The organism is Paenibacillus sp. FSL R5-0810 (genome assembly GCF_038002285.1).
In the GTDB taxonomy this organism is placed as follows: Bacteria; Bacillota; Bacilli; order Paenibacillales; family Paenibacillaceae; genus Paenibacillus_AQ; species Paenibacillus_AQ lactis.
In genome coordinates this window covers 115344-173014 of sequence record NZ_JBBOCF010000001.1, presented here as the reverse complement: position 1 = coordinate 173014, position 57671 = coordinate 115344, and the positions used below count along the sequence as shown (strand labels likewise).

Sequence of the window (57671 nt, the reverse complement as noted above, 5' to 3'; positions counted from 1 at the left end):
GCATACGACGGATGGCTGTCAAGCAGCTCCTCGTGGGTTCCGCTGCCGGTAACCCTGCCGTGCTCCAGCACGATGATCTGATCAGCCGCGACTACGGTGGACAGCCGGTGGGCGATCACAACCGTTGTCCGCTCGATCATCAGGTTGCCAAGCGCCTTCTGCACCTCATGCTCAGAGTCGCTGTCCAGACTTGCGGTCGCCTCGTCGAGCAGCAAAATATCCGGTTGCCGGAGCAGCGCTCTCGCGATCGCCACGCGCTGCCGCTGCCCGCCGGACAGCTGAATCCCCCGCTCGCCGACCTCCGTCTCGTATCCCCGCGGAAGCGACTCGATGAAACCTTGGGCATAAGCAAGCCTTGCCGCTTCCGCTACCTCTTCATCCGTCACCGGCTCCTCGCGCCCGTACACGATGTTATCCCGGATGGACCCGGTCATGAGCGGGCTGTCTTGGGATACGTAACCGATCTTGCGCCGCCAGGAGTCCAGTGAGTAGTCCCGGATCGATTCCGAGCCGAAGACGATATCTCCGCCGCTTGGCGCATAGAAGCGCTCGATCAGCGAGAATATCGTCGTCTTCCCGCTTCCGCTCGGCCCGACAAGGGCCGTAACCTTTTTGGCAGGAATGGAAAAGGTCACCTCGGACAGGATCGTCTCGCCTTCATGGTAGGCAAACGTCACATCCTCAAAGCGCAAGTCGCGGTGCCCCTCGGGTGCCGGGCGAACGGCACGGTCGTCCCCTTCCGACCGGTATTCCAGAATCAGCCGCAGCCGTTCCGTAGCGGCCATCACCTTTTGCAGTTGAGAATAGAAGGTCGCAAACTGGCTGAAAGGAAACATGATCTGGAACAGCAGCAGGATGAACGACACCAGCTCTCCGGCGCTAAGCGCGCCGGAAGAGACGCGAACGCCGCCGTAGCCGATAATGACCACGAGCAGCACAACCATCACCATGGACATCAGGGGAACAAGCACCGCGTTGATTTTGGCTTCCTTCATGCCGAAGCGGTACAGGCTGTCCATATCGCCGAAGCCGCTTTTCTCTTCCTTCCGTTCCGCATTGGACGCCTTGACGAGGCGGATCTCGCTGATGACCTGGGTCAGCATGGCGGAAAGCTGGGCAAGCTGCCCGTACATGCTGATGGAGATTTTGTACATTTTTCCGCCGATGGGCATCAGGATGCCGAAACCTACGGGCACGGCCACCAGGATGATCAGCGTCATCTGCCAATCCAGATAGAAGAGAATGGCCACCGCGCCGATCACCGTCAGCAGATTGGAGCAGAAGGCGATAAGGTGATCGGTGATCAACGTCTTGATCTCGTTCGTATCATTCGTTACCCGGCTCATGGTTTCGGCCGAGCGGTGACGGTCAAAGAACGGAACCGGCAGCGACAGTACCTTGGTCCAGAGCCGTTTGCGGATTTTATTGACCATCTGGTTGCCGACGTATGCCAGCATGTAGTAGGATAGTCCGCTGGCTACAGCTTCAAGCAGGAAGAGCGCAGCCAGCGACGCGACCATGCGCAAATTGAACGAATCCGTCGAGAAGCTGTCAATGAATTGGCCGGTGATGAGCGGGACGACCAGTCCCGTCACCGCCCCGACCAGGCTCAGCAGGATCGCTGCCGCAAGCACCAGCTTCGGCATGCCTGCAGCCTGCAGCAGTCCGGTAAAATACCGGACGGTGGTCCTCGTTACTTTGCCTTTCTCTTCCGCAGCGTTTTGTTCTGTTCCGATTCCCATGTCAGATTCCCCCTCCCAAGGTTAAGACAGATACGTTTCCTTGATAAACCGGCCGGTATGCGAGGCTTCGACTGCCGCAACCTCCTCCGGCGTGCCGCTGGCTACCACGTCTCCGCCGGCTGCCCCGCCGCCCGGCCCGATATCGAGAATCCAGTCGGAGTTCCAAATCAGATCGAGATTATGCTCCACGAGTATCACGGTATTTCCCGCATCGACCAGGCGGTTCAGCAAGACCAGCAGCTGCTTCACATCCCCCGGATGAAGACCGGTAGACGGCTCGTCGAGCAGGTACAGCGTATGATTTTTCGTTTTCTTGCTGAGCTCCTTCGCCAGCTTGATCCGCTGTCCTTCTCCGCCCGAGAGGGTGCGAACCGACTGCCCCCACTTCAGGTAACCAAGGCCCACGTCACAGAGCAGCCTGGTCAAATCCATGATTTTCGGCTGGTCTTCCAGAACGGACAAGCTTTCCTCCACCGTCATATCCAGCAGATCGGAGATGGAGAAGCCGTTGTATGTCAAACGGAGCACCTCTTCCTTGAAGCGTTTCCCCTTGCAATCCGGGCAGCGAACCTCGATCTCCGGCAGAAAATGCATGTGCAGCGGGACGACGCCCAAGCCCTGGCATGTCTCGCATCGGCCGCCCTGGGTGTTGAAGGAGAAGTGCTTGGCCGTCAACTTGTTCCGTTTGGCTTCCGGCAGCCCGGCGAACCAGTTCCGAATATGGGTGTACACATCGGTATATGTGGCCACGTTCGAGCGCTGCATGCGGGATACCGGAGATTGATCGACGGTGATCAGCTGGCCAACCGCCTCCCACCCTGTTATTTCTTTACATCCCGGCGGCGTCTTCCGCTCGCTTCCCGATTCGGCCAAAAGATCGAACAGCAGCGTGGATTTGCCCGAGCCCGATACGCCCGTTACGGAGATCAGCGTGCCGAGCGGGAAGGAGGCCGTAATATGCTTCAGGTTTCTCAGATGCGCGTCATGGATCGTCAGCATGCTTCCGATGCCACGTCTGCGCCGCGGCGGCTTCTGTGCATCGTTCTCGCGGAAATACGCTCCGGTCACGGAGGCCGGCTGTTCCATCAACTGCGCCAGCGTTCCCTGTCCGACAACGGTTCCGCCCATCGCTCCCGCACCAGGTCCAATATCGATAATATGGTCGGCAGCCCGCATCACGTCCTCGTCATGCTCGATCACGAGCACCGTATTGCCCAGATCCCGCAGCTGCTTCAGTACCTGAATCAAGCCGCGGGTATCCTTCGGATGCAGCCCGGTGGTCGGCTCATCCAGAATATACAGCACGCCCGTGAGACCCGAGCCGAGAATGGATGCGAGCCGAAGCCTCTGCGCCTCGCCCCCCGACATCGTGATGACCTGCCGGTCCATCGTCATATAGCCGAGACCGACATCGATGATGCGCTTCAAGCGGACAATCGAATCATGAATGAGCGGCTCCACAATGAACAGCTGGTCGCTGCTCAGCTTCTTCATGAGCGCTTCCATCCAATGGAGGGCCTCGCCGATGGACCAGGCGTTCACTTCCGTGATCGGCGTTCCGTCGACCAGTACGCGTCTGCTGTCCGCCTTCAGCTTCGTGCCTAGGCAGTCCGGGCAGACGGATTCATGGAATAATGCGGCCTCGCCGGATTCGCTTCCTTTCTCCCGGTACCTTCGCCATATGCCGGTCACGACGCCTTCGAACTTCCCCTGTCCGACCGACTTCGGCGGCTTGACGTCCGGGAAATGGCGGCTGAACGCCTCGCTCTCCACGCCGTAATAGAGAAGGTCCCGCTGGGCTTCGCTGTAATCCCGGAGCGGCAAATGCTCGTCAAACGTGAAGCCGTAGTGCTTCGCCGCGGCCTTCAGAATGTTCGTGTTGTAATCGATAAGCACGCTGTACCAGATGGTGACCGCGCCATCGCGCAGGCTGAGCTCCGGTCGGAACACCGCTTCCAGGTTTAAATCCACGGTGTGACCGAGCCCGCTGCAGGTGCCGCATGCACCTTCCGGCTTGTTAAAGGAAAAATGGGACATCGTCAGCTTCTCCATGGCATGTCCGCATCGCCTGCAGTGAACCGTCTCATAGGAGTCTGTGGCCTCGTCGTCCTCCGAAGCGCCGTGGTACGACTCGCCTTCGACATTCGGCACGACGGTATCGCCGCAGGACGGGCATTTCCGCTCACCCAGCTTGGCATACAGAATCCGCAGCAGCGTGTAGATGTCTGTCACCGTTCCGATCGTGGAGCGCGGGTTCCGGTTCGTGATGTGCTGGCCTACGCTGATGGAAGGCGAGAGCCCTTCGATCGCGTCCACCTTCGGCTTGCTTACCGAATCCGACACCATGCCCATGGATTCCATGTACTGCCGCTGACATTCACGTTGAAGCGTGTCCATCGCCAGCGTCGACTTGCCTGAGCCGGATGGGCCGGTTACGACGACCAGCTGGTATTTCGGAATTTCCAGGGAGATGTTTTTCAGATTGTTTTCTCTTGCGCCGCGAATTTTGATGGATCCGTTCATGATAACCTCCTAAAAGTTTTGTGGAGCATATGCTTCGAAGGAGTTACATCGCAACAAAACTCGCTTCGAAAGCATTTGCTTAGTTTTGTGGAGCATATGTTTCGAAGGAGTTACATCGCAACAAAACTCGCTTCGAAAGCATTTGCTCAGTTTTGTGGAGCATATGCTTCGAAGGAAATTCATCGCAGCAAAACTCGCTTCGAAAGCACCAGCGCCGATTACATCCCCATATTACAACATTGATGCAAGTACAAAATTTCAGAATTCCGATCTTTGGCGCATCGCGATTTTTTGAGCTCAATCCCGTCACGTTGCTTTAAGGTTTAGTGATAATGTTGAGCGACTGCGTTTCTGCAAAAATATCCCGCTAGCCTTTTAACTTGCTGTTCATCATCCGGTGATCGAAATGGTATACAAGGATCCGCTTCATTCCCGTGGTCCGTCATGGTACAATCCACCCAGAAACGTAATTGTACGAGCCCATCCGGAGGAGGTAGAAAACCATGGGAATCCGGCCGATCGAGATCGCCAGAAAGCTGGGCATCAGCACAAGCGCGCTTCGGCACTATGAGAGCTGGGGCATCGTTCCGCCGACTGAACGCACTGCAAGCGGCTACCGGATCTACACCGAGGAGCATGCGGCATACTTTGAATGCATCCGGGCCATGTTTCCGGGCTTCGGCGTCGATGTTACGAAGAAAGTGATGAAAAAGCTGCAGGAGAAGGAGCTTGATGAAGCGCTATGGATCATCAATGAAGTGCAGGCCCGGCTCCATCGCGACAAAACCCTTGCCGAACGAACGATCCGCATTCTGGAGACGGAGCAATTGGATGATGCCGATTCCCATGGCCGCAAGGATAAGATGACCATCGGCGAGGTCGCCGCCGAAACCGGCGTTGAAGCCACGGCAATCCGGCATTGGGAGAAGGAAGGGGTCATAACGCTGCCGCGCGATGAAGAGAATGGCTATCGGACGTTCAACCGGGCGCTGGTCCGGCAAATCCTGATCATCCGCATTCTCCGTTCGGCCAATTATCCGCTTGAGGTCATTAAGGATGTGCTGCAAGAGCTCCAGCACCACCAGGTCCATAATGCAAGAAGGCTGTTTAAAGAGACGCTTGTCTATTTAAATCACCTGAATCACCATCAAATCCGCGGCGTCCATTATGTGTACCGCCTGTGTGAGGTGCTGAAGCTGATATAATCAAGGCCGCAGGCCATCCAACGCAATAAAGGAGATGTCCGCAAGATCAAATGATCTTATGGAACATCTCCTTTTGTTCGAATCCAAGGCAGCTCCCGCCAAGCGTCAGCCTGCTAACAGGCTCTTAAGGCGGCTAGTCGATGACCAGTACGGTCTTGCCGCGGGCATGTCCCGTTTCCACCAGCCGGTGCGCCTTCGCAGCTTCGCTGAGCGGGAACGCATGCGAAATGTGAATCTGAAGCATTCCCTGCTCATATAAACGAACCAGCTCATTTAACCGGGATTGGGATCTTTGACTGCGAATCGCCAGAACGCCAAGCTCAGGCACCGCTTCAAACGAGGCGATCGTGCCGACCCGGCTCCTGTCGTTTACCAGTTCTACCGATGCCCGCAAAGCCTCCTCGCCCGCCGCATCCAAAGCTGCATCCACCCCCTCGGGAGCGATCTCCCTCACTCGATCAACCAGACCCGGACCATAGAGGACTGGAACCGCGCCAAGCGAGCGCAGATAATCATGGTTCCGCTCGCTTGCCGTTCCGATGACCTGCTTGGCTCCAAGGGCCAAGGCGATCTGGACGGCAAAGGTCCCTACCCCGCCGGCAGCCGCATGAATCAATACGGTGTCGCCGGCCCCTACCCGCAGCTGCTCCAGGGCCGTATGGGCTGTTTGCCCGGAGGCGCTCAGGACGCCGGCTTCCTCCCAGCTCATGGATTCAGGCTTTCGCACGATCTGATCCGTACTGACGACGACATACTCCGCATAACAGGCTAGGAGCGACCATCCGAGCACGGCGTCCCCCGGCGAGAAGCCGGCTACCCCCTCCCCGACCTGATCGATCGTGCCGGCAAACTCATTTCCGACGATTTGAGGCTGTTTCAAGGTTAACGGCGGAGGCGTCCATCCGGTGCCCCGCACCGCGCAGTCGGCAGGCTGCACACCTGCACTCCTGACTTTTACCCGCACCTCGCCCGGTCCTGCCTGCGGATCCTCGAACTCCATGATGCGAAGGACCTCCGGCGGCCCGATCGAAGAAAAAGCTGCTGCTTTCATGGATCTCATCCCCTTTTATCGATTGATCTTCCTCTCGACTTCATTCTATAATCACCAATAGATAATAAAAAATATAAAATAATCCATGTATATATATACTGAAGTATATAAGGAAGGCAGGAGATACGATGGAGCTGCTGCAGCTGAAGTATTTTGTCACGGTCGCCAGGCTTGAGCATATGACCAAAGCCGCCCAGGAGCTTCGCATTGCGCAGCCTGCCCTGAGCAAGACGATTTCCCGGTTGGAGGAGGATCTCGGCACCCCCTTGTTCGAACGGCAGGGACGGCAGATCCGGTTGAATGCCTACGGCAAAGCGTTTTTGGCCAGAGCCAGGGCGGCGCTTCAATTGCTGGAGGAAGGACGAAGGGAGGTTGCCGATCTGGCGGGGCTGGAGCGCGGCCGCATTCATTTGGCTTTATCGAACATGGAGCAGCTTCGCGAGCCGCTGCGACTGTTCCTGGAAGAGCATCCCGAGATCAATTTCCACATCGTTCAATCCTCTATGGAAGACATGGAGCAGACAATCGAGTACAGCGAGGTCGATTTCTTCCTCACATCCATGCCGATCAAGCATCCGGATATCGACCACCTTCCCCTGCTCGACGAAGAAGTATTTCTGGCGGTCCCTCCGGCCCACCGGCTGGCTTCAAGAGCCTCCGTCCATTTAAGCGAGGCCGCGCAGGAGCCCTTTGTCGGTTATAAGGAAGGGCATCCCTATCAAAAAATGAACAACGAGTTTTGCAGCCAGGCCGGTTTCATCCCGAACGTCGTATGCGAGGTCGAGGATCCCCGCACGATTGCCGAACTCGTGCGCAGCGGATTCGGCGTAGCGCTCATCGGCGAATGCAAGAGCGGCGAGGAGTTGAAGCTCGTCAAGCTGCGCATCGAGCACCCCCAAGCCAGACGCACCTTCCGCATCGCCTGGCTGCGGTCCCGATATTTATCCCAAGCCGCACGATCTTTTCGCGATTTTTTGGAGAAGTATTATCGGCTGCAGGGAATCGAATTGACCCCGTCATGAAGCCGCGCTTATCGCGCGGTTTTTTTACCATGTAAAGATGAATGAGTTACGTCTATCCACCTGAACCGTACTCGAAGAATCCGATCGGCCCTACGCGGTCCTTTCCAAGCCCTATTGACAACGAGTGAGTGAAAAAATAATATTGAGTAAACACTCAATTTCCTCTTTCAGGTCGATATTCGCCTGACGCTTGGGCCCGTATACCGTTATCATAATGATGAATGTCCCGCTCTTTTTCGAATCGGCAGCCCTTCAAAACGATGTTCATATCAGGACCGAAATTCCAACCACAAAGGCGGTATTTACTTATGCCAACCAGCAAAGCGAATGCAAAAAAAGAACGGATTCTTCAATCAGCTTTAAGCCTGTTCTCCAGACAGGGATACCATGCCACAACGACCAAGGAAATCGCTGCCGAGAGCGGGGTAGCCGAAGGCTTGATATTTTATCATTTCGGTGATAAACGGAAGCTGCTGCTTGATATCGTTCGCAACTTTTCCTTTATTCCGCAAGTAGAAGCAGATGCGGATGCGCTGGCTGAGCTGTCGACGGAAGAGGCGTTGGTCCGCTATGGCTTGAAGTATCTCGAGTTTCTGAAATTGAATCAGGAATATATCATGCTCATCTGGTCCCCGGAGTTAGTTAACGATGCCGAGGTATCGGCTGAAGTTGCCAGCCTGATCGACGGATTCGGTACGGCGGGCAGGAATATGTTGAAACGCCAGGGAGCATCCGGGCCTCCTCAGGAATTTACCGTCCAAGTCGCCATGATGACGGTCACCTCTTCCATTCTCGTTTACTTCATGCTCCATTCCCGTTTCGGCGAGGAGTTTATGCCGCTTGGTGGCGAGGCGTATGTCCGGGAGCTTGTCCGTTTGCTGATGCACGGATGGAGTTAGGAAACATCCGACGGGATCGGTAATGCATACCAATATGTTTATATTGTCATAATGGTTAATCCTTGTAAGGCCCTTTTTTAAGCAGGCTGCTGTCCTGGCGTATTGCATAAGATGATTTCCTGCTGATTGCTTAAGCAATTTTCGCTAAAGCATCAGCTAATTTTATACTCATAATTTGAGTGTCTACTCAACTTTTTGTTCTGTTGAAGGACCTTTGAAGGGAGAGAATTGTGATGATGGTGGATTGGAACTCGGAAATGCTGTTATGGCTGCTGCCAGTCGTATTCTTCCTGCACGATGGCGAGGAAATCGCAAGCATGGAGCACTGGATTAGGAGGAACAAAGACAGCCCATGGCTCTCCAAAGTATCGTCCATCCCGATAAGGTGGGATAAAAATCTGACGCTTTCTTTTACATTTGCCGTACTGGTGCTCGGCTTCGTGCTCACCTCCGTAACCTGGCATGCCGCTGTTCGTTATGACACGGTCGGCAGCATGCCGTTTCTATACGCCGGATTCGTTGCGGTGTTCCTCCTGGACGGAATAAAGCATGTAGGGGCTACCGTCCTGCTGCGGAAATACACGCCCGGTGTGATTACCGCTGCTCTTCTTGAAATTCCCTTTGGAGCTTACGCTCTATACAATCTGATCCACCAGAAAATGATCGATCTCGGAGCCCTTGCCCTTGGCTTGGCCATCGCAATGCCGGTCACGCTGTTTCTCGTATGGTTGGGTCTGACCATCGGCATGCGACTCGCCCCGGTCCGTAACGTGCCTTTTGAATAATTCGCTTCCTTTCAGCTTGATTCTCTAATTATTACATCGTCTCCACGAATGTTTTGATTGGTGTCCGTGCGAGATCTCGGAGGGAGCCTCCTCGCATCCGAAAAGGCGTATCCCGGTAGTCCCGGGCTTCATATAAGCCAAGCGATCGATCATATCGTAAAAGGATGGCTTCAAGCGGATTTTAAGCGCCGCAAGAAAAGCCGGCTTGGTGGACATGCGAATAAATCTCCCCGCCCCCTCATGGCCATTCCCCGGTCATCAGCCTCAATAAGCAAGCTGTTTGACTTTTGCCCCCAGCTGCCATATAGTTCAATAATGAAACTATTTCACACACGAACTATATGGCTCGGGAAAGGAGGGCTATCGGTTGAATGACAAAGCGAAGCAGTGGATCGACCGGTATTTGGATGTTTACCAGTTGGTTACCCGGCGCATTAGTGCCGAAATGCGGGAACATCTTGGCGAGGATCTGACGAACGACCAATTCCAGGTCGTGCGCTTGATCAACAGCATGCCCCAGTGCACCTCTTCGCAGTTGGCCGACACGCTGGCCGTAGGCAAAAGCTCGATCACTGCCATCGTCAACCGACTCGTTGACGCCGGGATCCTATACCGGACCCGCGACGAAGCGGACCGGCGGCAGGTCTACCTGGCGTTAACCGACTATGGTACATCCATTTTCGAATCGGCCCAGGAGCAAGTACGGAATATCATTTCCCCGTACCTAAAGCATTTCGAAGAAAAAGATATCGAAATGTTTATCTCGATGTTCGAGAAGCTGGGTCAATTGATGCAGGAATCAGGAGGGAGAAAAAATTGAAAGCCATACTAAAAGCAAGATGGCTCATTATTGTCCTGTGGCTTGCTGCTGCCGTCTCACTATTCTTGACGGCACCGTCGATGGCGGATCTCGTCCGCGAGAAGGGTCAGCTGTCCGTTCCTGACGGCTACACGTCGTCGAGAGCTGCCGAAATTCTTAAGGAAGCATCGGGAGGCGAGGGCGGAGAAACCTTACATCAGGTTGCCCTAGTCTTTCATAATCCCGATGGCTTGAGCGAAGCCGATAAGGAGAGCATTAAGCAGGGGATTCAGAGCCTGAACGACCGAAAGGAAAGCCTGAATATCGACTCCATCAATGAGCCGTTCACCCAGAAGGAGCTTGAAGATACGCTGATTGCCAAGGACGGCAAAACGATCATGACGGCGTTGCAGGTCAGCGGAGGCCAAGAGGCCGTCAAGGCGCTGCCTGAGCAAGTCGATCAGATCCTTGAAGGCGTTAGCGCGGAGCATTATCTGACGAGTGAAGGACTCATTAATGAAGATACGATCGTCAGCTCGGAAGAAGGGCTCAAGAAAACGGAATATATTACGGTCATCTTTATTCTTCTTATCCTCTTCATCGTATTCCGTTCTTTTGTCGCCCCATTCGTTCCGCTGCTCACCGTCGGTCTCAGCTACATCGTGTCCCAATCGGTGGTCTCGTTCCTCGTCGACCGGTTCGACTTCCCGATCTCAACATTTACGCAGATCTTCATGGTTGCCGTCATGTTCGGCATCGGGACCGACTACTGCATCCTGCTGATCAGCCGCTTCAAGGAGGAGCTGACAGCCTCGGATGATACGAAGTCGGCAATCATCGAAACGTACCGGAAAGCGGGCGGCACCGTCTTTTATTCCGGTTTGGCCGTATTCGTCGGCTTTATAGCGATCGGCCTGTCGAAATTCATCTTGTACAAATCCGCGGTTGCTGTCGCCGTCGGCATCGCCGTCATGCTGCTTGCTCTCATAACCGTCGTCCCGTTCTTTATGGCGGTGCTCGGCAAGAAGCTGTTCTGGCCTTCCCGCGGGAAGCTGGAGCACAGCGAGAACAAGCTGTGGGGAGCGGCCGGATCCTTCTCGCTTAAAAGGCCTTGGGCCGCGCTGCTTGTCGTGGCTGTTATCGTGGCTCCGTTTCTCGTGACATACAGCGGCAAGCTGTCCTTCAACAGTTTGGAGGAGATCGGTCCGAGCTATGAGTCCGTCAAAGGCTTCAACATTATTTCCGACAGCTTTGGTCCCGGACAATCGCTGCCTTCCACCATTGTCATTAAGAATGATGACGAGATGGATACGGCCGAATATATGGGACTCGCGGAGAAGATCAGCCGGGAAGTGGAAAAGGTCGAAGGCGTATCCAGCATTCGCAGCCTCTCCCGCCCGACCGGCGAGCAAATACATGACTTCCTCATTCCGACTCAAGTGAAAACGCTGAATGAGGGCCTTACGGAAACGAATGACGGGCTGGCACAAATTCAGAGCGGTTTATCCGAGGCAGGCAAGCAGCTGAGCGAAAATGCGCCCAAGCTGAATGAAGCCGCTGCCGGCGCAAAGGAATTAACGAAAGGAACGGCCGAGCTGAAGGCCGGCATGACTGAGCTTGCAACAGGCCTCAAAGCCATTGAGCAAGGGATCAAAAGCGGATCCGCCGGAGCCGGCGAAATCGAGTCCGGGCTTACGCAAGCGGCGCAAAGCGCGAAAGAGCTTGCGAACGCGCATGCCAAGCTGCTTGAGGGCTACAAGCAGCTGGATACCGGACTTGCGGCGCTAAACGGCGGCGTAAGCGGAATTCAGGAGCAGCTTGGAAGCGTAGCGGCTGCACTGAAGGGGCTTGAAGCCTCCTTCTCGGGTCTTGAGAACAGTCATCCTGAAATCCTCCAGGACATGAACTACCAGACGATTAAGGGGACCGTGACCCAGACAGCTGCCGGCACTGCCGAGCTGGCGGCAGGACTCGGACAGATTTCCGAGCAGATGAAGGGTGCGGCCGCCGGTCTATCGGAAGCCAACAAGGGCTACACCAAAGCGGCCGCCGGGCAGACCGCCCTCGCAGACGGGCTTCAAAAGCTGGCGGCAGGCATCGGTGAGCTCAAGTCCGGACTTTCGCAGGCCGCGGACGGCCAGGGACGCATCGTGAGCCAGATCCCATCCATTACAGGCGGGCTCGAGCAGCTGCAGGGCGGCCAGCAACAGCTGGCGGACGGCTTCGGTGATCTCACCGGACAGCTTGGCGAGCTGACGGAAGGCCTGAACTCCAGCGCGGACGGGTTGAAGCAGATTACCGACGGTTTAAGTTCGGCCCAAGACTACCTGCAGCAGATCCAGGATCTCCAGGACGATGAGCTCAGCGGGTTCTTCATTCCGCAGGAAGCGCTGGAGAACGACGAGATGCAGACGGTGTTCGATACGTACTTATCCGATAACCGCAAGGTCATGACCCTCGATGTCGTGCTGTCGACAAACCCGTACAGCGAGGAAGCGCTGGGAAGCGTCGAGCAGATTGAGGCGGCCGTTGCCCGCGCGGTGAAGGATACGAAGCTGGAAAACGCCGAGGTCGCCATCAGCGGCATTACGAGCACGAACCATGACCTGCAGAGCATCTCGGACGAGGACTATACCCGTACGGTTATTCTGATGCTCAGCGGAATCTTTATTATTCTCGTCGTGCTGCTGCGTTCCATCGTGATGCCGATTTATCTCATTATCTCCCTCGTTATTACGTACTTTACTTCGGTTGGAGTAACCGAGATGATCTTCGTGCACGGACTGGGTTACTCCGGCATTACCTGGGCGACGCCATTCTTCAGCTTTGTTATGCTGATCGCGCTTGGCGTCGATTACAGCATCTTCCTGATGGCGCGCTTTAACGAGAACAAGAGCTGGGATGTCAAGGATGCCATCCTTCACGCCATGCGGAATATGGGCACGGTCATCTTGTCCGCAGTCGTCATTCTCGGCGGAACGTTCGCCGCGATGTATCCGTCGGGCGTCCTGTCCATGATGCAGATCGCCACCGTCGTGCTGGTCGGACTCGTGCTGTACGCCCTCGTATTTCTTCCGTTCTTCGTGCCGGTCATGGTACGCATCTTCGGCCGGGCCAACTGGTGGCCTTTCACGCCGAAAGAACGGAGCTCAGAGAGCAGCCAGCCCGGTCAACACGTAGGCATGTAAGCTGCCCCCGGATTTGCTTGCGCCTGAGCGCAAGGTCCACCTTTTGAATCATACCGGCGCTTTTCGAAAGCTTTGTGCTTTTACGAAAAGCCGCCGGTTTTTTTATGAACAGATGCCCCACAAGCTTGCCCTCTTCTCGATTCATCGCATTTCCAAATCCGTTTTCCATTGGCTTGGGCCGCGTGCTCAAATAGGAAATGTCTGTACGGCTGATGTAATTTTGCGTATATTTGAAAGTAAGACTTCTTAAAAAGGAACGTGAACGGTGACAACCCTACGCGCAAAGAACCATGAACGTTTTCGTTTTACCAAATTTATCCACCGTGTTGCGGCATTCGTTGTTTTTCTGAGCATGCTCCTCGGAATCCGCTGGCTTTGGCTTGAAGCCTACGCCCCTCCTGCAGATCAACCGAAAGCCTCTGATGGGGTGCTCGATCTGAGAGGCTGGGATCTCTTGGGCTCCAAGCCCATCAATTTGGACGGAGAATGGGCGTTCTACCCGGACACCTTGGCAAATGAACAGGAGCTGAAGACGTCTGAGACGTCATCCTTCGTGCATGTACCTGGAGACTGGAATAAAGGCCGGGCGCATGAAGTGAAATCATCATTCGGAAACGGGACGTACCGGCTTCGCATCTTGCTGGATCGTCCGCTTGCGGCCCCACTCTCGTTCTGGGTTCAGGAGATTCAATCCGCGACCACCGTGGACATCAACGGCGAAACGGTAGCTTCTATGGGAAGGACAGGAGAGACTGGCCAAGCTTCCTATCAGCCGAACCGCACCTCTTTCGTTGTCGATTATGTTCCCGACCGGGAGGCTCGGGAGCTTGATCTGGTTATCCGGGTCGCAAACTATGAGCATCCTTACATGGGCGGAATCTCAAAGCCGATCAAGCTGGGATCGCACCAGGCGATCCAGGATGAGTACGGCGTCTCCGTCGATCTCCAGCAAATTACGTTTGTCGTCCTGATGCTGCACGGATTGTACGCCTGCATTTTATACTTATTCAATCCGCGGGAACGGTCTCTGCTCGACTTTTTCCTGCTGCTTGTATCGGCAGCTTTGAGTGTCGTCACATCGCACGACAGCCTCTTGATGAAGTGGGTCCCTTTAAATTATGAATGGGAGCTTAAAGTAACCTTCCTCTCCTATTCGTGGCTCTCCTATTTCATTTGGAAGCTGAGCCGCAGCTTTACCGCCCGAAAACGGAACTTGTGGTTTAACGCCTTCAGCGGGCTTTTGATCCTCTATACGATCGTGGTCTTTGCCGCTCCGGGGCCTTGGGTTCACGGGATGGTGGAATACCGGGTATTTGCCTTCTTTTACTTGTTGCCGGTCCTGCTCTCGGTCTACGTATTTACGCGAATGGTCCTTGACAGCCGGGATGATGCGATATTCCTCCTGCTATCAGCCAGCGGCGTGATGGCGAGTGTCATATGGGGGGCGATCAGTAATTATTGGGAGCTGCCGTCCGTATATTATCCGGTGGATGTGCTCGCGGCCCTAATCGGTTTTTCAGCCTATTGGTTTAAGCGATACTTCCGCAACATTCATCAAATCAGCAAACTTAACGATAAACTGAAGCTCGCGGACCGAATGAAGGACCGCTTTCTGGCCAACACGTCCCACGAGCTGCGCACGCCGCTGCACGGTATCATGAATATTGCCATAAGTCTCGCCGAACGGGAAAAGGAAACCCTCAGCAAGCAGAGCAGCGAAGACTTGAACCTTCTGATCACGGTCAGCCGCCGCATGTCGCATTTATTAAATGACCTGCTGGATGCCGTGCGTCTTCAAGAGAAGCAGATTCAGCTGCAGCCGACCCAGGTATCCCTGGTTTCCGTCGTTAATGGGGTATTCGATATTGTAAAATTTATGACGGAAAGCACGGCCGTTCGACTCCAGATGAAGATCCCGGACTCCCTTCCAGCCGTCAAGGCGGATGAAAAGCGGCTGGTTCAAATTTTGCTCAATTTGATCCACAACGCCATCAAGTACACGGAGAAAGGAACCATTACCGTCTCTGCCGCTGCAGATAGCAGAAAAATGACCATCACGGTCTCGGATACGGGCATCGGGATGGACGCTGAAACGATAAGGCGCATTTTTCTTCCGTACGAGCAGGGCAATCAAGGGTTGAATGACGCGAAGGGGATCGGCCTTGGGCTCAGCATCAGCAAGGAGCTCGTTGAGCTTCACGGCGGCGAGCTGTCTGTCAAATCGGTAGAAGGAAGCGGGACGACGTTTGCCTTCACACTTCCGCTTGCGGACACGAGAACAGAGAGCACGTCACCGCAGCAGGTTCCCGTACCTGCCGTAGGCACAGCTGCCTACGAAGAGCTCGCGGCCAGCTGGGACCTCGCCAAAGGCGATTCTCCTATTCAGGTACCGACGGGTTCCTTGGCCCAAAGTCATCCCGTCAGCATCCTGGCCGTGGATGACGATCCTGTTAACCTGCGGATCCTTGCCGGCATACTATCAGCGGAGCCGTACAACCTGAAATTCGTAGCCTCGGCTGCCGAAGCGCTGGAGCTTCTCGGCTCGCAGCCATGGGATCTCCTCATTGCGGACGTCATGATGCCGGAGATGTCAGGCTACGAGCTTACGCGCAACGTAAGGGAACGCTTTAACGCATCGGAGCTGCCCGTTCTGCTGCTGACGGCGCGGAGCGAATCAGCCGATGTGTATGCCGGCTTCCAGTCCGGCGCAAATGATTATGTGACGAAGCCCGTGGACCCGGTGGAATTAAGATACCGTATCCATTCGCTGATTACGTTGAAGCATTCCGTGGATGATCGCTTGCGAATGGAAGCTGCCTATATGCAGGCGCAGATTCACCCGCATTTCTTATTCAACACCTTGAATTCGATCATGGCGCTTAGCGACTTGGACGTCGATCGCATGCGGAGCCTTGGCGAGGCATTCAGCTCCTATCTGCAGATCAGCTTCCACTATCGGAATCAGGATCGACTGGTTCCGCTCCAGCAGGAGCTTGAGCTTATCCAGGCCTATTTATACGTCGAGAAGGAGCGATACGGAGAACGTTTGAACGTGGTATGGGACGTGGACCGGGATATTCGTGTCCTCATCCCGCCACTGGCCATTCAGCCGCTTGTGGAGAACGCGGTACGGCACGGTATTATAACAAGGGCCGGAGGCGGTACGATAACGATCAAAATCGCTAGGCAGGAGGAAACCATTGCCGTTGAAGTGACGGATAACGGCCTCGGTATGGAGCCTGACCGCGTCGCCCAGCTCCTGCAAGCTCCTGATCAGAGAAAAGGCGGCATCGGTCTCTATAATACGAATCGGCGGCTGCTGCAAACCTTCGGCTCCGGTCTCGTGATCAAGAGCACCCGGAATCAAGGCACGACGGTTTCATTTACAATTCCGTCGGATTCGTAGCCGAGCGAGGATTTTTCCGATTTTTAGGAACGAGGAGTCAGCCAGCGGACTCTTGCTTGGTTGCCATAAAGCAAAAGTCTGGTAGACGGTACGGCTTGGTTGTTGTTCGAGCGGAGCCTGAAGAGGATACGGGCTTGATTCACGAAGCAGAGTATGGCAGACGGTGCGGGTTAGTCCTTTCAAAGAGGAGCCCGGTAGACTATACTGCCTAGTCTTCTCCGGGCGGAGTTCCGCTATCGCAACAGGAGCATCGCCCCGCGATGCTCCTGTTGTTTTTTTGCGTCAAAATCAATCTACAATTTTATCATGCCTCCTATCTGTCTCTCATTATTAAGCAATGGCCGAACCGCAGCGTAAATCAACGGCCAACGTGGCATAAATTTATTGTTTACAAGGGAATACTGTTCCTAAAGGGGGTCCATCATGGAAAAGATCAACAGCTGGCTTAGTCAAATGGCTCACAATTATTTGCTGATTGTTATTGCAGCCATCCTCTTTTTCGGCATAAAATCCGTTATTGGTGTCATAACTTACAGGCACTACAATAAAGAATTGCAGCATTTGCACAAAAAACTGGACTCTCTATTAAAAAAGACCTCCGAAGATTGAGGTATAGCTGTTCGGTTTCTAATTTCTAATTTCTAATGAGTCCGTGCACCGACAGCTTCCCCTGATCCCAACAAGCGCAGCTGATCCCCTCCCTCCTATGTCCATACTCATCATCCAACACGAACCTTCACATTCTGTCACGACGCTTCCAATATTAAAAATCCGCATTTTATAAAAGATCATTGGGAGAGCAAACGATGGCCTGTCGTCCGAGCGTCGTTGCTGAGCCCTTGCTGGAGTCACCGTTGCAACGCTTGACCCTGTCAATCATGGCGCAACCGTCACGTTCCCCTTGTACATATTGCCGGCCGGGCTTCTCGTATTCTGGGAGGCTGTGGCCGATGTATTGCCATAGGCTGCGATGACATAAACGTCCGGATCGGACAGAAACACCGTGTTATTGGAGAATTCGTTGCTGATTCCCCATCCCGGTACAATTTCATGAAGCTGAAAGGCATCCACAATGAGGCTGTTTCCATTCTGGTAGGCGGTATTATTCCGGATTATGGCCCCATTCCCTTTCACATCCACGAAGCTGTCGGCATAATTCGCTCCACTGATTCCCTCGCCATAAAAGGTGCAATTCTCGACCAGCGTCCCGATCGATCTTTCCTTAATGTCAATATGCTCAGCTGTAATGTTTGGGCCGAAAATGACGCCCCGGATCGTATTGTAATGCGTATTCTGGTCATATGATGCACCTTCCGCCGAACCGACGTAAACCCCCTCGCCAAAGCCCGGGCCGGTTTTGCCGGTATTGTATATCCGCGAGTTTTCAATGGTGCTGTATGAAGTGCCGTCCCGGAAATGCACGGCTTCGTAGCCGATGTTAAAAACCTCTACGCCGGAAACCAGCGTGTGGTTCGAATGATCAAGCAATATGCCCTTTTGGGCGTTCGTCAGCTTCAGATTACGGATGATCCAATGGTCTCCCCGGACCCGAAGTGCGTAGCCGGAGCCGGCGGAATATCCGGAAATGACCGCCGGGTTCGCGGCATCCCGGCTTTCGATGACGATGGGCTGCTCCGAGGTCCCGCCTGCATCCGAGGAGAAGCTTCCCGTGTAGGTGCCAGGCTCCAGCACAATTCGGCCGCCTGGAACGGCATTTTTCAACGCACTGTGCAGACAGGAAGACGATGCGCAAGAAGTATCGTTAGATGCGGAATGGGGTTCAGGTTCGAACCTACCGCCTTCATCACGTCCTCCCCCGTTCCCGCAAGTCTCTCGGGCATCCCATACTCCCCAAGAAGCGCTCGTTCCCGGCTCCTCGCCCGTTGTCCACCATCTTGCTGTCCAGAGTTTGCCTTGATGCGACACCTCGCTGTCTCCGCTGTAGGTAGCCGTCGCTTCCCACGGAGCTGCGGAACATGTTGCCGGCCTGGCCGCTTCTGCGCTAAACGCATCGGCCTGCTTTAGCGTTGTGAATTCAGACAGGCCAAGGCTGCTGATCGAGACCATCAGCAATCCGATCAAGGCCAGCTGTCGCAGCCCTCTTTTCACCATACATAATTGGATCATCGGGATATCCTCCTCATGGTTAGTTTTCCATCTTTCTTTCGATTAAGATTGCCTTTACCATTGTAATGAGGAGAGCTTGGTCTCTATTCGATCTGTCATATCATCTAAAAAGGTTCTTCGGACCAAGATAAGCACCCACCCGAACAAGATAGACCCAACAGAAACCAGCCGATGCAGTAACCCCGGGGCAGCATCATGACTCTAAAACTGACGTGAATCATCGTGAGATACAGCAATCGGAAAGAAATCGGTCTTTAAATGAATTGGTATAATGGTTTCCGAGATTGAGTCGGCCTCAGGAAAGCCCTGTGATTACACCTCGCCAATAAGGAGCAATCAAATCATGGAAACCATGTTCAATCAAGCCCATGTTAAAGAACTCATGAACCGTATCGACAATCTAAATCCGAGCTTACAACCGCAGTGGGGCAAAATGAACGTCGCCCAGATGCTAGCCCATTGTTCGGCTTTCCAGGATATCGCCATGGGGAATTCTTTCCCTCCTAGAGGCTGGCTGGGGATATTGATCGGCCGCTTTGTGAAACCGATGTTTTATAATGCGAAGCCCCCGGCTCGCAATATGTCCACGATCCCCAGCATAATCATTGCAGATGATCGCGATTTTGAGGTGGAAAAAGAAACTCTGAAGGGAAAAATCGTCCAGCTTCAGAAAGACGGGCCGGCGAAAATCACGCCGCACCCGCATCCCTTTTTCGGCAAGCTGACCGCCGAACAATGGGGAAATGGGTTATACAAGCACCTGGACCACCACTTAAAACAGTTCGGCGTTTAGGCGCCGTTTCACGACAGCAAGTCCCTTTTGAGGACTTGTGAGGTCCATGCGGCGCCGTTTCACGACAGCAAGTCCCTTTTCGGGACTTGTGAGGTCCATGCGGCGCTTTTTCACGACAGCAAGTCCCTTTTCGGGACTTGTGAAGCCCCTGCCGGCGCCTTGTCACTCCCCCGCGCCGCCTCTGGCAGCACGCACAAAAGCGTGCCGACCAGCCCCTGCGCTGCCCGGCACGCCTCTTCCACCGTTACCCTTTGATCGAACCGATCATGACGCCTTTTTCGAAATATTTCTGCATAAACGGATAAATGACCAAAATCGGAAGCGTCGAAACGATAATGACCCCGTACTTGATCTGATCCGCATACCGCTGAGCATATCCCCCCGCATCGCCGCCGGTGCCTGCCCCGTTGGCAAATACCTGATTGGACAACAGGATGTCCCGCAGGATGATCTGCAGCGGCTGCAGCTTCGTATCCCGAATATAGATCAGCGCTGTGAAGAAATCGTTCCAGTGCCCCACCAGATAATAGAGGGCGATGACCGACACCATCGCTTTGGACAGCGGCAGCGCCACTTTGAAAAAAAACGTGAAATGCGAGCAGCCGTCCATCACGGCCGCCTCGTGCAGCTCCTTCGGCAGAGACGTTTCGAAGAACGTCCTGGCGATGATGAGGTAAAACACATTCACCGAAAAAGGCAGGATGAACACCCAGATCGTATTGGTCAGCTGCAAATCCTTCATCAGCAGGTAAGTCGGAATCAGACCGCCATTGAAAAACATCGTCACCACGAAGAAGAACATGATGATCCGTCTCGCCCGGAATTCCCTCCGCGAAAGCACATACGCCGCCGGCAGCGTGAACAGCATGTTCACGAGCGTCCCGAATAACGTGTAAAACACCGTGTTCCGGTAGCCGGTCCAAATCCGCATATCCTTGAAAATTTCCTGATATCCGAAGAAGCTGATGTTTTTCGGAAAGAACAGCACTTTGCCTGTCGATACCAGCGTCGAATCACTGAAGGAAGCGATAACGATAAAATACAACGGGTATGCGATCAAAAGAAAAATAACGACACACAACAGGGCCAGGACGACCCTGAAGGCGAATTCTTTACCGGTGACCCGGGCACTTATGTGATCCATGGCCGTTCCTCCTCCCCTCTCTCATTAGAATAGGCTCGTATTGGACACGCGTTTCGAAATGGCGTTCATGGCAAACAGAAACACGAAATTGATCAAGGTATTGAACAGCCCGATGGCTGAAGCCAAGCTGAATTGGTTGGAGATAATGCCGATCTTGTACACATACGTCGCAATGACCTCGGATACCGGCAGGTTGAGAGCGTTTTGCATCAGGAATATTTTCTCGAAGCCGGTGCTGAGAATGCTGCCCATGCTGAGAATGAACAAAATGATGATCGTCGGCACGAGCGCGGGAATATCCACGTACCGGATCGTCTGCCAGCGGCTGGCGCCGTCCATTTTGGCCGCATCATAGAGCTGGGGGTCTACTGCGGACAACGCTGCCAGATAGATAATGCTGTTCCAGCCGCAATGCTGCCAAATATCCGAGAGCACGTAGACCGGGATAAAGGTCGAGGTTGAGGCCAGCAGATTGATATGTTCGAGCCCGATTGATTTCATGAAATGACCGACCACGCCGGTTTCCGAGGACAGCAGCACGTTGAGCATGCCCACGAGAACGATGACGGAAATAAAATGAGGCAAATATACCGTCGTCTGCATGAGCTTTTTCATTCGCTTTTTTCGAATCTGGTTCAGAATCAGCGCCAGAATAATCGGAGCCGGAAAGCCCAGAACAATCGAAGCCAGGCTGATAAGAAACGTATTGCGCATCAAATCCGTGAACAGATAACTGTCGATGAACTGCTCGAAATAAGCAAGCCCTCTCCATTCCCCGCCGGTGAGGCCTTTGGTGAAATCAAAATCCCGAAAGGCCAGCTGAATTCCGTACATGGGGATGTAGTTGAACACCAGAATGACGAGGATCGCCGGCAAAATCATAATCCATAATTGATAATCGCGTATAAAGCTCTGAATGCCTTTGGGTGACCGCATGATATCCCTCCTTCGCAGCTAGGGGGAGGAGGCCATCTTCACGCCCGGACACACTGCAGCCCACAATGCCCCGCTTCCTGCTCGGCCCTGCCTGCATACGGAGAATACGCCATTTACTTACCGCTGAGTCATCCAGGGTATGCGATGGAGTAAGGGAGAAGCCGAGGCTTAATGGCTAGCGGTGATTCTCACTGCGCACGACAATCGCTACAGCATGCTGCGTGAAGATCTCCTGTTTCCCCGATTAGTTCTTGCTCATGTATTCGTCGTAATATTTCTGCATGATCTCCAGGTTTTGATTGAGGCCGGCCTTCTCGCTTTCCTTCACGTAAGCATCCCATTCCGCTTCAATGCCGCCCTTGGTCACCCATTTGGCAAAGCTGGACTCGGCCAGATTCATGACGTTGGTGTTGTTAAGGCTCATCGTGTTGTTGTCCATCGTCGAATATTTAATGAACATGCCCGGAAAAACATCCTTCTCCGGATCGACCTCCAGCGCTTCGGCAAGCGGCTCCGATTGGCCGAGCACCTCCTGCATATCGGTACCGAGCGTCAGCTCCAGCGAATCCGGAATATAAAAAGCCCCGTTATCCGCCATCGTCGACGTCCATTTCCACGTGCCCGGGTCCATTTTGTCATCCGCCGGAGGCAGAACGCTGTATGTACCGTCCCCATTGTCTTTAATATTCGGCCCGATCGATCCGAACAGCACCTGCATCCCGACTTCCGGCGCGTACAGCTCGTTGATGAACCGCATCGCCGCTTCCTTCTGCTTGCTCTTTGCCGACATGACGATATGGTTCGTTCCGTAGTTGAGCGAGTAGTAGTCATAGCTCCAGGACAGCTCTCCGGCATAATCGGCCGTCGCCTTGAGCGGCGGCATGGAAGCGTATTGCGACGCAAGCTGCTGTCCGAACCGATCGGAAGCCACCCAGCCCCAAGTAAAGCCGACCTTCGCCGTATCCCCTTCGCCCCGTGCAACGGACTGATACTTGGTATAGTCGTGCGTAAACACTTCCGGATTGATCAATCCCGCCTGATACAGCTTATGAAGGAACGCGACCATCATCTTGTAGCGCTCGTCCGTAAGATAATTCTTCACCTTGCCGTCTTCTACAAAATAGCCCTGCGGGCTCCCGTCCGTCAGTGTGATCCCCATGCTGCCAAGCATCACCGCCGGGTTGAAATATCCGCCGATGCCTCCCGGCCAATCCATCGGTATTTCGTCATTCGGGTCGCCGTTGCCATTGGCATCCTTCTCTTTGAACGCGACGAGCACCTCGTACAATTCGTCCCATGTCGTCGGCATTGTAAGCCCGAGCTCATCAAGCCACTTCTGGTTAATGAACTGACGGCTAGCCGATGCGGGCCAGAAGCGTTGATATTTCGGAAGCCCGTAAATTTTCCCGTCGGGCTGGGTAGCGATGAGCTTCGTATCCGGCTTTTCGTTGAACATCTTCTGCACGTTCGGTGCCTGGTCAAGCATGCCGGACAAGTCCTGGAACAGTCCTTGGAACTGGGCGAAATCCGCGTCCGTGATCACATTCGGTCCGATGAACAAATCCGGAATGTCGCCGCTGGCCAGCATCGTTCCCTTCTTCTGTCCCCAATCGGCCGTAATTTCCTGCCATTCGATCTCCACCCCGGCGGCTTCTTCCACTTTCTGCAGCCACTCCATCTCAGCCAGCGGCTTTGTCAAAGCATGCTTGGTCATGATGGCCGTCAGCTTTACTTTTTTGTCTGAAGTGTTACCCGGTGGTTCGGCTGAATCGTCCGTTCCGCTTCCGGAACCGCTGCATCCGGCCAGCAGCATCGCCATGACCAAGAAGAGTGAGATGTAAACGTTTACTCTTTTCCGCATTGTTCTACCTCCAGCTATTTATTTGCAGCATCCAATCCCTCTCGGGTTCTGCCGCAGCTTTGCTTGCCCTGATCGGACACCTATGACTCTAAATGGAGGCGGGAAGCCGCGTAAACGGGCAGTATTTTACCGATACGCATTTTTTGAAAGCGCTTATATCGCCAAAGAAGAGGCAAATCAGGGATCTGCCTCTCTATGCGGACATTCAAAATTTGTAGATATTCAAAAATTGTCAGCTGCATGCCGCGTCGTCCGAGCGAATATGAACGTGCAGCAGCCATTATTTCAGCGCGCGCCGGGAGAGAATCGCGTGCCTAGCGTCCTTAGGGCGGACACGCTCACGCCATCGGTCCTCATGCATCTTTGTGAGTATTCCGGTATTGCCCCGGCGTGGTGCCCATGATTTTCTTAAAGGCCCGGATAAAGCTCGAGGTATTGGTGTATCCCGACTTCTGAGCGATGGACTCCAGCGTTTCGTCGGTCTCCCGCAGCAGCTGAATCGATGTTTGAATGCGAAGCCGCTCGATGTATTCCTTGAAATTTTGTCCCATCGTTTTCTTGAAATGGTGGCTGAAATTCGATACGGACATGCCGAAGTGGTCAGCCATCAGCTGCAGGGAGCAGCTCGGATCCAACCCTTTTTCATCGATGACCGCCAGGATCTCTTCCCGTGTCGCCGTACGTGCGGCAGGGACCGTGTCCCGGATGAATTCGCACAGCTTCAAGCTGCTCTCGCGAATAATTCCGATCATTTGCTCCATGGTATAACGCGGCTTGAAGGCTGCGTCTGTCAGCCGCAGCAGGGTTTGATCTTCGCGGCGGAAGCGCTGCAGGCCGTTGATGATGACGGTCACCGTGTTTAAATACACGCTTCGGATCATATGCGGCGGCATGCCGTCACTGCGGATATACCCGATCAGCCGTTCGGTCAAGCCGGCCACCATCTCGGGCTCGTTCTTCAGGATGGAGAGCTCCAGCGACTGCAGCATCTCGGCTACGTAAGAGACGGCGCCGGAATGCGTTGCTCCGATCTCGTCAAAGGTCAGCACCGGCGCTGTTTCGCGAACCCGCACATGCTCCACCGTCCGGAGCGCCTGCAAATATGACGTTTGCGCCGCCCTCGGGCAGCGGTAATCTCCCGGCCTGCCAATACCGATCATCACCCGGGTCCCCTCTGCGCCGACGAGCTCCTCCTGAAGCTGCGTCAAAAAAGCTTGAAGCGGAAAGCTCGGTGGATGAGCGCAAATCAGGACGATTTCATGATGATACACGCTTCTGCAAAAATATCCGTTCACGCCGTCAGGCCAGCGATCCTCGGATTGCCTGCAGAAATCCGCCGCAGTATTGAACTCTTCTTCGGATTCGCACGCCAGCACGGCCACCGTAAGAACGGTACCGCCAGGCAGAGCCGGATCGCCCCCCTGCATCGTCTCAAGAACCGAAGCAGCAGGCGATGATGCTTCTTGGGCTGGGTCGACCGGCACAGCAGCAGGTGGTGCTTCTTGGGCCGGGTCGATCGGAGATGGAGGATCGTGAAATGGGGAGCCCTGAGGCTTGGTTTCGCTGCCTGGCTGGGAACCGTCAAACGCGACTCCGACCTTGTCCGCCTCCTGAGCGAACGCCTCCCATGTCCCGTATTGCCCGACGACGAGCCCGAACAGAATATTGTCCCGCATAATCGGCAACGTTCCCTTCACCCTCTCGTCAAGTCTGCTGTTGGCGGCGGACAGCTCGTTTAGCGTATAGCGGATCGTATCGATCTCGTTCATGGGCCTTCGCTGCTGCGGCTCGAACAAGCTGACCGCCACATCGACAAGGCGCTTGATCGGATGATAATTTTTGCGGATGGATATGTAGACCACGATAACCTCAAGCAGCAAAACAAGCCCGACGAGAAGGGCCGTGTTCCATTGGATGGTCCGAAGGCCCTGCAGCGATTCCGACACCGGAATCAGGCTCACATATTTCCACCCGTTCTTATCCGATACCGACGTCGAGACGAGATACGAAATCCCGTTAATCCGCTCAATTCCGGATGTGGCCCCCGGGTCTGCTCCCATGCCCTTTACGAGCGCCGACATATCATCGGACGCCTCGTAGATCTTCTTGTTTGAAGCGACAAGAGGACGTCCTTCATTGTCAAAAATAAAAAAATCCCCGGTATAAATTTCGGACACCGACCGCATCATCCGAAGGATCGTGTCCTCCCGGACCATAATAAGGACGGCGCCCGGGGAATTGGAGCCGCCGACCGGGAGCGGCTGAAGAAAGGTTAGCAGCCTCAGCCGGTTATGGCCGGGAATAATGACGTTCTCCACCGGGCGCACGATGGGCTGGTTTAATGTGTTCAGCGTGTCCACCATCTCCTCATGCGGCCAGTCCTCATAATAGAATCCCACGCCAGGTATCGCCAAATCCTGCACGCTGTATGCGCTTCCAGTCTTGGAAAACAAATAACCGATGTTCTTCACATACAGCAGCGTGTTGTAGATAAAGGCATCGGTTGCGTTGTATTTTTTCATTTCATTAGCAATGAGCACGCGCTGATAGTCGCTCTCCTCCGCCTTGTACATCCTGAATTCGCGGTTCTGGACAAGCTCGTACGGCAGGTTATACACATACCGCGTGAACGTATCCATTGAGGTCATGAACTGCTCGGTAATATGCGCATTCCAGTCCAGCTCCTTCTCCTTTACGACATCGGCGGAATATGGGTAGTAATAGAACAAAATCATGGCAATCGGAAACAACAGCACAAGAAAATAGGAAATCAGCAGTTTGGTCAGCAGGTTGGCTTTCGGCTTTCCCAATCCGTCATTTCACCTCCAGTGTTCTCACATACTTGAAAAAGTTATATATAAGAATACGAAATTTTCATAAAAAAGAAAACTCAATTCCTGGGGTGACATCCCGTGAATTGAGCTTGTTTCCGGCTGCCTGCCGGTTAGGTTTGGGTCTGCCGAAGCGGCTCGGCTCCCCATTTCTTGGCCCAGCGCTCCATTGCCGTCAATGAATCCAAGAAATCCATGCCTTTTGCCGTCAGGGCGTACTCCACCGACACCGGCACGGTCGGAATTACCGTCCGGGAGACGATCCCGGAAAGCTCCAGATGCCGCAGCACGTTGGTGAGGGACTGCGTCTTCACGACCGCGACGTCCCGATGAAGCTGGTTGAACCGTTTAGGTCCCTGCGCCAGCTGCGCGATGACGAGAAAGGCCCATTTTGCGCCGAGTATTTGTAGAACCGTGCAGATGTGCTTGAAATCGTACAGGTCCGAGTTTTCACCAGCCCCATGGTTATTTTGAGGCTGATGAATTTGCTCTTGCTCAGCATGGCTTTCTGTTCCCTGAACCTCATTCCTTAACATGCTCACTGCTTCATTCCTCCTCTCAAACTTACTAATCGTTAGTTAATCAAACAAGTTGGATAATATCTATTTTATTTGCCTTCTTACATAATATATGGGGCTTACTTATAATACAAACACAAAGAGATCTCGCGTATGTTAAACATCCGAATCGGCATGTGCTAGCCATGATCCGGTAAACTCGGATATTCCACAAAGCTGAAGGGATGGATTCGAATGAACCGACTCACAATGTATTTGGTTACGCTCGGGGTGTTTTTAACCGCTACCTCCGAGCTGGTTGTCTCCGGCATCTTATACCCCATATCGGAGGATCTGCATATTTCGCTTGCGCTCGCCGGCCAATTGATTACGGCCTATTCGCTTTCTTTTGCCATCGGAACACCGATCCTGGTGTCCCTTACCGCACGCATGGACCGAAAAAAGGTGCTGCTTGGCTCGCTCCTGGTATATATCGCCGGAAGCCTCGTTTCCTTTGCCAGCCATGACATATGGCTGCTAATGGGATCCCGGGTCCTGCTGGGCGTGAGCTCGGGCGTATATCTGGTGTCGGCCATGGGAGCGGCCGCTAAGCTGACGCCTCCTGAGCATCTCGGCCGTGCCATCGGAACGATCGTTCTCGGCTTCAGCAGCGCCATGGTGCTTGGGGTTCCGATCGGCATAATGATCGCAAATGCGTTAAGCTGGCAGGCCATCTTCCTGCTGCTGGCCCTGCTCAGCCTGCTGATTGTTTTCCTTCTCGCGCGTCTCCTGCCTAATGTGGAAGGAGATGAGCCGGTACCGTTTCATCAGCAGTTCAAGGTCCTCGGCAGCGTCGTCATTGTCAGCGCCCTGCTCCTTACGCTATTCCGGGAATCCGGCAATTCGGTGTTATTTACCTTCATTGCGGCATTTCTGCAGGATATCTTCCGGATTCCTCCAGCAGGAATCAGCATCGTCATGCTCGTGTTTGGCGTTTTGGGCGCCGTCGGCGCAAAGCTTGGAGGATATGGCGTGGACCGGTTCGGCGCTTCCAAAGTCATCATCGCCAGCATGATGATCCACATCGGGGTATTCGCCATTCTCCCGCTCTTGCACTCCCCTCTGATCGGCCTTCCCTTCATCGGCATGATGGTCATCTCGATGTTTGCTGCGGGTCCGGCCGTACAGAGCTATTTCATCCAGCAGGCCCCGGGCTCTCCGAACCTGATCTTGAGCTTGAACACGTCTATCATTCACCTTGGTCTTGCGGCTGGCGCAGGCGCCGGCGGCTTCATGGTCAACGCATCCTCCACGCTCCAATACCACCCATGGCTCGGGGCGCTTGTGCTTGCGCTTGGCCTGGCAGCAGGGCTGGTCAGCTTTTCCGCCGGGAGAAGAAAGCCGCTGTCCGAATCGCCAGCCGCCTGATTAACAGGCGCGTTAGGAGACGGCTCGCAGTGATTTATGAAAGCGAAAGCTGTGGTTCATGAAAGCGAGAGCCGTCTTTCGGTTTGAAAAAGACACGAGCCGCTCCGTCATATTTATGGCTTTATCTCAAAGCAATCCGCCATTTAGCCTGCAGCCTCGTAAAAAATGGGCTCACGCCCTTCTGTCCACCGTCATACCGTATTTTATAGGTTCATGCCTACTCCGAAAAAAGAAGGGCGGAAGCAGCTATGGCAGTGTCTTATATGGATTTCACTTCGCCGTCTGTACGGTTTACTTACGACGTCAACCAAAACCGATTTTTCACGAAGGATAGCCAGAACTTTATCAATTCCCTATCCATCAATCAATTGAATACGCTTGGCAATGCCTCGCTGCTGGATATCTATCTCAGCAGGGGCAATGTCGTGGAGCCGCACATCCACCAGAACGCATCCGAATTAGTGTATGCCGTCACGGGCGCGGCAACGGTCTCCATAATCAACCCGTTTACGAAGGAGCTGTTGAATTTTCCGATTACGCCGGGTCAGGTCGCCCTCGTGCCTCAAGGCTGGTGGCATTACGAAATCGCTACGGCTGACGATACGCATTTATTGGCCATCTTTGACGCTCCGGTTCCGGAGTTCATCGGCGGGTCCGATCTTCTGCGGCTGACACCGGCCAGCGTCTTCGCGCACACGTACTGCCTGAATGAGGCGAAAGTGAAAGAAACCCTTGCGCCAATTAAGGATACGGTCGTGATCGGCCCGCCGAAAGACTGCCCGAACCAAGGGCAGGTTCAGGGCGAAATGATTCAGCAGCATTTTAAACGCGATTATTACGATATGTTTCAACAGCAGCAGGAGCAGCTGCTCGAGCAGCAAGAGCGCCATTTCCAGCATCAGTTTCAACACTCCTCCGGGCGGCAGCCGCAGGAGCAGCTCCCCCGTCGTCAGGTCATCGGAAACGGCTGGGATATTTTTGCCGAGGAATTCTAATCAGGGCTTCACAAGACGGGATACGCCGCGGAAATGCGGGCGTATCCTTTGCTTCTGTCCCAGCCAATGGCATCCTTCTTCCGCCTCATATTTCGCATTCGCCGAAAAACGGTTAGAATAAGAAGATACGGCATCTTTCGAATGCCAATGTAAATCGAAGGAGGAACCATCATGAGCGTTGATTATAAAGCGTATTTCGCTGAACACCGGGAGACTCATCTTAACGAACTGAAAGAATGGCTGTCGATCCCGAGCATCTCGGCCCTGTCCGAGCATAAAGGCGATGTTGCTAAAGCTGCGGAATGGCTTGCAGGCAAGCTGACCGAGGCGGGACTCGAGCATGTTGAAATTCACCAGACGGACGGACACCCGATCATTACCGCCGATTATCTCCACGCGGAAGGAAAGCCGACCCTGCTGATTTACGGCCATTACGACGTCCAGCCCGTTGATCCGCTTCACCTGTGGGAGACGCCGCCGTTTGAGCCTGCGATACGGAACGGCAAGCTGTACGCACGCGGAGCTACCGACGACAAGGGCCAGTTGTTTCTGCATGTTAAGGCGGTCGAAGCCATTTTAAAGCAGGAGAAGGAGCTGCCTGTCAATATTAAGTTCTGTATCGAAGGGGAGGAGGAGGTATCCAGCCCGAACCTGCCGCTGTATCTCGATAACAACAAGGACAAGCTGGCTGCCGATGCGATTCTGATCTCGGACACTTCCCTGCTTGCTCCGGGCAAGCCTGCGATCTCGACCGGCCTTCGCGGATTATGCTCCCTCGAGCTGTCTCTTGAAACAGCCAACACCGATCTTCATTCCGGTACATACGGCGGCGGCGTGCCGAACGCCCTGCATGCGATGGTGTCCTTGCTGGCATCGCTTCATGACGAGCAAGGCCGCGTCGCGGTTGACGGCTTTTACGACGGCGTGCTTGAGCTTTCCCCTGAAATGCGCGAGGAATTCGCCAAGCAGGAGTTTGACGAAGAGAAGCTGAAGAAGGATCTCGGGCTGGATTCCCTCTACGGCGAAGAAGGCTTCTCCTTCGTGGAACGCGTCGGCGCGCGCCCAACGCTTGAGCTGAACGGGGTATACGGCGGATTCCAGGGCGAAGGCAGCAAGACGGTCATTCCGAGGGAAGCTCATGCGAAAATCACCTGCCGTCTGGTGGCCAACCAGGATCCGCAGGCTGTTCTCGACGCGATCGAGAAGCATCTGCATGCCCACACCCCGGTCGGCGCCAAGATTACCTTCAAGCCGAAGGAAAAGGCATTCGCCTTCAACATCGATCCGACCCATCCGATGCTGCAGAAAGCCGCAGACGCCTTCGAGAACGTGTACGGCACACGCGCGCTGTTCACGAAAGACGGAGGATCGATTCCGATCGTCGAGAAGCTGTCCAGCACGCTGAACGCCCCTGCCGTGATGATGGGCTTTGGCTTGCCGGATGAGAATCTGCATGCGCCGAACGAACATTTTAATTTGGAAAATTTCGATAAAGGCTTGCTGACGATCGTGGAGTATATGAAGCTGGTTTAATTATGCGCAATGCTTGCCAGCCTTTGCCAGCATCCTATACACAGTCACACATCTGAACGAACGCATAAAGAGCACGGATTGTCCCACCGGGGCATCCGTGTTTTTGTTTTTTCCCGCTTTTTTACAAACCGATGAGGTGCCCATGCCGATCGTATCGTATACGAAAGCAGTACGTTTTAGCCAAAACGTGCAGGCCGCCCCATGATATGCACGTATGGAACAATCATGCAGGGGCATGATAATGGCCAGAGGCAGATTCAAAATAATCTCCTGCCGACTTGGCAGTTCGTTTCTATATGTACATATCGGGTATTAGATTTCCGAGTGCATCTTGATTAAGGAGGGATTCTTGATGAGAGCAGTTACGTTTCAGGGAGCCAAGGACATTCAAGTGAAGCAGGTGGAGGCTCCATCCATCCAAACCGAGGACGATATCATCGTTCGAATTACATCGACGGCGATTTGCGGCTCGGATCTTCATATTTATCTAGGGGGTATGCCGGCGGCGAAGGATTATGTCATCGGGCATGAGCCCATGGGGATCGTGGAGGAAGTCGGCTCCAACGTAACCCGCGTCAAAAAAGGGGACCGGGTCGTGATTCCGTTCAACGTATCATGCGGACACTGCTATTACTGCAATCACGATATGGAGAGTCAATGCGACAGGTCCAACGGCAATCCGGATGTCCATTCCGGCGGATACCTCGGCTTCACCGCGCGCTACGGGAATTATCCCGGCGGCCAAGCCGAATATTTACGGGTGCCTTACGGGAATTTCATGCCTCTGGTCATTCCGGAATCGTGCGAGCTTGAGGATGAAGCGCTGCTCCTCCTCTCCGATGTGCTGCCCACCGCTTACTGGAGCGTTGAAAATGCCGGCGTCAAACCGGGTGATACGGTAACGGTGCTGGGCTGCGGGCCTGTCGGACTGATGGTCCAGAAGTTCGCCTGGATGAAGGGAGCGAAGCGGGTCATTGCCATCGACCGAGTGCCCTACCGTCTGGATAAGGCCAAGCGAATGAACCAGGCTGAAGTCTATAATTTCGAGGACTACGATGATATGGGCTTGTATATTCGCGAAATCACGAAAGGCGGTACCGATATCGTCATTGATTGCGTCGGTATGGACGGCAAAAAAACGGCGATGGAGGCCATCGGCCAAAAGCTGAAGCTCCAGGGCGGCACGCTGAGCGCCATCGACATCGCCATCGAAGCGGTCCGGAAATTCGGGACCATACAGCTTACCGGCGTGTACGGATCTTTATACAATATGTTCCCGCTGGGTCATATTTTCGAACGAAACATCACGCTCACGATGGGGCAAGCGCCCGTCATACACTATATGCCGGAGCTGTTCAAGAAAATCACGGCCGGGGAGATCGATCCGACCGAGATTATCTCCCACCGCTTTCCGCTTGAGAAAGCCAGCGAAGCCTACCGGATTTTCTATGAGCATGAGGACGACTGCACCAAAGTGGTCCTGAAGCCTTGACCATAAGCCTGCTATCCAATGTCAAATGTTACAGCCAAGTTTCCCCGGCCTTTTCGGAAGGTCGCGGGACCGCTTGGCTTTTTATTGTTTTTTTCGGAATCCCCCGCTCTCTACGCTACGATCCTATGGCTTCGGATTAACCCGAAGGATCGTCCCGCACGGATCCGAGATCCAGAACCCCTTCGAATTTTCGTAAATTTCCACTTCGTCCCGCCGATCAACGCCCTGCTCCCGCAAGTAGTCCTTCGCAAGTTCCGGATCATTCGCTTGCACTTCCAGCCACACATCGTTCTGAGGATAGGAGTCCTTGCAATCGAGCCAGAGCGTGTTCGGGCCCAGGCTAAACGCGTGGGATTCGTCCTTGAACCCCAAATACGGAAGCTTCAAAACGTCCCGGTAAAACCTTACGGTTTCCTCGTATTTGAATTTCGGAATTTTCAGTGCAATATTGTTGCCTCCGGTAAATTGAATATCTGCTGATGACATAATTTCGAGTCCCTCCCGCTTTTTTACAGTTATTATAGCACGCATCCTCCCGGTGAAATTCTTCCAGTTTGCCGAATTGCCTGTGCAAACAAAGAATCACTGACCGTAACTGTCAGGGATTCGGGAATATACTTGCCCTATGGATAACCCACTAAAAAAGCGAGGTTGGTTGAATGTTGAATATCGAGGATTTTTGCGAACTATGGACCAAAGAGGTTCAAATCACCGAGCGGGTAATGAACGCTTTGACCGATGAATCGCTGAAGCAGTCCATCACGGAACAGCACCGTTCCGTAGGGCAGCTCGCCTGGCATCTGGTCATGTCGATTCAGTATATGAGCATGCTCGGTTTGAGTTTTGAAGGCCCGTCGCGGGAGCAGCAAATTCCCGATTCCGCGAGCGTCATTCTGGAAAGCTACCGCGGGGTAAGCCGTGCCTTTTTGGATGCCGTGAAGTCTCAGTGGACGGAGCAGGATCTATACGTGTCGCATGATATCGCTGGAGAGGCATGGAGAAACGGAGAGTCATTGCAATTCCTCATCGTCCATCAAGCCCATCACCGCGGACAGATGACCGTGCTTATGCGGCAGGCAGGCATCCGGATACCTGAGCTTTACGGTCCGACCTATGATACCTGGATCGACAAGGGCATGGACCCGCTCGTCTAAAGACGATACAATCGATACAAGCGGGAGCGCCGTTCAGGATGTTGTACCCGATGAAAAGGCCACTAAGGGCATGAATTCGGAGCTGTGCTGCTTGAACGGCATTCCCCTTAATGGATCGGAAACCAAAAAGAGCCTCTACTGGCTTCCGGCATGATTCGCGAAAGGGGCTGTTCACCGATGGCTAAAGCCGATAATATGCTGTCCATCCTGTGGATGCTTCGATCGGGCAGAAAAATAACGGCTCAACAAATCGCTGATGAGCTGGAAATTCATATCCGCACGGTCTATCGCTGCATCGATTCCCTATGCGCCAGCGGGGCGCCGATCATTGCGGATTCGGGGCCGAACGGGGGCTACCGGCTGCTCGGAGCCTTTGCTGAATCCCCGCTCATGTTCGATGCGGACGAGCAGAAAGCGCTCGTGCATGCCTCCATTTTCGCAAGAGAAGCGGGTTATCCGTTTACGGAAGCCCTGGAGCGGGCCATCCATAAGCTGAAGCGCTATACGAACGAGGAGCAGCTTCATCAGATCGAGCTGCACGGCGGGGGCATCACTGTCCTTCAGCCCCCTGTCAGCCAAGAGATCCGGTCGCTGCTCCGAACGCTGGAGAATGCGTCGGCACATGGCATCACGCTGAAGATGACGTACTCCAAGGGAAGGGGGCAAGACGCATCTGTCCGGGAATTCGACCCGTACAGCATCGTCCATTGGAAGGGCCATTGGTATGCCGCCGGTTTTTGCCGATTACGCCAGGAGGTACGAAGCTTCCGCGTCGATCGCATGTCCGGGCTGGAGCTGACCGATCATCGTTTTGAGCGGCCGGATAACTTCTCGGCCAAGGATGTACTGCTCGGCGGTTTGATTCCGGATACCGGCAATGCGGAGAACTTGGAATACGTCATCATCCGGGGCCATGAGTTTACGCTGAACGAATTGTGCCAGCACTGGCTGTTCGGGCACACCCTGGTCAAGCGCCTGCCTGAAGAAGCTCATTTCCGGCTGGCCGCCGATTCCCTGATGTCGTATGTCCCCTACTTCCTGCTCCCTTATGGCAAAGCCCTGACCGTTCTCGAGCCGAGATCTCTGATCATGCGGCTGTGGGAGGTTGCGGGCGGCATGGCCCGGCATTACGAGGCATTGTTGACTGAAATGAAGACATACGAGGAGTGATACCCATGGAAAAATTCGCCATGTACGGAAAATTAATTGCCCATCCGGGCAAGCGCGACGAGCTGGCAGGCATTTTGCTTGAGGCTGCGGACATGCTGAGCGATAATGCGGACTGCGAGCTGTACATCGTCAATGTTTCGGACAGCGATCCGAATGCGGTATGGGTCACGGAATTATGGAGCAGCGCCGAGGCACATGCCGCTTCCCTTCAGGGAGCGGACACATCGGAGCTGCTGCAACGCGGCCGCAAGCTGATCGCCGGCGCGGAGCCCCTGAAGCTAAAACCGCTGGGCGGCAAAGGGCTGTAGGCATCCCCTGATCAGATGAACGTGACGCAAAAAAACAAGGTCAATCGGAGTACGTTCCGATTGGCCTAGTTTGTATTGCCTGCCCGGCAGCCGTTCGTCGCCGCTGCCATGGACGCTCAGATATTGTTTCGATATTCCGAAGGGCTGTAGCCCACCTCTTTACGGAATGTTTTCGAGAAATAATTCGCCGACTCGAAGCCGGTCGCATCGGCGATTTCCTTGATGCTGAGGCTTGTTGTCCGCAGCAGCAGCTTAGCGCGCTCCATCCGTTTGACGCTTAGATATTTTTGAGGCGTGATCCCGAAATGGCGCTTGAAGTATTTAATAAAGTAATTCGGATGCAAGTGCAAGGTTCCCGCCATCTGTTCCAGCGTGATCTCCTCGTGCAGATGATCTTTAACATACTGCTGCACCTTATTAAGACGTTCCATGTCCCCGGTCCGGTGCGAATGAATCTGCGGCTCCTGATCGGAGAACACCCTGGAGAGGATGTCCAGCATAACCGATTTCTCCTTCAAGCGGGCGGCAACGGTTTCGGTATGATGGGCATCCACCAGCTCTTGAAACAAATGCGACATCTCCAGCGGCTGTTCCAGATCGTAGCACCTAGGAACATCCAGCCATGAGAACACATCCGCATCGCCTACGGCGGCCGAGAAATGGCACCAGTATTTCAGAAACGGCCGGTCGCTGATGGTGGAATAGGATTGCTTCGTCCGGGCCGGCATCAGAATCAATTGGCCGGGCTTCGGATACAGCTCCTCCTCTCCGATTTTCACCCAGCCCTCCCCTTCCAGGATGAAATAGAGCTTATTATAGGACACGGTGTAATCCAGCTCTCTCCACTCCGGCCAGCATTGCGTCTTCTTCGCTTCCAAAATTTGAACCTGCATGTTTAAGAGCATCTGCTGAATCGCTTCTTGCTCGCTTCGTTCACTCTTCATCTTCCATGTTCCTTCAAAGTTATTATAATACCCGTCAGAGTTAAGTAATTATCTATTCATACTAACATATTCTTGTTAAAATCAAACCCGACAAATCCTAGTACCGAAAGGTTGATCCTATGACGACAACTACCGCTTCGCAAAATCAAGTCATCCTCGAACGAAATGAACGCGTACGTTGGTTCCAGAACGACCGCTTCGGCATGTTTATCCATTGGGGACTCTATTCGATCCCGGCTAGAGGCGAATGGCTCCGGAGCACGGAACAGATGAGCATCGAGCAGTATCAGACCTATTTTGATGAATTCGACCCCGTCGATTATAATCCTCGCGAATGGGCCAAGGCGGCCAAAAAAGCCGGCATGAAGTATGCGGTGCTGACCGCCAAGCACCATGACGGCTTCTGCTTGTTCGACAGCAAGCTGACCGAATATAAAGCAACCAATACCAAAGCCGGCCGGGATCTCGTGAGAGAGTTCCTGGAAGCTTTCCGGGAAGAAGGGCTTAAGGTCGGGCTCTATTATTCGCTGATCGATTGGTATCATGAGGACTATCCCGCCTTCGGAGACCGGATTCATCCGATGAGAGGAAACGAAGCCTTTAAGCGGGATCCGAACAACTTTGACCGCTATTTGGACTACATGCACGGGCAGATCCGCGAGCTGCTGACCGATTACGGCAAACTGGATATTATGTGGTTCGACTTCTCATATGACAATATGCGCGGCGAAGTATGGCGTGCTACCGAGCTCATGAAGATGATCCGCGGGCTTCAGCCGCATATCCTGATCGATAATCGGCTGGAGGGCAGCGGCGAGAGCGGCGGAAGCATCTATACGACCGAGCCGTCCATATACAGCGGGGACTTCGCTTCCCCCGAGCAGATCATCCCTCCGCATGGCGTTGTCGATGTAACGGGCGCACCCATTCCTTGGGAGGCATGCATTACGCTGAACAATAACTGGGGATATGCGGCCGCTGACCGCAACTACAAATCGGCGACCACGATCATCCGCAAGCTGGTGGAATGCGTCAGCAAAAACGGCAACATGCTGCTTAATGTCGGGCCGGACGCCAAAGGCGTCATTCCGAAGGAAAGCCTTGATGTGCTCGCGGAAATCGGCGATTGGATGAGCCGCAACAGCGACAGCATTTACGGATGCGCAGCCGCCGAATTTCCGAAGCCGGAATGGGGACGGTATACCCAAAAAGGCAACAAGCTGTATGCCCACGTCTTCGAGGAGCCGATCGGGCCCATCAATCTCGTCGGCTTGGCGGGCAAGGTCAAGAAAGCCCGGCTTCTGGCTGACGGCTACGAGCTGCTGCTCGGCCGCCCGTGGAGTGCAGCCGAATTCACCGAGGATGCATTCGTCAGCTTTGCCCGTCCGGAGCACTTCACCTTCCCGCTCCCGGACAAACGCAATACCGTCATCGAGCTTGAGCTTGAGGACGGGGCAGACCCGTCATAACAACATACTGCAGGCAAGCATGATTGAGCCTCCGCTGGATGTGTACATTGCATCCTTGCGGAGGCTTCTTGCCTTTATCAGCTCCTCTCCCCTTTAATCGCCCTTGCAACAAAGCTGGTTATTTTCTTGATACAGGGCCTTCAATTCGAACGAACAGAATAATAACCTCCGTCCAAAATGAAACTCAGGATTACCGGCATGATCTCATCAAGAGGCTTCATCGCCCCCTCCTTTATACCTGTCTCTATAGGACCTCTCGCCAACGAAAAAAATCATATTGAAATAAAACTGTTTATATAATATACTGATTAAGAAATAAACTGTTTATTATATACACAATTAATAAAGGAGCGTCGATCATGCGGAAATATGCCGTGGAAATTCAAGGACTGTACAAACGGTTCGGCAGCCAGCAGGTGCTGGACGGAATCGATCTGAAAGTGCCGGAGGGCAGTGTGTTGGCCCTGCTCGGTCCCAATGGGGCCGGTAAAACCACCTTGGTCAACATCATGTCAACCTTGGTCACTCCTGATGCGGGGACCTTGCTAATTAACGGGTACGATGTGAGCCGGGAGCGCCAGAAGGTACAGCAATCGATCAGTCTTACCGGTCAATTCGCCGCCGTGGACGAAGTGTTGACCGCCGAAGAAAATCTTCGGATGATATGCAGGCTGTCCGGACTCACGGGAGCAGAGGCCCGCATTCGAAGCACGGAGCTGCTGGCTTACTTTGATCTGGCATCGGCACGATCCAAGCGCGCAGGCACCTTTTCCGGCGGCATGAAAAGGCGCCTGGATCTGGCGATCAGTCTCGTCGTGCCAAAACCCGTTCTGTTCCTGGATGAACCGACGACCGGGCTTGATACCCGAAGCCGACGCGCGCTGTGGGATATGATTTTGCAGCTGAAAAGCCAAGGCATCACGATTGTCCTCACTACGCAATATCTGGAGGAAGCGGATCAGCTTGCCGACCGGATTGCGGTGCTTGATGGGGGGCATATCGTGGCGGAAGGAAGTCCGGAGGAGCTAAAATCCCGGGTCGGGGGCGAGGTACTGGAGCTGCGGAACGCGGAGGATGAGGTCATTCATCGCATTCCCACGAGCGGATCTATAGGGGATGTTGCAAACACGCTTCAGGAGCTTATGCGCCAGCTTCCGACGGAAACGCGGGTCGGCATCCACAGGCCGAACATGGATGAAGTATTCATCGCGCTGACTGAAAAGAAAATGGAGGAGATCGTATGATTGTCAAACCTGTTCACACCGCAAAGAAAACATCGCTTGCCGTTACCCAAAGCGTCTTTATCGGACGCAGCCTCCGCCACAGCCTCCGCAATGCGGATGCGATGCTGATGGCGATTCTGCTGCCGGTGCTCTTGATGCTGCTGTTCACGTACGTATTCGGCGGAGCGATCGATTCCAGCGGCGATTACGTAAACTACGTCGTGCCCGGAATTATTCTGTTATGCGCGGGCTTCGGCTCCTCCTCGGTGGCCGTCGACGTCGCGCAAGATATGACGAACGGCATTATCGACCGGTTCCGGACGATGCCGATTCGCAGCGTTAGTGTCATTACCGGACACGTCGTCGCTAGTCTGGCCCGCAATCTGCTGGCAACCGGCGTTGTGCTCGCGGTTGCCTTGCTCGTCGGCTTCAAGCCTACTGCCGGCATACTCGATTGGGTATTCGCGGTAGCCCTTATCGCCTTGTTCATCCTCGCCTTCACCTGGCTGTTTGCGGCGATCGGCATGGTCGCCGGCAGCCCTGCCGCAGCGGGGAGCTACGGGTTCGCCCTGCTCTTTCTGCCTTACCTTTCCAGCGCCTTCGTCAAGACGGATACGATGCCGGAATGGCTGCAGTGGATTGCAAGCAACCAGCCCATTACGCCGGTGATCGAGTCCCTTCGCGGATTGCTGATGGGAGCTTCGATACGCGAGTTTATCGGATGGGCAATCGGGTGGTGCTTGCTCATTTTGCTCGTCTCATTGCTATGGGGCATGTGGTCATTCCGCAGAAGAGCGGGCCGCCGGTAATATGGGCAAACGCTTGACCTCTCCTAAGGGAACATCTCGCGTTGGCTGTCACAAGCAGCAACATCATCATCCCTAATGCCACCCGGGAGTTGGCGTATTCCTTAAGTCTCAATTTCAAATCGTCCATGACTTCTCCCATCAGGGACAAAAAAAGCGATCCGATCGGATCGCTTTTGCATTTTTTCTTTCCTATTGTCACGATCTCTTAAACTTATAATTTCCGGAACCTCGCTACCCGTTAGCCTCCTCCTTCTCCTTCCCCTGCTCCTTCTTCTTCATTTCCAGATAGTGCTCGATTCCGTCCAAAATGCGCTCCAGCCCGAAATCAATGTCGTTCCCGATCGGATTCTCTCCCGGGTTCTCTTCCGTGTAGACGCCGGACATGATGACGGGGTACAGGAACGGGAACTGCTCGGGCTTCACGAGCGCCTTCAGCGCCAAGGTATAATCCGTCCCGCTGAACCGCTCCGCGGTGGACCCTGATTTGAGCGCAAGATCCATGTCCCGTTGGATGAGGCCGCTGGATCTCGCATAGTTGCTAAGCAGCAGAATGAAGGAGATTTTTTCATAGTCATTCAGCGGAAAATCCCTCATGAAGCGCAATCCCCAATCGATGACCCGGAGATTGTTCGGGGTTATCGGCACGCCGGAGATTGGAATGTCGCCGAACCAGGGATGGTCCCGGAATACCTGCATGCTTAATTTGACGAATAGGCGCATGTTGTCCCGCCAGTCCGGAGCATCCTCATCCGGAAGCGGAACCTCGCAGACCGCATCCTGCATGAGCAGCAGAAGGTCGTCCTTGCTGGGAATGTAGCGGTACAGCGACATGGCGGTGTACCCTAAAGACGATGCCACCCGGTTCATCGAAACGGCGGACAACCCGTCCCGATCGGCTATTTCGATTGCAGCGTCAACGATCTGCCGGATGCTCAGCTCCCTCTTCGGCCCGCGCTGAGGGGGCTTGACCAATCCCCAGCTAAGCGCAGCGCCGCCGGGGAGCATTGCTCCGATATCCTGCTCTGTCGTTTTATCTTTTGACATAACCTATGCGTCCTTTCCGAAGGCTGTTAGTCCCGATAAGCCATTAAATTGTTTATTATATAAACAGTATATCACAGACTACGCGCTGCCGGCAGGCCAAACGGGAACATGGCGGCGCTGTTTGAATCATTGCGTACGCTCTTTCTGGACTCAAGCGTGGTCCGATGCATGCCGGGATGGATGTCGCCTCATATGGATTCAATGCATCAGAATATTGACGAGCTTGCCGAACGGATCGCGTACGAAAAATCGGCGAACGCCCCAAGGCTCATCCACTGGGCCGTATTCGACAGGGAAGCCGGCGTTTTTCATATCGGCCAACACCGCCTCGACATCGTCGACTTCGATGGAAAGGTCGGGTACGGGCGTGCCGGATCCTCCCTCTTCGGCAAAGCTGATCTGTACCTGCATCGTTTCCGCCGACCCGTAGGTAGCAAACCAGCCGTGATCCATCAGCAGTTCCAGACCGAGCACGTCCTGATAGAAACGTTTAGCTTCCGCAATTCGTCCCGTTTCAATATTAGCCATAATTCGTTTGACTGCCATAGCACATATTCCTCCTTTGTTAGAGCCTACACTCTTCAGCTCTTCTGCTCCTCTGCTCTTAACCCTTCTAGCTTTCTGCCCCTCTCCCCTTCTACCCTTCTGCTCCGCAGATCCCTTTTCTCGAACTTCCCCAAATTAACGAATCCGGCGTCCACGCACAAAACACGCTAATCACTTGCAATGAAGTATAACAAATACTTCCAAAAAAGAAAACGTATACAGACATCATGCTTCAGGACTGTCATCATCTATCGGCGGTTCGATCCCACTCGTCCATATTGAAAAGGAAGAAATCCGGTTAATTATATTATTGTATTCCATTACACGGTCGATAGGAGGTATGCATGGTGTACAAAGATCTGGTGGGAAACACGGCCGTTATTACCGGCGCTTCGTCCGGCATCGGGCGCGCAATCGCTCTGAGATTCGGTCAAGAAAAAATGAACGTAGTCATCAATTACCTCAGCAGCGAGGATGAAGTGCACTCCATCGTACGGAAGATTGAATCCTTCGGCGGAAAAGCCATTGGCGTGCATGGCGACGTAACCAAGGAGGAGGATGTGAAGAAGCTGGTAGCCGCCGCTCATCATCATTTCGGCTCCTTGGAGGTCATGGTGAATAACGCGGGCATCGAAAACGAGGTGCCTTCCGAGGATTTGACACTGGATAACTGGAGAAAAGTGCTTGACGTGAATTTAACCGGGGCCTTTCTAGGCTGCCGTGAGGCAATCGATTACATGCTCGAACACCGGATCAAGGGACGGATTATCAACGTTTCGAGCGTACACGAGAGGATTCCATGGCCTCATTTTCTCCATTATGCCGCTAGCAAGGGCGGGATCAAGATGATGACCGAAACGCTGGCGCTGGAATTCGCGCCGAAGGGAATCCGGGTCAATAACCTTGGACCCGGGGCAATCGACACCCCGATCAATGCTGCCAAATTTTCCGATCCTGCAGCCAAGGCGAGTGTTGAAGCCCTGATTCCGCTTGGGTATATCGGCAAGCCGGAGGAAATTGCCGCCGCAGCTGCATGGCTGGCGTCTTCTGAATCCAGTTATGTCACGGGCATTACCCTGTTTGCGGACGGCGGCATGACCAAATACCCCGCTTTTCAAGGGGGACAAGGCTGAGTTATTCGGTTCGACCACTTACTAGACGGACAGGAGGAATGGCGAATGCTGGAAGCCTGGTGGAAGGAGGCGGTCGTCTACGAGATCTATCCCGTCAGTTTCAAAGATAGCAACGGGGATGGGAAAGGCGATCTTCGCGGAATTATTTCCAAGCTCGATTATTTAAAGGATCTCGGCATCGATGTCCTATGGATCTGCCCGATCTACGAATCTCCCGGAATGGATAACGGCTATGATATCAGCAATTATTATGCGATCAATCCGGCGTTCGGGACGATGGAGGATTTCGACGAGCTCTTAAGGGAAGCACATGCAAGAGGTTTGAAAATCATGATGGATCTCGTGTTGAACCATACCTCTGACAAGCACCCCTGGTTCATAGAGTCGAGGTCCTCAATCGATAATTCCAAACGGAATTATTATATCTGGCGCAAGGGCGTGAACGGGCTGTTCCCCAACAACTGGGAGTCCTATTTCAGCGGCTCGGTGTGGGAGTTCGATGAGAAGACCGGCGAGTATTATATGCATCTGTATTCCAAGCATCAGCCGGATCTCAACTGGGCAAACGAAGAATTGGTCAACGAATTGTACGACATGATCCGGTGGTGGCTGGAAAAGGGAGTTGACGGCTTCCGCTTTGACGCCATCGCTCATATCGTGAAAGCCAAGGGATTGCCTAATGCCGATAATCCGCAGCATCTGCCGGTCGTGAGGGCCTATCAGCTTTTTTCGAATTTGGAAAAAGTCCATGATTTGCTGAGAAGGCTGAACGAGGAAGTGCTGATGAATTACGACATTATGACGGTCGGGGAGACCTCGGGTCTTGGCCCGGAACAGGCGCTGCAATACGTTGGGGATCAACGGCACGAGCTGGATATGGTGTTTCAATTTGAACATATGACACTGGATTCCGTCTCGACGGGAACCGGGAGATGGGAAGCCCGGTCCTGGACCCTGCTTGAACTTAAAAAAGTTATGAGCCGCTGGCAAACCACCCTTCATAACCAGGGCTGGAATGCAAACTACTTGGGCAATCACGACCAGCCAAGACCGGTATCCCGATTCGGCAATGATCAGCAGTTCCGCGTCGAATCCGCCAAGATGCTAGCAACCTTCATGCTTACCTTGGAAGGGACCCCTTATATTTACCAGGGCGAGGAAATCGGGATGACCAATGCAGCCTTTGAGACCATCAGCGATTATCGGGACGTCGAAACCCTGAATTATTACGGGCAATCCCAGCTTCAAGGCAAGCCGAATGACCGGATCATGGCGGCCATTCGCGCAAAGAGCCGGGATAATGCCCGTACTCCCATGCAATGGAATGGCGGCCCTCAGGCTGGATTTACGACCGGAGAACCATGGATCAAGGTGAACCCGAATTATACGGAAGTGAATGTGGAATTAGCAATGAAAGATCCGAAATCCATCTACCATTACTACCGGCAGCTGATCGCCCTTCGTAAACAGCATAAAGCGCTAGTGTACGGAGAATATAAGCTGCTCCTTCCCCTGGATCCCGATTTGTATGTGTATACCCGTACATGGGAGCAGGATACCATTCTCGTGATCCTTAATTTTTTTGACGAAAAGCCCCGGATGGAGTGGCCTGAGCACCTGCGAGGCCTAAAGCGTGAGCTGCTGATTTCCAATTACGAGCCCGTGCCGGACGAGCTGCAAGACCAGATCGAGCTTCGCCCCTATGAAGCCAGAGTTTACCAGCTGTACTGACACGCACTTCGAAGCACAAATGGGAAAGGCACCCCGCTTGAAGCCGAACGGCTGCAAGGAGGTGCCTTTTTGAGTGTCGCTTACCCCTTCGTTCCGCCTTGGAGCCCGAAGCCCTTCGACATAAACTGCTGCGACAAAATGTACAGGATGATCGCCGGGATGGCATACAGCACCGAAAATGCAGCAAGACTGCCGTATTCGACCATGCCGTATTGTCCGAAGAACTGGTACAGCTTGAGGGATGCCGGAAATTTTTCCGGAGACTGGAGCAGGATATACGGCACGAAAAAATTGCCCCAGCTGCCGGAGAAGGTAAAGATCGCGACCGTGCAGATGCCCGGGACCATCAGCGGCGCAACGACCTTGCGGATGCCGGTAAACACCGAAGCCCCGTCCACCCAGGCAGCTTCTTCGAGATCATTCGGCACGGAATCCATGAAATTTTTCATCATCCAGATGCCGTAAGGCATGGACGACGCCACATAGAACAGGATGACGCCGAAGATATTGTCATACAGCTTCAGCCCCAGGAACAGCTGGTAAACCGGCACCATAACGGCTGTTATCGGAAGCGAGGTCATGAACAGAATCGTCAGCATGAAAGGCTTCTTATATTTCATCTGATACCTGGATAAAGGATAAGCGGCGAGCAGCGCAAGCAGAACAACCAGTACGGCTTGGCCAAGCGACATGATAAGGCCGATCAGGAACGCCCGCTGATTCTCGCTGCTTGTGATGACCTCCGCGTAGTTCGCCCCGGTGATGCGGCTCGGCATCTTCAGCGATTGCATCGCATTCGGATCGACGGATGCTACGAGTACCCACAGCAGCGGCAGCAGGAAGCATATCCCGATTCCGGCAAGGATGGCATACGGCAGGATACGATACACGAGCTTGCGTTGTTTGGCATTCATATCGTTTCACCCCCGCTTTACTCTTTCATCGATCGAATATACAGAAGGCTGAGCACGATGCCGATCAGAAGCAGCAGCAGCGAGATCGCGGTTCCATAGCCCAGCTGGTAATTGACAAAAGCCTGGTTGTACATGAAGATCGGCAGCGTGGTCGTCGAATTGCCAGGCCCTCCGCCGGTCATGGCATAGATCAGCCCGAACACGCCGAGCGTCTGCAGCGTGACGAGCATCATATTTGTCGTGATCGTCCCTTTAATATACGGAATGATAATGCTCGTGAAGATTTTCCATTTGGACGCCCCGTCGACGACTGCCGCTTCTTCGATCTCATTCGGGACGTCGTCGAGCGCGGCTTGGAACACCAGCATGGAAAAGGCGGTGCCGTGCCAGATATTCGCCAAAATGATCGTCAGCATCGGAACCGTGAACAGCCACGTCACTTCGGAGAACCCGAAGAAGCCAATGATGGCGTTCAAAGTGCCCTCATCGCCGAAGAAGCTGTACAGGCACAGGGCGCATACGATTTCCGGGGTCACCCATCCGGCGAGGACAATCGTGCCGATGACCCGCCGAAATGTTCGGTTTCGCTGCTTCATCAGCAGCGCGATCAGGAAGCCGAGCACCTGCTGTCCAATGACGGCCGAGCCGATCAGGAATACGAGCGTATTCCATATGCTGATGCGAACGGTAGGGTCTTGAAACATTCTTGCATAGTTCTCAAATCCGATGAATTTCAGCTCTCTCGCGGCTTCGCCCGTTAACGCCAGGTTCGTGAACGAATAATAGAAGGTCAGCAGAATCGGATAAATAAAAAACACAAGCATGATCGCAATCGAGGGAAGCAGATAAAAGAGCCAAGGGTACGATGGTTTGCGCTTATTCAAAGCGTCGTTCGCCGTTAGACTGCTCATGCGTGAGCTCTCCCCTTTTCTCCTGATGATCGTGAAAAGCCGCCTGCCCAAGGCCTCCCTTAACGATCGGGACCTTGAGCAAGCGTTGGCATCCATTTAAACGATTGTGGATGGGCCTGGTTATTTCTCTACAACCTTCTCCGCGCCGACGATCCGGGTAACGTCCTGAGCGTATTTATTCATCGCATCGGCCGGCGAGGTGCCCGTGGCGACCGATTCAACCATCGTTTGGATCTGCGTCGACACCTCCGGATACTTCTCCTGTGCCGGACGGAATTCCGCATTCTGCAAATATTCCGTCGCGATTTCGTTAAACGGCATCTTCGTATACTCCGGATCCTTCGCCACGTCGGCGCGGACCGTAATGTTGCCCGAGGACATGACCAGCTTCTGCGTATTTTCTTTGTTCAAGGCAAACTTGATGAATTCCCAAGCCTTCTCCTTGTTCTTGGAGTTGCTTGGGATCGACAGCGCCCACCCGCCGGCCAATGTGATCGAGCCCGGAGCCTGGCCTTGGCTGGTCGGCATCGGCGCGAACCCCAGCACATCCTTATACTCCGGCCAAGGCGCGGCCCCGGTTTCGAGATAGTTGCCCGTAATCCAGGAGCCGTCAAGCGATATCGCCAGCTTGCCTTGCGGCAAATACTCCCGGGATGCGGTATTCCCGGCCTGACCGTTCAATACCTTCGACAGCGGCGGCCCGAGCTTTTCCTTGTTGACCGTCTCTACAAATGTCAGGGCATCCAGGATACCCTGGCTTTTGATGATCCATTTGCCGCTTGTATCATCGTATAACCGCTCGCCCGTTCCGTAGAGCAGCATCTCATAGGTCTGCATGGAAGTCGCTTCGCCGGTCGCCTTGCCCATGTTCATCCAGATCGGCACGATATCCGGCGCCTTCTCCTTAATCGTACGGGCGGCATTCAGTACATCCTCCCAAGTTTTCGGCTGCCATTCCTCCGGAAGCCCGACCTGCTTGAAAATGTCCTTGTTATACCACAATCCCCGCGAATCCGTATTGTATGGAACGCCGTACACCTTGCCGTCGCTGGCGGTCACGCCCTTCTTCATCGCCTCGATGAACGAGCCGTTGCCCCAGTCCTCCCACTGCGCCAATCGTTCGTCAAGCGGCTCCAGGTAGCCGGCGCTGGCATCGGAGTTCAAAATAAAGGTATCCTCCGTGACGATATCCGGCGCGGTATCCTTGGATTTCAGCGCCAGCGCAACCTTGGCGAAATAGTCGCCTTCGGAGGCCTGGATCGGTGCCGGCCGGATCTCGACGCTTTTGTCCGGAAAGGCTGCGGACATTTCCTTAAGCCATTTATAAAACGAACCGTTCTCGCCGATCCCGTCATCCCGGAACGTAACGTTAATGACGGTCTTTCCTCCGCTGTCGGTCCCCCCGCTTCCCGCATCATCGGGCGTATCCTTGCCCCCCGCGCAACCGAACAGCATGGAAACGCTCAGCAAGGTCGTAGTTACGAACCCCAGTCCTCTCTTGAATGATTTCAATTGTTCTCCCTCCCTTTGGCTGCCCCAGCATCTAGTAAATATCCAGATTTTGTATACGCTTACGAGAGCGTATATTCATCTCTATTTACATGACAGCCCGGATATTCTGAACTTTTTTTCGGGGCGAACAACCAAATAATTCTAGTTAATTATCTATTGAATAGATCTAGTGCGGGTTGCTAATATGCACCAAGCTGCATGCCAAATAACCTCCATTTTTTTGGAGTGTTAATGAATATGGCTTGCCGCAATTAACATTTGACCCGTCCCAAGTGCCTGAAATCAGGTTTTTATTCAAAATGGATTGAAAAGACGTCCTTGATGACAAATAATGAAGCTGATTACCGCACATATACGGCCAATCAAACTCCATATCTAAGAAAGGTGATCCCATGCCGAAATTGCAGCCGTACTTGCTTCGAAAATTCCACAGATCGAGTTTTCGCAGCAAGCTTGTCTTAACTTACGTGCTCATTATCGTGATCCCGGTCATAACGGCCATGTTCCTGTCGGGTATACAGCTGTACAAGCAGACAAATTCCGATTACGAGGAAATCCTGCAGCAGCTGGATAGCCGGACCCATGTAAGCATCAACGATTTTTTTGCGAATCATGCCCGCTATTCCTTTTTTTATTTAACGAATTTTAAGCTGAGCTCTATTCTGGAAAAGTCCAAGCGTTCTTCAGACAAAGAATATTTTGCGGATGCCAACTACATGTATACCTCCATGCAACAGCTTGTGCTGATTAACGGAAGCATCGCCATGATATCGGTGCTTGCCCCGAATGGAAGCATTTATGGCAGCCAGCCGGAAAAGGCGGGAAAAATCAGAAACACATTGAAAGAAATCGGAGAAAGCCGTCTTAAAAACAATGATTATGTTGTCCATATTTCGAAGGAAGCCAATACGAAAAGCACCAGTCATCGAATATCCATCGTGCGTTATTTATCCGACCTCAACATACACAGCGGTCAAGAAGGCTATGCAAAAGTCGATATTTACGATAAAGCCATTGAGAATATGCTCGGTGGCATTTCCAATGATGGACTAAAGCTTGGAACGATGATTCTGTCCGGCGAAACGGTTGTGTATTCCTCAAACGGATCGCTTAATGAGCTAGATGCGGAGCAAGTCCAGTCTTTTACATCCCTCATCTCCAGTCCTGCACCAGGAGACAACCCGACTTTGCGCATCAATTGGAACAACAAGCCCTATCTGATCAGCAGCACGGTCAATCCGGTAACCGGTTGGACAGTCATCCACTATATCCCTGTCGCACAAATTACCGATACATTTATAAGCAATACATTGAACTATGTGCTCATAAGTATTTTGGCACTTATCGCCGCTTTGGGGCTGGCGTTCTTTTTTCACCGCTATTTTATCCATCCGATCTTAAAGCTTAGCGGCACGATGAAAATCGTGGATTCAGAGCATCTGACCCCCACCGTTATTCACAGCCATCGGGAGGATGAGATCGGAAGGCTGATCAACAGCTACAATGCTATGATCGAGCGGATTAGAACAAGCCGAGATTCCGAAATTACGGCAAGCAGCCTGCAGAAAAAAGCGGAGATTAAAATGCTTCAGTCGCAGATCAATCCGCACTTTTTGTACAACACCTTAAATGCCATTCATTCCATTGCCGAGCTCCACCGAATGGAGCATATCTCCTCTATGACCAAAAGCTTGTCCAGCATTTACCGCTATAACGTCAAATATGGAGATGTCGTAACGATCGGAAAAGAGCTTGAGAACATCGAGCACTACATTCAAATTCAGCAGATCCGATTCTTCAACAAGTTCCAGGTTGAGTACGAGATCGATCAAGATGTTATTTCTTGCAAAATACTAAAGTTTTTAATCCAGCCGATTATCGAAAACTCCTTCTACCATGGTTTGGAGCCAAAAGGCGGTACAGGTAAGCTTCGATTAACAATCCGGAAACGCCACCGGTTTCTATATATTTGCGTTTATGATGATGGTGTCGGCATCTCGAAGGAGAAGCTGAGTGAGCTGAAAATGATGCTGATGCAAGACCCGCAGGAGATGGTGGAGAACCTTGACCAGAACTTCGGCATGAGAAACGTTTATGCCCGGATTAAGCATTTTTACGGTGAAAGCTCCTGGATGAATATCAAGAGCGAAGAGAAAGCCGGGACCACCATTATGATACATATTCCGTACAACAGGGAGATGGACACCGATGAGAATATTAGTGGCAGATGATGAGTTCTTCGCCAGGAAAGCGATTCTACAGATGATACATGATTGGGACGGAAGTGTGCGAGTAATCGAAGCTGAGGATGGCACTGCTGCTCAGAATGTGATCGATGAAGCGTTGCCTGACCTTGTGATCACAGACATTCGCATGCCGGGGATGGATGGCATTCAGCTGGCAGCCTATATCCGAAAGAATCACCCTTCCATGCCTGTCACGATTATTAGCGGATACGAAGATTTTACTTACGCACGCGAAGCGATTCAATATAAGGTGGAGAACTATTTGCTCAAGCCCGTAGATCGGCAGGAGCTAAACTCGTTGCTGAATAAGTTGAAGATGCATCATGCCGAGCGCCGCGAAATCCATATTGAGCAGGCAATGCTCTCCTGCTTCTATGAAACGTCCGATCATCGAAGCTTGCTGACTCTTGAGTCTGCCTTCGAGCTCAACAGCAGCTCTGCATTTCATACGATCGTGTTTGTGCATCCCCCTTCCCAGAGCAGGGAACTAAGGGAAATTTCCAAAGAGGTGTTCGGGAGTCACCACCTTCGTTCCATACTGATCACGGATCAATTTCAGCCTCAGCTTCTGATCGCATGGATCCAACCACAGTCCGCAGCCAATCAAGAAGGACAGGTCAGCCTCCACTTCCTGTGCGACAGAATCGCCCGTACGCTGAGCGAACGGACGGGATTGACCTGCACTGGCATTGGAATCAGCTCTGCGCTAAGCGATCTGCGCCAGCTGGACACATCCTTAAGGGAAGCCAAGCTTGCGGCATTGCAAAGCTTCGTGAACGGCATCGGTCAACCTGTACGGATCGAGCATATTGGCCAGATTTATCATTATGATGCGGCGTACATTCAGGAATGGACGAGCATATTCAGCCAGCAGGCAGGAAGCTATCAAATGGCCAAAATGGAGAATATGATCCATTCCTGGCTTGCCGATTGCATCAAGAAGCAGTTCTCCGTACATATGGTGCAAGACTGGCTTGCTGCGACTGTCAATATAATCAATACCATTATTGGACGTTCCTGCAGCGAAGCTTGCTCCTACCTGGAACAACGGAGTCTCTTCGAATTCGCATCGATCCATGAAGCCTGTGATGAGCTGATTGCGAAGCTGCGTGCGGTTGTTGAGCAATTGAGCCAAAACGAACCAAATCGGGATATCGTTCAGGACATTAAAGAATTTGTCGAAATGAATTACAAGAACAAAATCGTCCTGGATGATCTTGCGAAGCAGCGGTATTTTGTCGATCCCAGCTACCTCAGCCGGTTATTCAAACGAAAATGCGGAGTGGGATTCGCCCAGTATCTGTTGTCTGTACGAATGGAAAAGGCCAAAAAGCTGCTGGAAAGCGAAACCTATCAACTGCCGATTGCAACGATTGCCAGCGAGGTCGGCTTTAATGACTATTCTTATTTCATCCAGATGTATAGAAAGGTTTACGGTGCTACGCCGGGAAAAGACCGAAGCAATAAAAAAACATAGGCTGGAATGTGATGCAAAACTACAGATTTATCCTATTCAGACAGTCAGTTTATTCCTATTTTCAGCATGCGACTCCTTGCTACAATGAAAGCGTTCTCGATACAGACATCACTCAAAAGGAGCTGAAATGATGAAAAAGGGGTTTATGAAAAGCGGATTGGCAGCACTGATCTCGCTAGCCATGATGACAGCGGCCGGCTGTGCTGGCGGAGGCTCAAAAAATGCGGAGAACGAAGCAGGCAGCAACAACGCGAACTCCGATGGTGCACCCGTCAAAATTGAATACTTTCAAATGAAATCAGAGGCCGTCAATGTTGTCAACGAGCTAATCACAAAATTTGAACAGGCTAACCCGGGCATAAAGGTGGAACAGAACAATGTGCCGAATCCTGAAAATGTATGGACGATGAGGGTTTCGACCAATGACGCCCCTGCGGTTTTCACCCACTATCCTCACAATCCCATTTTCCAAAAAATGGCCAAGGAGGGCCGCGTCGTTGACCTGACCAATGATCCGCTCATGAATAACGTCCAGCCTGCCATTGCTGACTTGAGTAAAATCGACGGCAAAAATTATATGGTCCCGATCGGGTTGGCTACACTGGGGATGTATTATAACAAAGATATTTTTGAAAGCCAGAATCTTCAGATTCCAACAACTTACGCCGAACTGATCGAGACGGCCGAGAAGCTTCAGGCGGCAGGCATCACACCGTTTTACTTCCACGATAAGGATTTTAACGGCATCCGTCAGGAGGTCGTCTACAAAATGGGACAAACGATTCCAAACGTCGAGTCATTCCTTGATGATGTCATGAACGGCAAGGCACACATCACGGATAATCCGGCATTCAAGCCTTTTGCAGAAAATCTGCTAACGCTTCGTCAATACGGACAAAAAGACAATATGGGAACCGGCTATGATGACGCGCTTCGTGATTTCGCCAACGGTAAAACTGCGATGTGGTTCACAGGCATTTGGGCAATCAAAGAAATTAAAGAGTCCAATCCCGATCTGAATTTCGCCATGTTTCCGCTCCCGACCGAAAACCCTGCAGATTTAAAGACACAGGTATCCGTTGATACGGCCATTGGTATTCCAGCTGAAGGTAAAAATCAAGAAGAAGCCCGAAAGTTCATTGAATTTATGTCCACGAAGGAAAACGTAGAAACCTATTTAGGTACCGCCGGCTATCCTTCCGGTATCAAGGATGTGGAATCAGGGCTTCCTGAGATCAGCTCACTGACACAGCTGATATCGGACGGCAAGGTATATCCTACAATCGAACGGCTGTGGCCTCCAGGGATCAATGCCGATGTAGGCAAAGCAACACAGGAAATGTTCCTTAATAAAGATGTTGACCAATACCTGAAAACCCTCGATACGATATTCTACAACAAGTTTAATCAATAAAACATGCCAATGAGGCGAAAAACCTTGGTTATGAGGCACCACTCCAGGATTCTTCGCCTCTCTGCCTGATGGGAGGGCTAACGTATGAACATTCGCAGGTTAAAGCCGGGTACCGTCTTTTTCATGATGACCTTGCCTGCGGTACTGCTGTATTGCTTATTCTTCCTGGCCCCGGTCTTTATCGGATTCTATTACAGTCTGACGAACTGGGACGGGTTCTCCCTATCGTATGACATGGTCGGCTTTCAAAATTACATTGATATATTACAAGATAAACGTTTCTTGAACGGCCTAAGCTTCACCTTGCTGTATACCGTTATTGTCGTTTTTGGAAAGCTCAGCGTTGCACTTGTACTCGCTCTCCTGCTGAGCCGTCCCTTGAAGCTTCGCGGCCTGTTCCGGTCCATCTACTTCTTCCCGGCCGTGCTGAGCATGATTACCGTCGGCCTGATGTTTAACCAGTTCTTCTACTCCTTGTTTCCGCCTATAGGAGAAAAGCTTGGGATCGAGTGGCTGTCGCTTAATTTGCTTGGCAATCCCGACACAGCCATCCTGGGAATTGCGTTAACAAACATCTGGCAGGGCTTTGCGATCCCGATGGTAATCTTTATCGCCGGCTTGTCCAACGTGCCGAAGGATATTATCGAAGCAGCTGTTATAGACGGCGCATCGCCTGTACAACGTTTTTTCTCGATCACGATTCCATACCTGATTCCGATGCTGACCGTCAATGTAGTGCTTGCCGTTAAAGGCGGCCTCACCGTGTTTGATTACATCGTAGCCATGACAAATGGCGGACCTTCCAAGTCGACAGAATCGATGGGCTTCCTTATTTACCAGCATGGCATGAGCGAGATGAAATTCGGGTACGGAACGGCAGAAGCCATCTATGTATTTATCCTGATTGGCGTCCTCTCGTTCATACAGATTAAGCTTTTGGCCCGGAAGGAGGTCGGACAGCAATGAAGACACGATTGCCGTTTAGAATCATCAGTTATGCTGCGCTTGCGATCGGTGCATTGTTCATACTGGGTCCGCTCTATCTGGCGCTTTCCATTTCCTTAAGGACCCGGGACGAGACAACATCGAATTTTTTCGCTCCGCCGACCCGCCTGTACCTGGATAATTTTTCGACCGTCATCAACAAGGCCAACTTCTGGGGAATGCTTCAGAACTCCGCATTTATAACCATCATATCTCTTCTGTTCATGCTAATTGCCATTCCGATGGTCTCTTATGCCATCTCGCGAAACATGAACAAGCTGTATTTCAAGTGGGTATATACGATCATCCTGATGGGGATTTTCGTCCCCTTCCAGGCGATCATGCTGCCGATTTACAGGCATATGGGCAATTTGGAGCTTCTGAATCAGACCGGATTGATTATGATGTACGTTACCCTGTCCTTTTCACAAGGCTTGTTTCTAGGAGTCGGCTTTCTTAAAAATATTCCGCTTGAGCTCGATCAGGCCTCAAAAATTGACGGCTGCGGCGTCTGGTACACCTTCAGCCGGATTATATATCCATTGATGCTTCCCATCATCGCTACGATCCTCATATTGAACAGTCTTTGGATTTGGAATGATTTCCAACTCCCGCTGATCATGCTGAACCGACATCCGGATTTTTGGACACTGCCGCTGTTTATTTACAATTTTAAGACGGAGACCAGCTTTGATTATAATCTGGCTTTTGCAGCCTTCTCGCTGTCTATGGCCCCGATTGCAATTCTGTACGTTTTTACGCAGAAGTATATTATCGGCGGCTTGACGGAAGGCTCCATCAAATAAAGATGAGCGGATGGCTGCGCATGGTCCGCATGTCATTGATGAAGACCATCAAAGCGGATATAGTAGTATTATTCCGGCCTCTTGTTGGCTAGATCATAGTAGATGGGAATGACATGACATGAATGTGATAACAATGACCTTCAATTTACGTGTGAATGTGGACAGCGACGGCAGCAACGCTTGGCCTCACCGGAAGCATCGAGCTGCAGCCGTCATTACAGACGCATCCCCCGATCTGTTCGGAACTCAGGAGGGCTCCGGGGCGATGCTGCGGGATCTGGACGAAGCTCTGCCCGAGTACGGCAGAATCGGAACGGGACGGATGGGACAAGGCGACCGCGACGGAGAACACTGCGCGATCTATTACAAGCAAGCCGATTTCTCTATCCTGCAGGAAGGGCAGTTCTGGCTGTCCGAAACGCCGAAGAAGCCGGGAAGCCTCGGCTGGGACGGCAGCTATCCCCGAATTTGCACATGGGGGCTGTTCCAAAGCACGAAGGACACTGGCGTACGTTTTTACGTCGTGAACACGCATTTTGACCATATGGGCGCAGTTGCGCGGCAGGAAAGCGCCAAGCTCATTCTCGATCATATTCAGCGTCTTAGAAAGGAAGAAGCGCTTCCGGTTATTCTTATGGGCGATCTGAATGCAGGTCCCGGTGAAGCGGAAATCGCGATACTGCGGGACGCGCTTCAAGACGCCTACGAGCTTCTGGACGAACCGGCAGGCCGCACATTCCATGATTTCAAGGGTGGACTCGAAGGCGAGCCGATCGACTATATTTTTACGACACATGATGTCGAGATGGTGGAGACGATCATTTACCGGGATACTTACGACGGGGCCTATCCGTCCGACCACTACCCGGTGTCGATGAAGTGGAGAGCAGCATCCGTTTAGAAAGAGTCGGCAACCTTTCGTCCTTCCTGTCTCTTTCTCGGTGAGCGACAAAATTAATACAGGGGCAGCCCCAAAGCCATCATGATTCGATGACTTATGGGTCAGCCCCTTTTTGATCCGAAAAATCCATTCCGTAAGCCCGCCTGCTCTAAACCTTTCTAGCAGAAAACCCATACCACCGCGGCCTCAGCATCATTAGATATATTATCAATCTATTAAAGGCGGTGGATCTATGGGAACCGTTGCTAGAATGAGCACACATCACATCTGCCGCTTTGAATCCGCGGCCAAGCCGCAGCGAAACATCGGGTGGATTTCGAATAATTGGTCCGGCTACAGCATCAAGGGGGCAAAAGGTGCGTTTAGGCGAATATCCGGGGAGTGGAATGTTCCATTTCTTCGCCCAAGTGGAGGCTCTTCCTATTCATCCGCTTGGATCGGGATCGATGGCTTCGGCAACCAAAGCTTGATTCAGACGGGCACTGGCCATGATCTGATAAACGGCAAGCCTTATTATTATGCGTGGTGGGAGATCCTTCCCGCCGCAGCAACCTTAATTCCGCTGCCTGTCCGTCCGGGGGACCGCATGTCGGCCGTCATTGCCAAAAAGCGCGGGAGCACCTGGATTATCTGCCTCCGGAATGTGACAAAAGGCTGGACGTTCCGTATAAGCCGCCGATACCGCGGTCCGCAAACCTCTGCGGAATGGATCGTGGAGGCGCCGCTGGTAGGTGGCATACTCTCCAGAATGGCTCGTCTATCCGACGTCGCTTTCTCCCGGTGCCGCGTAAATGGCAGCAATCCTAAGCTGAAAGCACGCCACGGAGGGCTTATGCTTCAAAATTTGACGATTACTGCAATTCCATCGGACCCTTCTCCTTGCGGAGACGCTTTCGTCGTGAAGAGCACCCTTCGGTAATGACAGTTCGAAAGCTATAGGTTCGGCCATGAGTCGCAAATCGCTGCGCGAATACTGGCAGAAACCGAGTTTCATGAAAGGAAGCCGCGAAACCCCTTGGTAAAATCAAGGGTTTCGCGGCTTCATATTTTCGAGAAAATATTATTTACAAATCAATTCAGCTATCCTACACTGCGCTCAGCCACAAGAACACCATATGCCTTCAGGTTCCAAGCTGCATTCAATCCATCATCGCTTGTAACCGACTGCCACGCTGGACCCAGCGCCGGCATAACGACCTCTTTGCCCGAAAAATTATGAACGAACAGATACTCCTTCTCCTCGTTGGAACGCACCGTTGTGTATACGCCTTCAGGCATAACCGCTGTTACCGGCTTATATAACGATGCAGCTGCGGCTATATCCCGGTAGAAGTCATCGTAAAAGCCATCCTCAAAATGGCTGGACACATAGTAGCATACGCCCTCACCATATGTATGTCTGGTAAGTGCAGGACGGCCCGCATAGAAATCATCCTGGTACACCATCAATGCTTCGGCGCCCTTTAGATGAACCAGGTCACAGAGCTTGCTGCAGGAATAAGTGCCTGCAAGCGATGTCTGCTCAAGACCGGCTATATGCTGCACAACTTCTCCGGCATTTTGTTCATGATCATATAAGCCGTCAATCTCCTCGCTGACGACACCCGCTACATCGCTCAGTTGATGGGGCGCTTCCCCTTGGAACACCAGATCATTCTCATTCACGATCCCGCTCCAGTAAGTCAACACCAAGGTTCCTCCCTGCTCAACGAAGGCGCGAAGCTTGCGCTCGAATCCGCAGCGCAGCATATAGAGCATGGGAGCGATAACCACTTTGTAGCTGTCTATATCGCATTCCATATCCACGAAGTCCACCGTAATCCCCTGCTTCAGCAGCGCCCGGTAATGGGACTGAACTTCTTCGATATACCCCATCCCTTTGTTGCGCGGCCCTTGTGAATCTTCAATCGCCCATTTATTTTCCCAATCATAGACGATGGCTACTTCTGCGCGGCTTTCGGTTGCAGCAACGGGAGACAGCTTCTGAAGCATATTTCCGAGCTCGGCGACCTCTTTAAATACACGTGTATCCGGGCTGCCGTCATGGGAGACGACAGCTCCATGGAATTTCTCGCTGGAACCGCGGCTTTTGCGCCACTGGAAATACTGCACAGAATTGGATCCGTGAGCGACGGCCTGCAAGGAAGACAAGATGTGCATCCCCGGCTTCTTCAGCTTCGAGACGCTCTGCCAATTCGTCATGCTCGGCGAGCTTTCCATAAGGAGAAACGGCTGGCGCTTGATGGATCGCATCAAATCATGATTCATGGCGGTGTCTACGGCAATCTCGAAATCGGACTTCTTGTGCCAGGTCGGATAGTTGTCCCAGGATACGATATCAATCGCATCCTTGAACTTAAAGTAGTTCAGGCCATTGTAGTAATACATGAAATTGGTCGTAGCCGGCAGCTCCGGATTCACGGATTTCACAACCGCGATTTCATGCTTCATGAAATCCAGTGTTTGATCCGACACGAATCTTCGCCAGTCCAGATTCATCCCGTGCGTCGCATTCTCCCCGTGGGGTGCAGGGGATTCAATCTGGGACCAATCGCTATACGTATGGCTCCAGAAGGTGGTCCACCACTCTGCATTCAGCTTGTCTAACGTACCGTATTTCTTCTTGAGCCAACCTCTGAACGCTTCCTGGCACAAATCGCAGTGGCATTCTCCGCCGAACTCGTTGGAAATATGCCAGAGCTTCACGGCTGGATGACT

At 52.9% G+C, this 57671-nt stretch carries 45 protein-coding genes (2 of these 45 cut by a window edge); 28 read left to right on the top strand and 17 right to left on the bottom strand.

Annotated features, from left to right (window positions below; all coding sequences use genetic code 11):
- Nucleotides 1-1742, bottom strand: partial view of an ABC transporter ATP-binding protein gene (locus MKX76_RS00650; protein ID WP_007127610.1) — the 5' portion only. 40 nt of this gene lie to the left of the window's left edge; the window shows 1742 of its 1782 coding nt (coding positions 1-1742); the start codon lies at nt 1740-1742; its stop codon lies beyond the left edge, outside the window.
- Between the two features lie 21 nt (nt 1743-1763).
- Complete coding sequence (gene uvrA / locus MKX76_RS00645; protein WP_341032688.1) at nt 1764-4265, bottom strand: excinuclease ABC subunit UvrA; 2502 nt, start codon at nt 4263-4265, stop codon at nt 1764-1766.
- A 503-nt stretch (nt 4266-4768) separates the two neighbouring features.
- Here uvrA and MKX76_RS00640 point away from each other — a divergent pair.
- Nucleotides 4769-5470, top strand: coding sequence for a MerR family transcriptional regulator (locus tag MKX76_RS00640; protein WP_028406071.1), 702 nt, complete (start codon nt 4769-4771; stop codon nt 5468-5470).
- 133 nt (nt 5471-5603) lie between these two features.
- Here MKX76_RS00640 and MKX76_RS00635 read toward each other — a convergent pair whose 3' ends face one another.
- Nucleotides 5604-6521, bottom strand: coding sequence for an NADP-dependent oxidoreductase (locus tag MKX76_RS00635; RefSeq protein WP_341032686.1), 918 nt, complete (start codon nt 6519-6521; stop codon nt 5604-5606).
- Between the two features lie 128 nt (nt 6522-6649).
- Here MKX76_RS00635 and MKX76_RS00630 point away from each other — a divergent pair, with 128 nt between their 5' ends.
- The 7 genes from MKX76_RS00630 (at nt 6650) to MKX76_RS00600 (ending at nt 17229) form a co-directional block, all read left to right on the top strand.
- Nucleotides 6650-7543: a LysR family transcriptional regulator gene (locus MKX76_RS00630; protein ID WP_341032684.1), complete on the top strand. Its 894-nt coding sequence runs from the start codon at nt 6650-6652 to the stop codon at nt 7541-7543.
- A gap of 308 nt (nt 7544-7851) precedes the next feature.
- Nucleotides 7852-8442, top strand: coding sequence for a TetR/AcrR family transcriptional regulator (locus tag MKX76_RS00625; RefSeq protein ID WP_007127605.1), 591 nt, complete (start codon nt 7852-7854; stop codon nt 8440-8442).
- A 233-nt stretch (nt 8443-8675) separates the two neighbouring features.
- The gene (locus MKX76_RS00620; protein ID WP_028406068.1) at nt 8676-9227 is read left to right on the top strand and encodes an HXXEE domain-containing protein; all 552 of its coding nucleotides are present in this window, start codon (nt 8676-8678) and stop codon (nt 9225-9227) included.
- 367 nt (nt 9228-9594) lie between these two features.
- Entirely contained in the window at nt 9595-10047 is a 453-nt protein-coding gene (locus MKX76_RS00615; protein ID WP_007127603.1) for a MarR family winged helix-turn-helix transcriptional regulator, read from the top strand.
- Nucleotides 10044-13214: an MMPL family transporter gene (locus MKX76_RS00610; RefSeq protein WP_028406067.1), complete on the top strand. Its 3171-nt coding sequence runs from the start codon at nt 10044-10046 to the stop codon at nt 13212-13214. The genes MKX76_RS00615 and MKX76_RS00610 overlap by 4 nt, the downstream gene beginning before the upstream one ends.
- A 265-nt stretch (nt 13215-13479) precedes the next feature.
- The gene (locus tag MKX76_RS00605; RefSeq protein WP_341032683.1) at nt 13480-16620 is read left to right on the top strand and encodes a hybrid sensor histidine kinase/response regulator; all 3141 of its coding nucleotides are present in this window, start codon (nt 13480-13482) and stop codon (nt 16618-16620) included.
- A 423-nt stretch (nt 16621-17043) separates the two neighbouring features.
- Complete coding sequence (locus tag MKX76_RS00600) at nt 17044-17229, top strand: hypothetical protein (protein WP_007127599.1); 186 nt, start codon at nt 17044-17046, stop codon at nt 17227-17229.
- 267 nt (nt 17230-17496) lie between these two features.
- Here MKX76_RS00600 and MKX76_RS00595 read toward each other — a convergent pair whose 3' ends face one another.
- Complete coding sequence (locus MKX76_RS00595; protein ID WP_341032681.1) at nt 17497-18747, bottom strand: right-handed parallel beta-helix repeat-containing protein; 1251 nt, start codon at nt 18745-18747, stop codon at nt 17497-17499.
- A 343-nt stretch (nt 18748-19090) separates the two neighbouring features.
- On the opposite strand from MKX76_RS00595, the gene MKX76_RS00590 reads away from it, so the two are divergent.
- Complete coding sequence (locus MKX76_RS00590) at nt 19091-19540, top strand: DUF1569 domain-containing protein (protein WP_341032679.1); 450 nt, start codon at nt 19091-19093, stop codon at nt 19538-19540.
- 244 nt (nt 19541-19784) lie between these two features.
- Here MKX76_RS00590 and MKX76_RS00585 read toward each other — a convergent pair whose 3' ends face one another.
- The 5 genes from MKX76_RS00585 to MKX76_RS00565 all read right to left on the bottom strand — a co-directional run bounded on the left by MKX76_RS00585 (nt 19785) and on the right by MKX76_RS00565 (nt 26854).
- The gene (locus MKX76_RS00585) at nt 19785-20684 is read right to left on the bottom strand and encodes a carbohydrate ABC transporter permease (RefSeq protein WP_210095028.1); all 900 of its coding nucleotides are present in this window, start codon (nt 20682-20684) and stop codon (nt 19785-19787) included.
- Nucleotides 20685-20708: 24 nt separating this feature from the next.
- Nucleotides 20709-21620: an ABC transporter permease gene (locus MKX76_RS00580; RefSeq protein ID WP_341032677.1), complete on the bottom strand. Its 912-nt coding sequence runs from the start codon at nt 21618-21620 to the stop codon at nt 20709-20711.
- Nucleotides 21621-21864: 244 nt separating this feature from the next.
- On the bottom strand, nt 21865-23481 hold the full coding sequence (locus tag MKX76_RS00575) for an extracellular solute-binding protein (protein ID WP_144867511.1): 1617 nt from the start codon (nt 23479-23481) through the stop codon (nt 21865-21867).
- Nucleotides 23482-23834: 353 nt separating this feature from the next.
- Nucleotides 23835-26291, bottom strand: coding sequence for an AraC family transcriptional regulator (locus MKX76_RS00570; RefSeq protein ID WP_007127593.1), 2457 nt, complete (start codon nt 26289-26291; stop codon nt 23835-23837).
- A 134-nt stretch (nt 26292-26425) separates the two neighbouring features.
- Nucleotides 26426-26854 carry a winged helix-turn-helix transcriptional regulator gene (locus MKX76_RS00565; RefSeq protein ID WP_007127592.1) on the bottom strand — a complete coding sequence of 143 codons (429 nt, stop codon included), beginning with the start codon at nt 26852-26854 and terminating at the stop codon, nt 26426-26428.
- Between the two features lie 210 nt (nt 26855-27064).
- Between MKX76_RS00565 and MKX76_RS00560 the strand changes: the two genes are divergently transcribed.
- The 4 genes from MKX76_RS00560 to MKX76_RS00545 all read left to right on the top strand — a co-directional run bounded on the left by MKX76_RS00560 (nt 27065) and on the right by MKX76_RS00545 (nt 32257).
- A complete protein-coding gene (locus MKX76_RS00560; RefSeq protein ID WP_007127591.1) occupies nt 27065-28237 on the top strand; it encodes an MFS transporter in 1173 nt (390 codons plus the stop codon).
- A 248-nt stretch (nt 28238-28485) separates the two neighbouring features.
- A complete protein-coding gene (locus MKX76_RS00555) occupies nt 28486-29232 on the top strand; it encodes a cupin domain-containing protein (protein WP_007127590.1) in 747 nt (248 codons plus the stop codon).
- A gap of 171 nt (nt 29233-29403) precedes the next feature.
- Nucleotides 29404-30765, top strand: coding sequence for a dipeptidase (locus tag MKX76_RS00550; RefSeq protein ID WP_007127589.1), 1362 nt, complete (start codon nt 29404-29406; stop codon nt 30763-30765).
- Nucleotides 30766-31117: 352 nt separating this feature from the next.
- Nucleotides 31118-32257 carry a zinc-dependent alcohol dehydrogenase gene (locus MKX76_RS00545; RefSeq protein ID WP_007127587.1) on the top strand — a complete coding sequence of 380 codons (1140 nt, stop codon included), beginning with the start codon at nt 31118-31120 and terminating at the stop codon, nt 32255-32257.
- Between the two features lie 123 nt (nt 32258-32380).
- Here the strand turns inward: MKX76_RS00545 and MKX76_RS00540 are convergent, their stop codons facing one another.
- Complete coding sequence (locus tag MKX76_RS00540; protein ID WP_007127586.1) at nt 32381-32743, bottom strand: hypothetical protein; 363 nt, start codon at nt 32741-32743, stop codon at nt 32381-32383.
- 173 nt (nt 32744-32916) lie between these two features.
- On the opposite strand from MKX76_RS00540, the gene MKX76_RS00535 reads away from it, so the two are divergent.
- The 3 genes from MKX76_RS00535 (at nt 32917) to MKX76_RS00525 (ending at nt 34889) form a co-directional block, all read left to right on the top strand.
- Nucleotides 32917-33411 carry a DinB family protein gene (locus MKX76_RS00535; RefSeq protein ID WP_007127585.1) on the top strand — a complete coding sequence of 165 codons (495 nt, stop codon included), beginning with the start codon at nt 32917-32919 and terminating at the stop codon, nt 33409-33411.
- Nucleotides 33412-33588: 177 nt separating this feature from the next.
- On the top strand, nt 33589-34581 hold the full coding sequence (locus MKX76_RS00530; RefSeq protein WP_007127584.1) for a helix-turn-helix transcriptional regulator: 993 nt from the start codon (nt 33589-33591) through the stop codon (nt 34579-34581).
- Between the two features lie 5 nt (nt 34582-34586).
- Nucleotides 34587-34889: a putative quinol monooxygenase gene (locus MKX76_RS00525; RefSeq protein WP_007127583.1), complete on the top strand. Its 303-nt coding sequence runs from the start codon at nt 34587-34589 to the stop codon at nt 34887-34889.
- 116 nt (nt 34890-35005) lie between these two features.
- On the opposite strand, the gene MKX76_RS00520 is transcribed toward MKX76_RS00525, so the two are convergent.
- Nucleotides 35006-35833, bottom strand: a complete 828-nt coding sequence (locus MKX76_RS00520; protein ID WP_007127582.1) for an AraC family transcriptional regulator — start codon at nt 35831-35833, stop codon at nt 35006-35008.
- Between the two features lie 119 nt (nt 35834-35952).
- Between MKX76_RS00520 and MKX76_RS00515 the strand changes: the two genes are divergently transcribed.
- The 3 genes from MKX76_RS00515 to MKX76_RS00505 all read left to right on the top strand — a co-directional run bounded on the left by MKX76_RS00515 (nt 35953) and on the right by MKX76_RS00505 (nt 39334).
- A complete protein-coding gene (locus MKX76_RS00515; protein ID WP_007127581.1) occupies nt 35953-37302 on the top strand; it encodes an alpha-L-fucosidase in 1350 nt (449 codons plus the stop codon).
- 359 nt (nt 37303-37661) lie between these two features.
- Complete coding sequence (locus MKX76_RS00510) at nt 37662-38546, top strand: ATP-binding cassette domain-containing protein (protein ID WP_007127580.1); 885 nt, start codon at nt 37662-37664, stop codon at nt 38544-38546.
- Nucleotides 38543-39334 carry an ABC transporter permease gene (locus tag MKX76_RS00505; RefSeq protein ID WP_007127579.1) on the top strand — a complete coding sequence of 264 codons (792 nt, stop codon included), beginning with the start codon at nt 38543-38545 and terminating at the stop codon, nt 39332-39334. Before MKX76_RS00510 ends, MKX76_RS00505 begins: the two co-directional genes overlap by 4 nt.
- Before the next feature lie 231 nt (nt 39335-39565).
- Here MKX76_RS00505 and MKX76_RS00500 read toward each other — a convergent pair whose 3' ends face one another.
- On the bottom strand, nt 39566-40378 hold the full coding sequence (locus tag MKX76_RS00500; protein ID WP_007127578.1) for a TetR/AcrR family transcriptional regulator: 813 nt from the start codon (nt 40376-40378) through the stop codon (nt 39566-39568).
- Between the two features lie 198 nt (nt 40379-40576).
- Nucleotides 40577-40924 carry a VOC family protein gene (locus MKX76_RS00495; RefSeq protein WP_007127577.1) on the bottom strand — a complete coding sequence of 116 codons (348 nt, stop codon included), beginning with the start codon at nt 40922-40924 and terminating at the stop codon, nt 40577-40579.
- 347 nt (nt 40925-41271) lie between these two features.
- Here MKX76_RS00495 and MKX76_RS00490 point away from each other — a divergent pair, with 347 nt between their 5' ends.
- Both MKX76_RS00490 and MKX76_RS00485 read left to right on the top strand, forming a co-directional pair.
- On the top strand, nt 41272-42057 hold the full coding sequence (locus MKX76_RS00490; RefSeq protein WP_040737978.1) for a glucose-1-dehydrogenase: 786 nt from the start codon (nt 41272-41274) through the stop codon (nt 42055-42057).
- A gap of 45 nt (nt 42058-42102) precedes the next feature.
- Nucleotides 42103-43788 carry a glycoside hydrolase family 13 protein gene (locus MKX76_RS00485; RefSeq protein WP_341032676.1) on the top strand — a complete coding sequence of 562 codons (1686 nt, stop codon included), beginning with the start codon at nt 42103-42105 and terminating at the stop codon, nt 43786-43788.
- A gap of 80 nt (nt 43789-43868) precedes the next feature.
- Here the strand turns inward: MKX76_RS00485 and MKX76_RS00480 are convergent, their stop codons facing one another.
- From MKX76_RS00480 to MKX76_RS00470, 3 genes are all read right to left on the bottom strand, one after another.
- Nucleotides 43869-44702, bottom strand: a complete 834-nt coding sequence (locus MKX76_RS00480) for a carbohydrate ABC transporter permease (protein ID WP_007127574.1) — start codon at nt 44700-44702, stop codon at nt 43869-43871.
- 17 nt (nt 44703-44719) lie between these two features.
- The gene (locus MKX76_RS00475) at nt 44720-45613 is read right to left on the bottom strand and encodes a carbohydrate ABC transporter permease (RefSeq protein ID WP_007127573.1); all 894 of its coding nucleotides are present in this window, start codon (nt 45611-45613) and stop codon (nt 44720-44722) included.
- Nucleotides 45614-45733: 120 nt separating this feature from the next.
- On the bottom strand, nt 45734-47125 hold the full coding sequence (locus MKX76_RS00470) for an ABC transporter substrate-binding protein (RefSeq protein WP_341032674.1): 1392 nt from the start codon (nt 47123-47125) through the stop codon (nt 45734-45736).
- A gap of 392 nt (nt 47126-47517) precedes the next feature.
- Between MKX76_RS00470 and MKX76_RS00465 the strand changes: the two genes are divergently transcribed.
- From MKX76_RS00465 to MKX76_RS00435, 7 genes are all read left to right on the top strand, one after another.
- Nucleotides 47518-49356, top strand: coding sequence for a sensor histidine kinase (locus MKX76_RS00465; RefSeq protein ID WP_210095023.1), 1839 nt, complete (start codon nt 47518-47520; stop codon nt 49354-49356).
- The gene (locus tag MKX76_RS00460) at nt 49334-50848 is read left to right on the top strand and encodes a response regulator (protein ID WP_210095022.1); all 1515 of its coding nucleotides are present in this window, start codon (nt 49334-49336) and stop codon (nt 50846-50848) included. Before MKX76_RS00465 ends, MKX76_RS00460 begins: the two co-directional genes overlap by 23 nt.
- A 127-nt stretch (nt 50849-50975) precedes the next feature.
- The gene (locus MKX76_RS00455; RefSeq protein ID WP_210095021.1) at nt 50976-52262 is read left to right on the top strand and encodes an ABC transporter substrate-binding protein; all 1287 of its coding nucleotides are present in this window, start codon (nt 50976-50978) and stop codon (nt 52260-52262) included.
- 84 nt (nt 52263-52346) lie between these two features.
- Nucleotides 52347-53228 (top strand): carbohydrate ABC transporter permease, encoded by an 882-nt coding sequence (locus tag MKX76_RS00450; RefSeq protein WP_341032673.1) that lies wholly within the window; start codon nt 52347-52349, stop codon nt 53226-53228.
- On the top strand, nt 53225-54052 hold the full coding sequence (locus MKX76_RS00445) for a carbohydrate ABC transporter permease (RefSeq protein ID WP_213613504.1): 828 nt from the start codon (nt 53225-53227) through the stop codon (nt 54050-54052). Before MKX76_RS00450 ends, MKX76_RS00445 begins: the two co-directional genes overlap by 4 nt.
- 118 nt (nt 54053-54170) lie before the next feature.
- Complete coding sequence (locus tag MKX76_RS00440; RefSeq protein ID WP_341032672.1) at nt 54171-54953, top strand: endonuclease/exonuclease/phosphatase family protein; 783 nt, start codon at nt 54171-54173, stop codon at nt 54951-54953.
- Between the two features lie 232 nt (nt 54954-55185).
- Nucleotides 55186-55872, top strand: a complete 687-nt coding sequence (locus MKX76_RS00435) for a G1 family glutamic endopeptidase (RefSeq protein ID WP_007127565.1) — start codon at nt 55186-55188, stop codon at nt 55870-55872.
- A 161-nt stretch (nt 55873-56033) separates the two neighbouring features.
- Here MKX76_RS00435 and MKX76_RS00430 read toward each other — a convergent pair whose 3' ends face one another.
- Nucleotides 56034-57671, bottom strand: the 3' portion of a protein-coding gene (locus MKX76_RS00430; RefSeq protein ID WP_341032670.1) for a beta-galactosidase. The gene runs 417 nt beyond the window's last position; only the last 1638 of its 2055 coding nucleotides appear in the window; the start codon falls outside the window, past its right edge — the gene reads right to left on this strand; its stop codon occupies nt 56034-56036.

What these genes read in the sequence shown, in the direction of transcription:
- uvrA (WP_341032688.1), bottom strand. Translation starts at nt 4,265, where the DNA reads ATGAACGGATCCATCAAAATTCGCGGCGCAAGAGAAAACAATCTGAAA.
- MKX76_RS00640 (WP_028406071.1), top strand. Translation starts at nt 4,769, where the DNA reads ATGGGAATCCGGCCGATCGAGATCGCCAGAAAGCTGGGCATCAGCACA.
- MKX76_RS00635 (WP_341032686.1), bottom strand. Translation starts at nt 6,521, where the DNA reads ATGAAAGCAGCAGCTTTTTCTTCGATCGGGCCGCCGGAGGTCCTTCGC.
- MKX76_RS00630 (WP_341032684.1), top strand. Translation starts at nt 6,650, where the DNA reads ATGGAGCTGCTGCAGCTGAAGTATTTTGTCACGGTCGCCAGGCTTGAG.
- MKX76_RS00625 (WP_007127605.1), top strand. Translation starts at nt 7,852, where the DNA reads ATGCCAACCAGCAAAGCGAATGCAAAAAAAGAACGGATTCTTCAATCA.
- MKX76_RS00620 (WP_028406068.1), top strand. Translation starts at nt 8,676, where the DNA reads ATGATGGTGGATTGGAACTCGGAAATGCTGTTATGGCTGCTGCCAGTC.
- MKX76_RS00600 (WP_007127599.1), top strand. Translation starts at nt 17,044, where the DNA reads ATGGAAAAGATCAACAGCTGGCTTAGTCAAATGGCTCACAATTATTTG.
- MKX76_RS00595 (WP_341032681.1), bottom strand. Translation starts at nt 18,747, where the DNA reads ATGATCCAATTATGTATGGTGAAAAGAGGGCTGCGACAGCTGGCCTTG.
- MKX76_RS00590 (WP_341032679.1), top strand. Translation starts at nt 19,091, where the DNA reads ATGGAAACCATGTTCAATCAAGCCCATGTTAAAGAACTCATGAACCGT.
- MKX76_RS00585 (WP_210095028.1), bottom strand. Translation starts at nt 20,684, where the DNA reads ATGGATCACATAAGTGCCCGGGTCACCGGTAAAGAATTCGCCTTCAGG.
- MKX76_RS00580 (WP_341032677.1), bottom strand. Translation starts at nt 21,620, where the DNA reads ATGCGGTCACCCAAAGGCATTCAGAGCTTTATACGCGATTATCAATTA.
- MKX76_RS00575 (WP_144867511.1), bottom strand. Translation starts at nt 23,481, where the DNA reads ATGCGGAAAAGAGTAAACGTTTACATCTCACTCTTCTTGGTCATGGCG.
- MKX76_RS00560 (WP_007127591.1), top strand. Translation starts at nt 27,065, where the DNA reads ATGAACCGACTCACAATGTATTTGGTTACGCTCGGGGTGTTTTTAACC.
- MKX76_RS00555 (WP_007127590.1), top strand. Translation starts at nt 28,486, where the DNA reads ATGGCAGTGTCTTATATGGATTTCACTTCGCCGTCTGTACGGTTTACT.
- MKX76_RS00550 (WP_007127589.1), top strand. Translation starts at nt 29,404, where the DNA reads ATGAGCGTTGATTATAAAGCGTATTTCGCTGAACACCGGGAGACTCAT.
- MKX76_RS00545 (WP_007127587.1), top strand. Translation starts at nt 31,118, where the DNA reads ATGAGAGCAGTTACGTTTCAGGGAGCCAAGGACATTCAAGTGAAGCAG.
- MKX76_RS00540 (WP_007127586.1), bottom strand. Translation starts at nt 32,743, where the DNA reads ATGTCATCAGCAGATATTCAATTTACCGGAGGCAACAATATTGCACTG.
- MKX76_RS00535 (WP_007127585.1), top strand. Translation starts at nt 32,917, where the DNA reads ATGTTGAATATCGAGGATTTTTGCGAACTATGGACCAAAGAGGTTCAA.
- MKX76_RS00530 (WP_007127584.1), top strand. Translation starts at nt 33,589, where the DNA reads ATGGCTAAAGCCGATAATATGCTGTCCATCCTGTGGATGCTTCGATCG.
- MKX76_RS00525 (WP_007127583.1), top strand. Translation starts at nt 34,587, where the DNA reads ATGGAAAAATTCGCCATGTACGGAAAATTAATTGCCCATCCGGGCAAG.
- MKX76_RS00520 (WP_007127582.1), bottom strand. Translation starts at nt 35,833, where the DNA reads ATGAAGAGTGAACGAAGCGAGCAAGAAGCGATTCAGCAGATGCTCTTA.
- MKX76_RS00515 (WP_007127581.1), top strand. Translation starts at nt 35,953, where the DNA reads ATGACGACAACTACCGCTTCGCAAAATCAAGTCATCCTCGAACGAAAT.
- MKX76_RS00510 (WP_007127580.1), top strand. Translation starts at nt 37,662, where the DNA reads ATGCGGAAATATGCCGTGGAAATTCAAGGACTGTACAAACGGTTCGGC.
- MKX76_RS00505 (WP_007127579.1), top strand. Translation starts at nt 38,543, where the DNA reads ATGATTGTCAAACCTGTTCACACCGCAAAGAAAACATCGCTTGCCGTT.
- MKX76_RS00500 (WP_007127578.1), bottom strand. Translation starts at nt 40,378, where the DNA reads ATGTCAAAAGATAAAACGACAGAGCAGGATATCGGAGCAATGCTCCCC.
- MKX76_RS00495 (WP_007127577.1), bottom strand. Translation starts at nt 40,924, where the DNA reads ATGGCAGTCAAACGAATTATGGCTAATATTGAAACGGGACGAATTGCG.
- MKX76_RS00485 (WP_341032676.1), top strand. Translation starts at nt 42,103, where the DNA reads ATGCTGGAAGCCTGGTGGAAGGAGGCGGTCGTCTACGAGATCTATCCC.
- MKX76_RS00480 (WP_007127574.1), bottom strand. Translation starts at nt 44,702, where the DNA reads ATGAATGCCAAACAACGCAAGCTCGTGTATCGTATCCTGCCGTATGCC.
- MKX76_RS00475 (WP_007127573.1), bottom strand. Translation starts at nt 45,613, where the DNA reads ATGAGCAGTCTAACGGCGAACGACGCTTTGAATAAGCGCAAACCATCG.
- MKX76_RS00465 (WP_210095023.1), top strand. Translation starts at nt 47,518, where the DNA reads ATGCCGAAATTGCAGCCGTACTTGCTTCGAAAATTCCACAGATCGAGT.
- MKX76_RS00460 (WP_210095022.1), top strand. Translation starts at nt 49,334, where the DNA reads ATGAGAATATTAGTGGCAGATGATGAGTTCTTCGCCAGGAAAGCGATT.
- MKX76_RS00455 (WP_210095021.1), top strand. Translation starts at nt 50,976, where the DNA reads ATGATGAAAAAGGGGTTTATGAAAAGCGGATTGGCAGCACTGATCTCG.
- MKX76_RS00450 (WP_341032673.1), top strand. Translation starts at nt 52,347, where the DNA reads ATGAACATTCGCAGGTTAAAGCCGGGTACCGTCTTTTTCATGATGACC.
- MKX76_RS00445 (WP_213613504.1), top strand. Translation starts at nt 53,225, where the DNA reads ATGAAGACACGATTGCCGTTTAGAATCATCAGTTATGCTGCGCTTGCG.
- MKX76_RS00440 (WP_341032672.1), top strand. Translation starts at nt 54,171, where the DNA reads ATGAATGTGATAACAATGACCTTCAATTTACGTGTGAATGTGGACAGC.
- MKX76_RS00435 (WP_007127565.1), top strand. Translation starts at nt 55,186, where the DNA reads ATGGGAACCGTTGCTAGAATGAGCACACATCACATCTGCCGCTTTGAA.